Genomic DNA, 57,671 nt, shown 5'->3' with positions numbered 1-57,671 from the left:
AAAATCTTTCTCCCGGTAACCGCCATTTGTCGCACCGGGATCGCTTCCCCCATGACCAGGGTCAATCACCACTTTTGCCATGAATCTATCACCTCTGTTAATAAACTATGAAAATACGACAGCTTCGGTGATAGACCACAGTGGAAAGAACACACCCAAATGATAGAGAGACAATACCTCATCCTATAGGCAGGAATATCCGTCCCCTCTCCTTAAATGATAGAAGAGTAGAATGAATCATTTGGAGGAGACATTTATGCTGAAGTTTTCCAAACCGGATGTCGAGCATTTTTTTCGCACGATGGTTATCCAACAATTTGCCGTTAGTCCCGATGAAAAACAGCTGATCTTTAGCACCAATCTCAATGGCTCCTTTGACTTATGGGGGATGGATTTACCTCACACCTTTCCCTATCCTCTCACCTTTCATGGCCAAAGCAACCATGGCATCCACTACGACAAACAGGGACGGTTTATCGTCGCCAGCTTTGACAACGACGGGGATGAATTGACGCAATTGTATGCCCTCCCTCCGCAGGGAGGCGAGTTAAAACCGCTTCGTGTACAAGAAGGAGAACGTCATTTTTTCGCGGGCTTGTCCCAGGACGGCAAGCGACTCTACTACACCTCCACCAAGGGGAACCCTACCTATCTCAATAGCTTCTGTTACGACCTTGAAACAGCGAAAGAAACCTTACTGTTAAAAGGAAAAGAGGGTGCGACCTCCCTAATCGATGTCAGCCCTGATGAAGCGGGATTATTATTTGTGCGCCACTTCGCCAATACCTATATTCCGGGGTTTGTCCGATACAACGGGGAAATGATCTCGCTCACCCCACCGACGGAAAAACAGTTTACCGTCTCCGATGCCCTTTTCACTTCTGATACTGACATTTATCTGGTAACCGATTATAATGACGAATTTTCCTATCTGGCTCATTTTGATCTCAAAACGCGCCAATTTACAAAGCAAATCGCATTGGAGAAAGAAGGATTCACCATCCTTAAGCTGGATAAAGAGCATCATTGCCTATACTTAGTCGGATCACGCGGTGTAGAGGATCGCCTTTATCGCTACAGGATGGAAACAGGTAGAATGGAGCAAGTGGATACACCCGTCGATGTAATTGAACAGATTGTAATCGGCAAAAGCGGTACTGTTTATCTGCTCGGTCGCAGTGCCACGCTTCCCTTTAATCTGTTTAGGCTGAAGACCGATAGCCAAGAATGGACTCCCCTCACCCATTTTAAAGTGCCTAGTATTTCCCGAAGCGAGTTGGTTGAGCCAGAAGTATTTACCTATCCTTCGTATGATGGCTTGGAAATAGAAGGATTGTACTTCCGCGCCAACCCGGAAGCGGATAACGGCCATCTCATCCTCTGGCCCCATGGAGGCCCCCAAGCCGCTGAACGTAAAATGTTTCGCGCGCTATTTCAGTTTTTGCTCAATCGCGGCTACAGCATTTTGGCTCCCAACTTCCGCGGATCTTCCGGCTATGGCTTATCCTTTATGAAAATGGTAGAAGGAGATTGGGGCCACGGCCCACGTCTGGACAATGTGCAAGCGTTGGAATACGCCATTGCCCAAGGTTGGGTGGAACGGGATAAAATCTTATTGATGGGAGGCAGCTATGGCGGCTATATGGCCTTGTTGCTACATGGACGCCACGCAGATTACTTTAAAGCCGTCGTCGATATCTTTGGCGTTTCCAATCTGTTTAGCTTCATCGAGTCGGTTCCCGACCATTGGAAGCCAGCATTGAAGCAATGGGTTGGTGATCCGGAGAAAGACAGAGAAAAATTGTTGGAGGATTCTCCGATTACCCATTTGGCGGGGATGACGCGGCCGATGTTAGTGATTCAGGGAGCCAACGACCCGCGAGTGGTGAAGGCGGAGTCGGATCAAATCGTAGAAGCCCTGCGAAAACAGGGGGCCGATGTAGAATACCTCGTGCTGGAAGACGAAGGTCACGGCTTCTCCAAAAAGGCAAACGAAATGGAGGTATACCGGCAGGTATTGGACTTTTTTGACCGCCATACCGTAAAAGCTACCGTTATTGGTTAAAGTAACCGAGCGCAGGGTAATATGGTATCCCCCATATTCGCATATGCAACGGGTCCATGATGTTTATCATGGACCCGTTCCTTATACTACGGCGTTGTTTTTATCGGTTTCCAATGCTGGGCACCGGTAAAAGTATCTTTCCAGATCTGCACATTGGATCCTTCAGCTGTGCCGCCGCCAGCAACATCCAGCAACTTGCCCGATTCGACAGGTGATTCATACATAATATCGATACAATCCACTTCAGCAAAGTTGGTGTTGTGGGTATAACGGATCGTGTTATCGCCTGCATTTAAATATACTTTCGCAGTGGCGTTCGTCCAGTTGTCCCATCCCGAATAAGCGACATAAAAGTTTTGATTCGGTCCCCCGTTGACGGACATGTTTAATATGGCCCAATCCCTGTTACTTGTGCCGTTATCGGTTCTGGCAACTAGAATATAATAACCCGCCACCGGGACATTGACTGTAAACTCCAGATAATCGCCGGGATTGTCGATATAACCGACTTTGGCGCCGTTGGACGCACTGGTATGATAAATAACGCGGGCACCTCCGCCGAGGCGGGCGTGTTCGGCTTCATATCGATCACGCGGCATCTCGCCTGAAGGAATCGCAATGGGGGTGTTTGGTGCCGCTGGTGTCCCTAAATTTGGCGTATTGTCCGCATTCCAAGTAAACTTTTGGGTGCGTATGGCCCGTGTCCACCCTGCTCCGCTCCAGCGAGCCGAATGGTAGACAATCCAGTCCTCGATTCCGTCCGGCGACTTGGTAAAACTGTGATGGCCGGGGCCGTAGATGCCGTTGCCGCTCTGAAAGATCGGTGTACTTTTCTTCGTCCAGGAAGCCGGATTCAAAAGATCGCTATCTGTACTAGCGGTAATCAGTCCAAGCGCATACGTGTCCGTCCAGCTCCCGCTTCCCGAATAGACGATATTGATTTTGCCGTTGCGCACGATCACCTCCGGTCCCTCATTTACTCGCGGAGTTGTGTTCGTCTCCCAAGAATACTGCGGATAAGCAATTCTCACCCGATTGCCGCTCACTTTTGTCGGGCTGCTCATCGGTGCGATGTACAAGTTTTGATCTTGATTGGTTGCATTGGCCCATCCGGAATAGATGAGATACAGTTGTCCATTGTTTTCCAGCACCGTATGATCGATCGCCCAATAGTCATTAGCGGGATCATAAAGGCGTGTCAGTGTCCATGAGCCAGTAAACGGGTCTTTATTCGGGTTGCTTAGTACAAACATTCGTTGCGTAGTGGTCGTATTCTCCGTTCCTTTGGAAAAATAAATGTACCACACACCGTCAATATGCGCGATTTCCGGAGCCCAGACGGCACAGCAACCTTTCCATATCGAAACGCTTTCGCCCGCATCCATTCCGAGTAAGGAGCGGTGCCGCCATAATCGAACATCTCCACCGGTGGTATAAGTTGAATAATAATAACCGTCCGTATGCCTATATACCGATGGATCAGCACCATTTTGAACCAAAACGTTATAAAAATTGTTCGTCATCGCTGCATCAGCCGTCGGATATGGAAATAGTACAAGTAAAAAAGAGGCGATAAGAAGCAATGCCAACCCTTTTTTGCCCAGGCGTGTTTTCAATTTTCCGCACTCCCGCCTTTCGGTATTTACTATGTACTTTTCACAAGCAATCGTTGGTAATCGGATGATCCTGACTCGCGTGATAACGTTTACATAACTGAAAATTGACACACTTCATAGCTATTATATGAAGAATCAAAACCATATACAAGAATATTGTGATGATTGGATGATATTATCAGATTTTTTCCTCCAAGCGAATAGAAGTATCAACGCTATACATGAAAAGTGGACGTCTCTCCATCAAACAACCAACCCTGTGCCCGATGATGGGAAACAGGGTTGGTTGTACTGGTTCACTATGCCTGTTTTAAACTCGTTTATCGATTGTACAAACGGGACGGGATCGTCGATTCCTCCAATTGGAGACAACGGCGGTAAATCCATTTGTAACTTTCCAAGGTCAAGGTTCGAGGGTTACCGATGGTTTGTGGATCGTCAAAAGCTGCTTGGGCGTAACGATCAATCGCTTCAGGGTTCACTCCCTGCTGCAATAGCGTCGGAATTTCCACATCGGCCACCAGCCGTTCCACCTCGACAACCGCAGTTTGCGCCGCCTCTTCCACCGTCATCCCGGCGGTATTCACCCCCAACGCCTGAGCGATACGGGCAAATTTATCCGGGCATCCCATCCAGTTAAACTCCATCACTGCGGGCAACATCGCGGAGACGCATTGGCCGTGCATCACCGGCACCATTCCCCCCAAGGTTTGTGCCATTGCATGAGCGGCACCAGCGGAGTCACTGCCGTAGGATAAACCCGCCAACATCGCCGCCTGGGCCATACCGTAGCGGGCTTCGATGTCTTGCCCATTGGCATAAGCGCGTCGCAAATATTTCCCCACGTATTCAATTGCCAACAGTGCGACGGCATCGGTGATCGGTTGGGATTGGTGCATGGTATAACATTCGATCGCGTGAGACAAGGCGTCGACACCGGTAGCTGCTGTGATGTGTGGCGGCATAGAGAGATGGAGCTCAGGGTCGATAATGGCCAGATGAGCCGGGATCAACGGCCCGCCGGTATTAAATTTAATCTCCCGCACCGGGTCTTTGATCACCGCCCATTGCGTCACTTCACTGCCTGTACCAGCAGTGGTCGGAATGGTGGTCAAGGGCGGAATCCGTTTTTCCAGGGGTTTCCCTGTATCTGATGCTTCATATTGAAGAACGGGTTCCCCATGAACCACCTCAACCCCGATCGCTTTGGCCGTATCCATGGAGCTGCCGCCTCCGACCGCCACCAAGCCATCACAGCCCTGTTCTTGAAAAAACGCGCTTCCTTTTGCAATCAGCTCTGTGTCCGGCTCTCCTTTAATCTCATGAAAAATGGTGAGATCGATTCCCGCTTTTTTTAAGCTGTCGGCAATTGGATCAACGATCCCCGCTCGATAAATTCCTTGATCCGTCACAATCATCGCTTTGGTAACACCGAGGGCTTTTACTTCTTCACCTGCTTGAGCGGCAACTCCGATCCCGGATACCACTGTGGTGGGCATCACAAATTCTTTGCGATCGATCATCTGTTCAAAACGCATCATGATTGCATTCTCCTCCTCATCGTAAGTGGCCACTTATTCCTAAAGCGAATATGTCCGATAAATGGGAGTCCCCCTCTAAAACCAATTCATCGGATGTGGCTTTAGGTTTTGGAAGATGTGTTTCTGTTCGGTATACTCCTCCAACCCGGTTTTACCCAGTTCACGGCCGATTCCGGATTGCTTGTAGCCTCCCCATGGCGCTTGCGGAAAGTAAGGGTGGAAATCATTGATCCAAACGGTTCCCATCCGCAGCGCTTTTGCCACTCGCTGTGCTTGATTAAGATCCTGAGTCCAGACCGCACCAGCCAAACCGTAGATGGAATCATTGGCCAGACGGATCGCTTCCTCTTCTGTACGGAAGGTTTCCACCGTCAAGATAGGGCCAAAGGTTTCCTCCTGTACAATCCGCATATCGGAGCGGCAACCGTCAAAAATCGTCGGCTCCAGGAAAAATCCGCGCTGCAATTCCTCCCCTTGCGGTCGCCTACCACCGATCAGAAGCTGGGCGCCTTCCGCTTGCCCCAGTTCGATATACCGTTCCACTTTGGACCGATGCTCCTCCGAGATCAGCGGCCCCATCTGAGTCGATTCCGCCAGTCCGCTACCCAGACGAATCTTTTTCACCCGGTTGACCAATTCTTCTACAAACCGATTATGAATACTCTCTTCTACCAGCAGGCGGGCACCGGCTGAACAGACTTGCCCGGCATGAAAATACACCGCATTGAGCGCATAGTCGACGGTTGTTTCAAAATCACTGTCGGCAAAAACGATATTGGGATTCTTCCCGCCCAGTTCCAAGGCGATTTTTTTCATATTGTTGGAGGCGGCCTGCATAATCTTGCGACCGGTCTCAATGCCGCCGGTAAAGGAGATCAGATCCACTTGCTCGGATTGGGACAAGGTTGCTCCCACCGAATCTCCCGGTCCTGTCACCACGTTGACCACACCTTTGGGGAAGCCTACCTCATTCAACAGTTGAGCAATCTTTAACGTTGTCAGCGGAGTGATCTCACTCGGCTTTAAAACCATGGTACAACCGGCAGCCAAAGCGGGAGCCAATTTCCACGATGCTTGCAGCAAAGGAAAATTCCACGGCGTAATCATCCCACACACGCCTACCGGTTCACGTACAACTCGACTTACCGCACCATTCACTGGCGGATCAATCTCTTCGCCGCCGTCTTTGTCCGCCAAACCGGCATAGTATCGGAAAACATTGGCGATATCCTCCATATCCGCTCGGCTCTCTACCAGCGTTTTTCCGGTATCCAATGTCTCCAAATAAGCCAATTCTTCCTGGTCGCGATCGATCAACCGCGCCACTTCAAACAACTTCTTACCCCGCTCCGATGCCGGTCTATGGGGCCACTCCCCTTGGTCAAACGCCCGTCGAGCCGACTGAATGGCACGTTCGGCATCTTCGTGCTCCCCTTCGGGAACAACGGCGATCTCCTCTTGGTTGTACGGATTAATCACCGACCGCGTCTTACCAGAACGGGCATCCACCCACTCTCCGTCGATATACATCTTCCACGCCAATATTGCCACCTCCATTATTTATTTTGTACAGTTTTTTCTGTATAGACCGTTTCTTTTGTAAGGATAACACTCCATTTGTGGCGATGCAACAGGTTAAACTCCTCTCATCACGTCTCAGACAGGTCAAAGGCTTTTGACATCAATGACGGCTTTGGTAATATAAATGACAACCGTTCAATCAATTCCGTACAAACGAATCATATTGAACGGAAATCGGGTATACTAAGGGTTGCAGGCCAATTGTTGTAAGAGGAGTGGCTAGAATGGAATCACCAAACCAAAAAATTGATGAAGCCCGCCAGGAGTATATCGAATCCCTGGCAGAGACAATGGAAATGTATGGCCTAAGCCCTTCGATGGGACGTTTGTTTGGCATTATGTTTTTCCACGATGAACCGATGACATTGGATGAAATGCGCACCCAAACCGGGATGAGCAAAACCAGCATGAGCACCGGTGTCCGTGCGCTCTCTCGCTTAAAGCTCGTCCACAAAAAATGGCAAAAAGGCATCCGCAAAGATCTATATGAAGCAGAACACGATCAATTTCGCTCTTTTGTCGATTTTTTTGCGCAACAGTGGGAGAAAGAAATTGAAATCAATCAATCCAGTTTACGAAAAACGGAACAAAAGCTGCGCGCGCTCAGGGATGATCCCCAACTCTCCGAGGAAGATCAAGAGCAAATATTGCGAGATCTGGAAAAGCTGGAGCAAGCAAAGCAATATTACCAATGGTTACGTCATCTGGTTGACGCATTTGAGAGTGGAAACATTTTTAAACACGTCCCCATACCCGACAAATCTGATTCATTCTAGGAGTGATGTCCGAAATGTCATCCCGTTCCAACGGCAACAATCGTTTTTTTACCCCTGGTAAACTGGGGATGATCGCACTTTTATTGGTCATTGCATGCATCGCTGTCTATGCTTCTGTTACCGGGAAGGACATTCACTGGGGCGCACTTATCACCATGCTCATCTTTTATGCGTTGATGTATTATATCGGGGCTGTTACCGCAGGACGGAAGAATGACAGTTTACGCGATATGATGCTGGCCGGTAGAAAAATCCCCCTCTGGATCGCCATGTTCACCATGGCAGCCACATGGGTCGGCGGTGGCTATATCAACGGCACCGCCGAAGCCACCTACGCTTCCGGTCTCGTCTGGGCCCAGGCTCCTTGGGGATACGCCTTAAGCTTAATCATCGGCGGAATCTTCTTCGCCCGCAAAATGCGCCGATACCAGTTCACCACCATGTTGGATCCGCTGGAGGCGCGCTTTGGCCGCAAGCTGACCGGCTTGTTGTTTCTCCCCGCCCTAGCCGCTGAAATATTTTGGAGCGGTGCCATTTTAACCGCTCTGGGGACCACCTTTGGCACATTGTTGGGGTTGGATTTTACCACCTCCATCATCTTGTCCGCCACCATCGCCATCGCATATACGGTCGTTGGTGGACTATGGTCCGTCGCATACACCGATGTGTTACAATTCTGTATAATCATAATTGGTTTATATCTGGTGTTCGCTTTTACAATTCAGGATACGGGCGGAATAGGAATCACTTGGTCCCAATACACTTCCGGTATGGAAGAAATGGGTCGTAATTATGCCAATCTATTTCCGCCCTTAGATGGTTGGCGCGATCCCGATTGGGGCTGGTATTACTGGAATTGGTGGGATTATGCGCTATTGTTGATCTTCGGCGGAATTCCATGGCAAGTCTATTTCCAACGGGTTTTATCCGCCAACAGTGAACGATCGGCGATGTGGCTATCCATTCTTGCCGGTTTCTGGGCCCTGGTGGCCGCCCTTCCCGCAGTGATGATTGGAACGATCGCTTTTAATGTCGATTGGGCGGCCATTGGGGTCGGGGAACCGGAAAACCCGGCCATGATTCTACCTTATGTGATGCGCTACTTGGCTCCGGAATGGTTGGCCGTGCTGGGCCTTGGCGCCTTGGCCGCAGCCGTGATGTCATCGATCGATTCCTCGATTCTGTCCGCTTCCTCTTTAGCCTCCTGGAATGTATACCGTCCGCTCATCAATCCGCAAGCAACGAGCGAACATCTGCAAAAAATCATTAAACGTTCTATCGTTCTCGTCGGTGTAGCGGCAACCCTTATTGCCTTGAATGTACAGAGTGTCTATGAGCTATGGTTTTTATGTAGCGACTTTGTCTACTGTATCTTGTTCCCGCAACTGACGATGGCGCTCTTCTGCAAAGGAGCCAACAAATACGGTTCCGCCGCTGGCTTAATCGTCGCCTTTATTCTTCGCTTCGGCGGCGGTGAACCGGTTCTGGGTATCCCCCAACTGATCCCCTATCCCATGGTAGAAGATGGAGTCGTATTGTTTCCCTTTCGCACCTTAGCGATGGTCTCCAGTTTGATCACCATCTATCTCGTTTCCAAGCTAACGGCGAAGATCTGCCCGCCACTGCCTTTGAAAAACCTGAAGAAAATCTGATAGCCCAACGACGAAGACCCTTGTGCACGGCGAGGGTCTTCGCTCTTTTGAAAAATAGATAGCCAGCCGTTTTTTCACCGCCTCCAGGGATTGTTCCTAACCTCATCTTGACTTACCATGGTTGGTGGGCGGGTTTGACCAGCCCTCATGATTGAGACAGCATAACAGGGGGGCACAACATGAGAAAGCTGGATATCCAAGTCGATATCTCCGAAGAATATCAAATGGCGGATAAAAGCCAGTTTCACCATGAACTTCGCAGTCTGTTGGAAAAATACTTTGCACTCAATTCCATTCATATTCGCAAAGAAGTGCACACGGTTGAAGTAGCGCAAGTAAACATTTGGCAGGAAGAAACGATAAAACCAGCGGTATCGGAGCCAGCAATATCGGAGCCAACGGTATCAGAGTCAGCGATATCGGAGATTATTGAAACCATCGAAATGGAACGGGAACCGCTGGTGCAAGTTTTTGATTCCACTGAAAACGAAACCCAACTACCGAAACTGCAACCCAAAAAAACACCTGAACCGGATTATTACTGATAAAGAGCGCTCCCTGCGGGGAACGCTCTTTTATTACACTGCTTGGCTTTACAAGCGCGTCACGATATTTGCTCGGCGATCGCTGCATGGTAGACCATGTACATGCCGAGGCGTCTTGTGTTGCTAGTACGAAGGTCAAAAGGACAGCGATGGGATTCCATCGCTGTCCTTTTGCTTCCACTTTGTATGATCGCCGACGGTACTACTCCTCATGAAAAACCAAAATGATCGTTATCTTTCATTTACGATATCGAGTGGCTCATCCGCTTAACACTGCCCACAGTTGCAAACTTCGGGGAAAAATAGACCCAGCGAAGTAAGCTTTTATAGCGGGATCGAAGCTCTTCCCGATAGGTTGAAAAGGACTCTCCTTCTAGATATAGGAGACTAAAACAACTGAGTGAAAGAAAACTAACTACCTCATGAACCTGGGGATGACATTGAGCCAAATCATAATGGTGGATGCGCTCCTGTAACCATTGGGCTTCACGCCAAACAGGCAACACCGCCTCACGCGCAACCGGCTCCTTTAGACGAAGAAGCGTTTGCACCGCGTTGTCGATGCGTGGAAAAACCTCTTTTAACTTTAGGTTTCGATGGTCTTCACCCACCCTGACCATGAACCATCCCACCTGACTTTCAAAATTCGTAAAACTTCACGGAATTAAAACAGGTAAATGTTTTATCTTATCCAGAAACAATTTCGACTCTTTTTGAACGCATTTTGAATTCCTCGTCAAATTTCGCTTACTTTTACGCCTTCTACAAGAAAGACCTACAGGAGATTCGCCAAGCGCTCCATAAGAAAATCCATCATTATCATCGATTCCGTCTTAAATTTTTCTCAAAGAACTATAGGTACAATATATCATCTCTACTTCAGGCCTTCAAGAAGATTTCTGGGAAGAAAAATCTTCTTTTCCAATCCCGACAAGGAAAGATCAATCCAAGAAAAATTAAAACGCTTTTTATCCCGTTCCCATGATTTGAATCACTTTAACCCAAGTGCCGATCATACAGGTACCATATCGATCAGGGGCTTTTACCGCGTATATCGTCACACGGGCTCCATCCCGTCGCAAAGTGTGTAGCTGCTCAGGAGTACCGTCCAATTGAAACCGTTTCCCTTCTGCAGTCTCCAACACCCAGCATCCTCCTTGGATATCCAATAAACGCATCGTACCGGACAGAACAAATGGCTCCTCCCCAGTTTGGGACGCAATCACTTCCGCTAAGGTTGATGACGCAATCCAATTCCATTCCATTCCAACCAGTCCCCAGACCAGAACCGCTGCCAGCAATCCCGTAAAACCTTTCCAGAGCATCTAAACCACCTCCACATCGATATGATGTGGAGGTGAGTGGGCCGTTATACTGAATACCGTCTTTCCGCCTTCCTATCTTCCCTCCACCACTCTTCACTCGATCCTTTCTATGTGTGGCAGATGCTCATTCGGATAAAGTTGAATTAATTTGTGGGGCATTTCCCACAAATGGGCTTCGCTGAACATCACCCAATTGCGCGAAATTGATCCCCTCCTGGATACGATCCAAGTCATCGGGGTACTAAAGCGTATAACCGGAGCCGTACAGTTTCTCTGCCATTCGGATGGCGAAGGGATCAGTCATACCGGCAATATAATCGCACACAATCCGTTCTTTCTCTTGTGGCTCCTCCTCAATGCGATAGCGATCATTAAAAGGTAGCAGTTGAATCTCATCGGTGATCGCCTCAAACAGCGATCGTACAATACGCCGACCTTTAAACGACATCGCTTGTACAGAGGGGGAGCGAATCACCCGCTCATCCACCATCAGCTTTAGCCGTTGGTTTAATTGTTGCAGGCTTTCCGGCAGGCGTGCTCGGTATCGGATACGAGGGGAGAAAGCGGAATCCCCCTCCTCGCTGATAGTAAGGTGATTGACAAAACCGGAAATCAAAAAAGCAAACAACTGCTTCAGGTCGTGTTTAAAGTCCGGGTGTCGGGGATGCAATCGGTCCAACATCTTTACGGCATCATCCCACTCTTCCCACTTACCCGCTTCACCGTTTTGTCGGAGCACTTCTCGCAGTTCATCCAGATGAACCCAGCCGAGATTGATGGCATCTTCTAGATCGTGTGTGGCATAAGCCACATCATCTGCCAGCTCAATAATGGAACATTCCAGGGTGAGTCGGCGGCAACGTTCAACACCGGGATGAACGGGGTCCGGTTCCCGTTCCAAGTAAAAAGCGCGTTCTTTTACCGAAAACGGAGCTAATACCCACGTAAAGATATCACGATCGACACCAAATACACTGGCTTTCGGTGGATGCTTTCCGGAAACGGTGGGATCGACAATCGCCTCCTCCAACACCACCGGATACTTCATTACCGAAAGCAGCAATCCCCGAGTCAGATTCAGTCCCCGGCCTTGTCTTCCCTCTAACCGGGACAAAATGCGGAAGGTTTGGGCGTTCCCTTCAAATCCCCCATGGTTGTGCATACAGGCATGCAACGCCATCTCACCGTCATGGCCAAAAGGGGGATGCCCCAGATCATGAGCCAACGCTGCTGCTTCGATCAAGGAAATATCGATTCGGCAGCCGTTTTGGCGCAACGCTTCCGTCCGTTGATTGAGTGAGTGGGCCATGCCCCGGGCAATCTGCGCCGCTTCCATGGAGTGGGTAAGCCGGGTACGATGAAGATCACCTACATCCACCCCAATTACTTGCTTTTTAGACTGTAACCGGCGAAAGGACGCACTATGAATGATCCGACCGTGATCCCGTTCATAGTCATCCCGAATCTCCAGGCGCGACCGGGATACATCCGGATATCTCCGTTCCCGATCCGCCTCTCCATAAAAGCGATTGGTCTGATTCGACAGATACATGGCCCCGCCTCCTCAACAGGGATTATCCATCCCCTTTTCCTACCATCTTATCGTTTTTGCAGCCATACCTCCAACCCGATCTTATCCTGTTCAATGCGACAGGTTTGAAAACGGCTCTTTGTCACCATCTCTTCAAACTGATCCTTGGTATAAGCGCGTTTGATCAGCATTGACCGAAACGTCCATTTTGTCATCAAAGCATTGATCCCCGTCATGCCTAAGTCTTCTTCCACATGTTGATCCGTCACTTCTTTGGAAACATCACCGCGTAAATCGATGATCACCGCTTTACCACCAGCTTTAAGTACACGATTTATCTCGTCAATAGCAACAATCGGTTGGGCAAAGTTTTTAAAGGCCGCGCGACAGATAATAAAATCAAAGGTCTCATCGGTAAAAGGCATCTTAGCAGCATCGCCTAAACGAAAATCAACTTCTACCCCTTCTTCCCTCGCTTTGGCTTCGGCGATTTCCACAAACTTCTCACTGATATCTAAGCCGGTGATACGGTAGTCCCCCATTTTCGCCAACGCTATCGCTAAATATCCGGGTCCTGGGGCTAATTCAAGAATGTTTGCCCCCTCAGACACATGCTCCGTTACTTTTTTGGCATCATTTTTGTAATGTGCGATATCCTTGGCGGTGTTTTTGGCATACCAGGTAGCGATAAAGCCATTCATACCGATACCTTTATAACCTTTTTCCGTTTTTGCATCCACGATTAAGCCCTCCCATTGATTTTTTTGGACAGCCAAAAATACGGACATTCACCTTCTGGAATCATGCTCCAGATCAGACGGATCAAAATTGCGAAGCCATTCCTCACTCCAGGTGATCCGACCGGAACGGAGATCCTCGATCAATGCGCGAACCCACTTTAGCTCGGCTTCAATCGTAATCACCAGATATTCGCTCTCTAGCAAAAACAGCCTGGGAAGGAGGTCTCCATATTGTTGCAGCTCCGACTCAATCTGTTCCTTTTTGGCAATAAGAGCGGATACTCGTAACTCCAATTGTCGCTGTGCGTCCGCTGGCGTCAACAACGGCAAAAAAGAGATTGCGGCCGGGAACAATGGATACTCCTGTGCTGGTGTGGATAACATCTCCCGCAACCAATTCAAAGCGGTTTGAAGCCCGTTGTGAGTTAATCGGTAGATGGTCCGTTCCGGACGATTCTCCTCGCGCAAGGTCTCCTGCACTTCGATGAGCTCCGCCCGCTGCAATTGTTTAATCGTCTGATACAAGCTTCCGCGACGTTGTACGTTGACAACCTGATCCTTGCCACGTTCTTTAATCAGTTGCTGTATGCGATACGGATGCATCGGTTCTTCATAAAGAAGCGCCAATACGGCCAAGGACAGGGGTGAGCGTTGAAATGTGCGTGTCATAGTCATTATATTACTAGTCATTTTACAACTATGTCAAGAGCTCATAAAAAACCGCCTCCCATATGGGAAGCGGTCAGGTGTGATTTTATTGCATGACGATAAAAGTTCAATAGACCCCATTTCTCAAAAGGCGGCAACACTTCCATCGGTACGTGGCTCTGTAGCAACAGCCAATACACCCGCCTCATCACGTCGAATCAATTGGCCACGCCCAAACGGACCGGCGTTTGGTGCAATCCGAATGTCATGTCCTTTTTCCAGTAACCCCTGTACAATCCACGCCGGCACTCCCCTCTCCACTTGTACGGTTTTTCCTTCGGTCCAACACCATCGCGGCGCATCTAGGGTACTTTGTGGGTTTAAATGAAAGTCAATCATATTCATCACCACTTGCAAATGCCCTTGGGGCTGCATAAATCCTCCCATTACCCCAAACGGCCCAATCGCTTCCCCAGCCCGCGTCAAAAAGCCGGGAATAATAGTATGATAAGTTCGTTTGCCCGGGGCCAAAACATTGATATCATCCGGATCGAGGGAAAAGGTATGACCCCGGTTTTGTAGCGCAATCCCTGTATCAGGGACGACGATACCAGAGCCAAAGCCCATATAATTGCTCTGAATGAAGGAGACCATATTTCCCTCCCCATCCGCCGTGGCCAGGTAAACCGTCCCGCCGGCATCCGGCTTCACCCCATGATAGGTACGGGCTTCCTCTCCCATCCGCGTCCGCTGTTCCCGGATAAATGCATCGGATAAAAGTTTCTCCACCGACCATTTCATCTTATCTGGATCGGTAATTGTCTCCTTTCCAATGGCAAAAGCCAGCTTAATCGCCTCTATCTGCCTGTGAAAGGAATCAATCCGCTCCCGGGCCACAAACTCCCGCTCCTCTAACAAGCGTAAAGCGAGCAGTGTCACCAGTCCCTGTCCATTAGGAGGAATCTCCCACACCTCATGGCCGCGATAGGAAACCGAAATGGGATCCACCCATTCCGGTCGATAATCCGCAAGATCCTCTCCTCGTAACATGCCACCCGTTGCCCGAGCATGAGCATCGATCCGTTCTGCCAGTTCTCCCCGATAAAATGACTTTGCCCCTGTCTCCGCGATCTGCAGAAGGGTGCGGGCATGGGCGGGAGAACGCCACAGCTCTCCTTCCCGGGGAGCGCTTTCTTCCGGTGCAAACACCTGAAACCATTCCTGGTAAAGATCCTCATTCCACCGCTGTTTTGCGGTGTGGACCGCACGAGACCAATAGTTGGCCAACACCGGTGACAAGGGATATCCTTCTTCCGCATAACGAATCGCCGGTTCCATCACCTGCTTCAGCGTCAACTTTCCCCAGCGCTCCACCAATGCCGCCCAAGCAGCAGGGGCTCCCGGCACCGTTACCGGCAGCCAACCGTATGTCGGCATCGACTCCAATCCTTTTCCTTTTACCACTTCCGGCGTCAACAACTGGGGGGCAGGCCCACTGGCGTTAAGTCCATGCAGGCGTCCACCGGTCCAAACCAAGGCAAACGCATCTCCACCGATGCCGTTGGAAGTGGGTTCTACCACCGTCAGTACTGCCGCCGTCGCCACCGCCGCATCGATAGCATTCCCCCCTTTGCGCAAGATTTCCAACCCCGCCGCAGCCGCCAGGGGTTGGGATGTGGCCACGGCACCGTTTTTGGCGTAAACCGTCATTCGTTGTGAGGGATAGGGATAATGGGTAGGAGTCCAGTCCATATGATCATCCTTTCATGATTTGTTTTCATCGTATTGCAAAATTGCAGAAAAAGAAAGCGAACCCATACGTGGCCGAGAAGCATAACTTTCAAAACCGTTGTGGAAACTAGGCTATATATTGCGAGATCAAAATGAAAAGGAGAACAGCAAATATGAAATCGATCTTTGGCAAAATTGCAGTTGTAATTGTAACCCTTTGCCTTCTCTCCGCTTGTGGCGGGCTACAAAAAAGTCAAAATAAAACTCCCCCTCAGCCAACAAGGCAACTGACTGACCGCAATGCACAACCAACCCAACCTTATCCCATCAGAAATGTTCCCGATACCGACCAAATATTTACCAAAACGGAGTTTATCCTGCCGATTAAAGAAACTTGGTACGTATTTTGGGGTGGTACAAACAAACGGGATAATTACCACTACGCGTATGAGAGTCAACGGTATGCAATCGATTTGGTGATTCGAAAAAACGGCAAATCTTATCGTGGTGACAAAAAACAGAATCAAAGTTACTATGCCTTCGGTAAAGAAGTGATTGCCCCGGCAAAAGGAACCGTAATCCAAGTTGAAAACGATGTTTCGGACAATAAGCCCGTTGGCAAAATGAACCCCGACAAGCCCTTCGGCAACTATGTAATGATTGATCATGGAAATGATGAATACAGTGTGATCGGCCATCTAAAAAAAGGCTCCCCTGTAGTCAACGTGGGGGATACGGTTGAACAAGGAGACCTTATCGGCCTTTGTGGCAACTCCGGTAATTCCAGTGAGCCCCACATTCATTTTCAAGTATCCAACTCATCGATGCTAAACCAAGGCCAATCCATCCGAATTCGTCTTCGAGACAATGTTAACCCGACACGGGGGCAATATGTACAACCAGCCACCGGTATTTAAAAAAAGGAGCGGTTCGTCCGCTCCATCTGCCTTATTTTCATGATGATCCTTCACTTTTATGAAGAGCAAAAACTTCCGCATAAGCTTTGCGCAGCTCAGTCGAGTTGTGCGGCCATTGCACCGCTTTGTCGTCCAGCACCATGTGCAGAGCGGTTAAGCAGCGATGCCAACCAGCTGCGGTAGGAGCCGCCATAGATCGATTATCAAAGATATGGGTGAAAAGCAGTAAACACCCCGTGCCGACAGGCTGTAATTCAAAGTGGATCCGATCATCGATCTCCGTGAAGGAGAAGAATCGCGGTGGATCCAGCTGGGTAATCACTCCTTCGTATATCGCTCCTTCATTATCATCAAAGCCAATCTTGCCGCCAACTATAAGCTCCATCTCACCAGTTGCAAAGGGATACCACTGACGAAATTGGTAGGGTTCCGTTATTCCATGCCATACTTTCTCCGGCGGGTAAGGGAAAAAACGCTCAAACCGCAAGGCGCAACGACCGTCGATTTCGTGTAAAGTCCCATCCAGTTTATGAGCGAGACGTTTTTCATACTCGCCTTCGATCCGAGTATGCACCGCCCAAAAGGAACGCGGCTCCCGTCCAGACAGACGATCCTCGAGGATCGTAAGGTGAGTGTGCCAACCGCTGGCGACACTTCTCATATCCCGCTCGACGAGGCGGCGGTGTGTCAGTACGAGGATCACATCCTCATCGCGGGGAATCAGTTCAAAGGTAACCTCTGACTCATCTTCTGCCCCCCCACCCCAGGTATAGCTCAACAGACGGGGTGGCTCACAGCGTGTAACTTTGCCGTAATTGGTATGCCCTCCCTCATATTGTTTATACCGGGCCGGTGTCGGCTCTACTTGCGAAGATAAGTCGGCATGACGGAAATTTAACTCCACCCGCCCACCTACATACAGTTCCATCTCCCCAGCGGCAAGCCACTTCCCTCGTTTCTCCGATTCCGTCAGAAACGACCAGACATGTTCAATCGGACCGGGCAACACGCGTGTAAAACGAATGGTGCCAGCCTCTGTGATTACACCGTATTTATTCATCACTTTTCCTCCTCACCTATCTGTCCATTGCAGACTTGTACAACTCATGTACCGGGACATCGTCCGTCAATCTACAGTGAAAGAGTTCACTTTTGGGAAGGTTCAATTGTCATCTGATTGATGAAATATCGAAGGTGGATTTATTACTCACTTGTCCCCCCCAGTCCTGTCCGTTTCCGACTTTCTCAGCTCATGCTCCAGAGCATCGAGCCGCTCACTCCAAAATCGCTCATAAAAACGGAGCCATTCATGGGCATCGGCTAATGATTTGGGGTTAAGACGACAAAAATGGGTGCGGCCATGAACCCTTCGTTGGAGCAATCCCGCCCGCTCCAATGATTTGATGTGTTTTGAGGCAGCCGCCAACGACATTTGAAACGGTGCCGCCAATTCGGTTACGGTGCATTCCCGGTCTGCGAGTAAACGAACCATCTCTCGTCGGGTTGGATCAGCCAAAGCGCGAAATACGTTATCTAGATGTTCAGATCTTTGTTCAACCATGTGGTTAAGTATAATTCAATACAAGGAAACAGTCAACCAAAGGGTTAAATAAATGCACCGTAAAGGAATGTCAGCAAACCCTATCATAAGAACAGACGAATAACGCTCCAGATACGTAATCAGCAGTTCCAATCCAATTTTTCCAAAATAAACTTTTTCTACTATTGAGGCAAAAGAATGCTAATGATATTATTTTGTTAATTCATGAAGAAGGTGGGTTCCTATGTCGGAACATCGACGACAAATTTTTAAATCAGAGTTACAAAAACTTAAATACCATCAGTATCTATCGGAAAAAAGCTATAACCACCTATTATCGCTATATGATCGCTTTTATGCACAAAATGAGCAGGCTGTCACCCAACAACATCAACCGGCACCATCGGTACCACCTTCATCCCAGCACAAGAAGCAATCGGCACCTCTTAAGCCTTCACAGCAATCCGTTAAGAAAACAGAAAAAGTGAAACCGCAACGCAGCCCCCAGGAAATTCGAGATCGCAATATTTCGATCACCTTGATTTTAGGCGTGATGCTGTTATTAACAAGCGGACTGATCGTCGGTACAAGTACTTGGGACGTGCTGACAGCACCGATGAAAGTATTGTCCATCGCCCTGGTTAGTGTTTTGTTTTACAGCATCAGCTACTTATCCGGAACATGGTTAAAGATCCGCAAAACATCCTTTGCTTTTTTGACGATGGCCCATTTGTTTATCCCGATCATCCTGATCTCGGCGGGTTTTTTCCAACTGTTTGGCACCTGGTTATCCTTGACTGGGGAAGGAAAGTATCTATTGGGAGCGTTGATCAGCCTTTTATGTTTACCGATCTATGCTTGGACTGCTGTTAAGTTCCAATCCAGACTCTTTATCTGGCTCTCATTTATCACCTCAACCGTTTTTGTCGGCAGCCTTCTATCTCCAGCCTATTTTACGCGCGATCTATTTTTCTGCGGCTTAATCGTTTATAATGCAGCGTTGTTGGGACTCTACCACAAGAATAAAAATAGAGCGAAGTACCGTCTCTTCTTGAAAGAATTGCCTCTATACTCCCAAACCAACCTCATCCTCAGTTCGCTACTGATGTTATTCATTTATGATCAAGCCATTTTTCACAGTTTTAATCTGTTTATCACGGCCGGTTTATATCTAGCGATGATGTTTGTCTATCGTACAAAAGAATACCAGTTTGTATTTAGTGCGTTACTCGCTTATGGTTTTTATCAATTGGTGGAAAATACATTTCTACAAACGATCGATGTCATTTTAATCGCCGCTTTTGGGTCCGTATTTCTCGGTTTGCAGAGTACCTTCAACGATGATCCCTATTTACATAAAATGTTTCAATACACTGCTGCATGGATGTCCGCAGCCGGCTTTTTGTTTACTGGTTATCACTCTCTCGCTTCCTTTACAGAGGGATCCTGGCTCATCCTGATCGCCTATGCAATCCTCGCCCTGCACTATACGTATCTGGCTCACTTGACAAAAAAGCTGATGATCGCTTACTTAGGTTCTGTCTTTATCGTAGTGACAGGCTTTGAAAGTTGGCGGCTACTTCCCTTTTTATCGGACTTTGGAGAAATCTATATGTTTACAATCGCCACCCTCCTTTTTTTCAGCTTTTACTATAAAACGTTCCATCCGTATTTAAGAGCGATAAAAAACAGCAGTTTAGTCAATGCCGGTCTCGTCATGATGATCACCATCATCACGGCGCTTATCCAACTTAAATGGCTAACCACTTCCTTTTTGCTAGCGATATTTGGCTTGTCGGCATTTCTCCTGTACCGCAGGCAGCGCAATCAAGCAATTCGCAGCGGTTTGGAGTTTGTGATCCCGCTGTCCTGGATTTTGAGTATCAGCTTTCTCTACCAACCGTTACACGACTGGAATATGGTTTATGGTAGCCGCTTCGGCGTTCCCTTTCACCTCTGTTTATCGACACTTATCCTAGTCGCGATAAGTCGTACGGGGTTGATCATCCGCCACAAAGGATTGGAAGCGAACTTCTTTTGGATCTCGCAACTAACCTATTCCTTGGGCTTACTACTCATTTTTACACCTTTGCCCATCGATGCCACAGTTGTAGTGCCGTTCTTGTTTGCCATCGGTATTGCGATGTATACCTGGTTGACGGTAAAAAGCAAATGGAAGCCTACGTGGGTGCTGGTCGGCTTAACATCCCTCGTCTTCTATCTCTCGTTGATCCACACCTTTAAGCTGGATACGTCTGCACAGAGCTTAACCATTTATCTGTTTACCGTCTTCCTCTTGTTACAATCAACCCCACACTTATTAGGCAAATGGGGGAGGGGGAGCAAACCGTATTTTGCCGGAATCGCCCATGGTTACTTAGGATTGGTGCAGGGGATCGGTTTGGTTTTGTTTTTGTTTAGCGATATCCATCCACTCACTTTTGTTATGCCGCTAGGATTTTATGTATACCATACGCTTCGGGCCGATCGCGAGTGGGTAAAAATGAGTTTCCTAACCCTTTCGTTAACCTACATCCCCATGCTGATTATGTTATTGCTCTCCTATTATGAGCCGATCTGGGGCCGTTATGTGTATGTGCCACTGTTAAGCAATCTCGTATTCGCCTTAGTATGGCTATTAGGTAAAGGATACCGCAAGCGTATTCTTCAGTATGTACGGCCGTTTTCTTTACTAGGATTGTTTAGTCTGCCCTTCTATTTACCTAGTGACCAGATGGTGTTCGATATGGGCCTGGGACTCTTGTACGTATTGACGATGCTCGCTTTTTTGTATCAACAGCAACTCCATCTGTTTAACTTTTTGCCCTTGTCCATGTTGATGCTATTTCTCGTTCAATGGCATTATTATTTCGGGATCGATACCACAACTTTTGTATTTGTATACTTGTGTTGCTTTGCTATACTAACGGGAACCGGAAGATGGTTGTACACCCGTTTTTGGGAAAATACCTCTACCCTTCTCAAAATAGAAGTGGACTGGTATTCGATTTTTGCGCTATATGCCCTTCTAACGACGTATCATTATCTCAATCTCGATTCGCCGCTCTGGTTACAAGTATTGCCTGGATTGTTGCTCTCGCTCTTTTTGTACTTGCAATTACACCGAACACCTTTTGATATTAAAGTAGTAAAAACGATGCTCTGGCTGAGCTTTCTCATCCCCTACTACACCGTTGTGATCAATCTAGATATCGATGATTTCCTGATCAATGAAGTGTATCTATTGCCCGCGATTCTCTGGACGATTTTCTTAAGCAAATATACATGGAAAGAGTACGAAAAAACGATGCACCGCCTCCAGTGGGGTGTGCTCGTTATTGTCACGATTATACTCGTCACCAATGCGATTCACAGCCACACTGTAGCTGATGCGTTAAAAATCGGTGTGCTCGCCCTACTCTCCGTACTCGGCGGACTGCATTACCGTATTAAATCATATTTTTCAGTTGGCGTAACGGTAATCTTGCTCAATCTGTTTGTACAGTCTCTACCGTTGTGGGGATTGATTCCATGGTGGGTCTACCTATTGTTGTCCGGTACGCTGCTCATCGCGGTTGCCAGTGTATATGAATGGCAAAAGCAGATGAAAGAGAGAAAAGTGACTCCCATCTGGCAGGTAAAGTGGCAACAGTTTCGACAGAAGTTTGCTCAATGGAAATAAGGCATTCATTAAAAGAAAAACGACGCCTTTTCAGTTAAGGTCGTCGTCAAACTTCTGACAAATCCCGACACTCCCATCGCCGTTGGAGTTCGGGATTATTTTTTCTACCACTGCATACGAAGATCGGTATCACAACTTTCCGCTATGGGTCCATACCACTCCATCGTCATCAGCCAAGGAGCCGGAACTTACTCCAACATTTACGATCCAGATGAAGTATTTAAACTGTTCCATCTATTTCCTCGTCTAACAAGACGCCACTAGTCCCCATCAGCAAAAGTTGTTCTTGCTATCATTTGCAGAGAACGGGATTCGATTTCCATCTTCGTTCCATGCACTCACCAGCATAAGCTCCCTTGGTCGCTTCGCTCCCAGGTCTTGTTATACGTAACCAAAATCGCACAGTAGGAAACCCATCCCTCCCTAAGCACGATCAAGATACCGGGACAATCTCTTTTTCTCACACCTCTAACGCCACTCCATCTCCGCCACCTGTCCTGCTTCCACTCGTATGGTCTGCTGGGCAGGATTGGCATTTGTGGCGGTAAGCAATCGTACCTTCCACATACCCGCTTTTAAATCCGTTTTACCAAAAAAACCGTTACCATCTGTCTGCAGTTGAATCCATTGATTCCCCTGCTTAAGCTCTACAACCGCTCCATCTAGAGGCTCACCGGCGGGATTGTGGATGGTTCCCATCAGATGGCCCCGCTGTGATGATGATTTCCACGGCATGGACGGCACAGTGGCGGGTTCTGCAAATACCGCCGATTGGTTATCTGTTCCGGCGGTCAACGCTTGCAAAAAAGCTTCCCGCGGTTGATTGTCCATATCGGTGACGGCATAGCTGTATAAACTGACTCCCGCCAAATGATTTCCAGAGGCAGAAGGAGCTTGAGCCCGTGCAATCTGGGCCAAACTGCCGTCAATGGTGTTAAGATAGATTCCGGGTCCGGCGGCGATATGACGATCATAGGGACGATCTTTTTGCCAGGTGATCCATTGATCGTACCACTGGCGTTGATCAGGAACATGTTCTCGATCATAGTTCATCGGCATCGCCAGATCGATAATCCCTTCCTCCAACCAACCGTCCCAGTCCTGCATCACCTCCTGCATCGGGGCAGAGCGGCGGTATTCCTCATCAGTAGCGGGGCCGGCTCCCCAGGCGATCACCGCCGCCGACACTTTTACCTCTGGCCGAACTGCGATAGAACGCAGATAAACCTGGCGCATCAGATGATCTACTTGTTGACGCCGCCACTCCTTCCACTCCTCATCTTGGGGATCTGGGCGGTCGGCTCTGCCGGTTTGGTTTTGAAATCGTTGCAAACTGGTGGGGTTATAACCCCAATCCGGCCCCATATAGCGAACCAAATCCAAGTGAATCCCATCCACCGCATACTGGCGCACCACGTTCACATATTGATCAACGGTATAATCCACCGCATCCGGATGACCGGGGTCCAATACATAATCAGCGCCGCTACGATTGACACCATCTACTCGTTCCATCAGCCAGTAATCTCGCCCCTGTGCACCGACACCATGACGATTAAACACATGCTCTGGAGATTGAGGCGGTGTCGCTGAATTCCAAATCGGCAGGGTGGCCAACCAAGCATGCACCTCGATACGAGGTTCCGATGCATGAGCTTTATCGATTAGATCCTGCAAAGCGTCAAAGCCCGGAGTTAACGCAGGATCTTCCGTACGCGGTTCCAACGCGCGGTTAAAGTAAGCATCTCCACGGCGGCGCACCTGTACAACGACTGTATTTGCATTGGCGCGACGCACATCCTCCAATAGCCGGTCCACCTGTTGCGGTGTCTTGAAGCCGTCATGGAAGGCATCCACCCAAAACGCCCGCCACTCTTCCCTCTGATTGCTACCGACGGCTTCCAACGGCAGAAGCATGACCATCACCGCCACCAGGATAAAGGCAATCCCCTTTTTCACTGCTCATCCCCTCCCCATTGACGTTGAAATCCCGCCATCTCCGCTCCGATCCGATTTTGCAACGCCTGTTCCGACTCCGGGGTGTAACCATTCATCATGATGGCATACGCCAATCGTTCTCCATCCTCTGTGGTCACATAACCGGCCAAAGTGCTGACATGGGTGAGAGAGCCCGTTTTTCCGCGCAAATTCCCTTCCGCTGGTGTTCCACGCATACGAGTGCGCAAGGTGCCGTCTACCCCTGCCAGCGGCAACGATTGCTCAAAAGCGGCAAAATGCTCCTCTTGTGTCTGCGCCGCCAGCAAGGTGACTAACTGCTCCGGAGAAATCAGGTTGTAGCGGGTTAAGCCCGATCCATCCCATAAGCGAAAAGGTGTATCGATCCCCCATGCCTGGATCCATTTTTCTACCTCTTTTTCTCCTGCTCGCGCCGATCCGTCACCGCCGCTTTCCCGGCCCAAGGTTTGCAGAATCATCTCCGCGTAAACGTTATCGCTCACCTTGTTTAAGTAGGAAACGACTTCCGGCAAGGTTGGTGAAAAATAGGTGAAGTCCGCATCACCCGTCGGTGCTTTGCCTTTTTTCACACGGGTCTGCGGGTGAAAGTGGACACCTTCCTCTTCCAACATCTCTTTTAAAACCGTACCGGTGTAGCGGGCAGGCTCTTCCACCGGCACCCGCGTATAATCCCCGGTAAAATCCGCTGGCAAGTGGCCGCTTAAGCGAATACGATTGGTTCCTCTTTCTCGCTCGATTTTTAATGTATTGGCGGAACCTGCTTCACCGGTCACCACATCCACCTCTACATCCACATAATCCGTCTCTGGTGTCATCTCTAATTGGATGGGATCGCCCGCCTTCTCCCCCGGCAGATAATCAAAGCGCACAGTGCCCCGATTAATAGAAAGGGCGGAAATCTGGGATTGATAGTAGGCGTCCTCGTTGTCCCACGCCCAACCCTTGCCGTATTCCGGCCCGGTAAAAAAGGTATCGTCCACCCGAATATCGCCGTTTACCCGCCGAATCCCCGACTGCTTCAACTCCTCCACCATCGCATCCAGGGTAGGACCATCCTGCACCTGCAGATTTCCTTTTGTCGCCAAGCTGGGGTCTCCACCGCCCCGCAGCACAAGATCCCCTGTTAATACACCGTCACTTATCTTTCCATCGAGATAGAGATCGGTCTGAAAACGATAATCCTCACCAAGCGCAGCCAAAGCAGCAGCAGATGTAAACAGCTTCGTATTGGAGGCGGGAGTGAGCAATGATTGTGAATGACGATCATACATCACCTCGTCTCGATCCAGCGATTTCACCATCACACCATGAAGGATGCCGTCGTATTCGTCCTGGTCCAACAACGGATCCAGCACTTCCGCCATCGGATAAGCTTGGCTTTTCGCTTTATCATCAACTGTCGCAGGCAGCTCAGGATAGGAAGCGAGCGCCACCCCGAAAGCATCTTCCATCTCCTCAACCGCCTGGCGCTCTAAACCGGCATTCACCATCAGCGAAAATGCAAGACGCTCCCCGGACTGGGATTCCACCACCCCGGTCAATCCACCGATCTCATCTTCATCGACGGGATAGGCCCGTACCTTCCCTTCCGCCGCCGTACCGTTCATGCGATCTTGTAGCAATCCATCCTCTCCCGCTACCGGCAAACGAGCAAAAAAATCTTCTCTTAGCGGATGTTGATCCATCGCCTGTAGCAGAGCGGTCATCTGTTGTGATGACATTACTCCCATACGAGAATTGCCCGATCCGTCGCGCGGTTGCCAATTTTCATTCACTTTTGCTTGCTCTCGGGCAAAGGCACGCACCACCTCCAACCCTCTGGCCGCACTCCCTGTTCCCGTTTGCTCTGCCCCCAATTGCTTCAATGTCATCTCCGTCACCCAAGGAGAACGCTCCTGCAACAAAGTATCCACCCACTCTTTTACCGGCGGTGAGGGATGGCGCATCACTTCACGGGCACTTTCCGTTTTTGCCCCCTCCTGCACCTTTGTACGACGATCGAGACGAATTCCCTCCCGCGTCAGCGCTTCTATCAACACCGCTCCACTATAACCTGCCGGATTACCGACAGCCCGTTTCTCATTTAGCGCTGGGTGATTAACACCAATCGTTCCCGATACGACAAAGGTGTCAGAAGCTCGTTTTCGCTCCACCTGGATATTCGCATTATCTCCTGGTACCACCTTGGCCTGGTTGATCACTTCAAAAGCGGAGGATGCCGGTGTAACGGTAACCTGAGGCGTTTTTCCAATCCGTCCTTTTCCCTCCACCGTCACCTGTACCGTATTGGCGTTAACCGATAAAGCACCGATCGGGGCGTGAGAAGGTTCTGCTTCCCGGTCCCACATCCAACTGGTACCAAGGGTACGGTTATCAAAACGGCTTCCATCCACTACAATGTCCCCGTTGATATGGCGCACCCCTGCTTGTTTTAAAGCGCGGGCAAATGCATGAAAATCCTCCGTTTCCAGGAAGGGATCACCGCCTCCTTCCAAAATCACATCTCCTTGCAATTTTCCGCCATCAATATTCCCATCAAAATAGACGCGGGTCGTAAACGTTTTATCCAGAGACCATGCATCCAAGGCCGCAGCCGCCGTCCACAACTGCATCGCACCATGGGGCAGCAATGTCACCGCCTCCCGCATACCAGCCAGCTGTCGGCCATCATCGAGGGAGATTACGTGGTATCCAACGACAGTCCCTGCAGCATCCGACTCAGCCAACAGCTTGTCCACTGTCGCATCCAAGTGTTGTTGCAATCGTTGATCCTGATCGGTTTCCGCAGTAACGGATGTAGGTATGGTGAGGGACAAGACAATTAACAAAAACAGACAGAACCAAGCAACTCGGCGAAGGTTTATCGGTTTCATCAAATGCCCCCTTTCTCTAGTATTCTATCAATCTCCACTTGCAAATTATAGCGAAATCCGTCATACATAACGAAATATTTAAACATTAACCACACCCTCAGAATCCGGCATGCATACCATCGGCCAAATCATCCCGCGCCCCCTTTATCATGATGAAAACGACAGATTTAATCCCTAATCATCCCGATTTGATTGACTCCGCTATCACGGTCAACTACACTAATTTCAACGCATGCATCGGGAGTGGACTTTTATGGTTTATTTTTGGATTGGGGTAGGAGGAATCGCAGGCGCTCTACTGCGATATGGTTTATATCTTCTCATGTATCAATGGACAGGCCCTCTTTTCCCCTGGGGAACATTAGCAGAGAATTGGATTGGATGCTTCGTTTTAGGCTGGTTTAATGTATGGGCTCACGAACGACTGTCGTTATCCCCGCAATTGCGGACATCATTGGGTACCGGACTCATCGGTTCATTTACCACATTTTCCACCTTTAACGTCGATACATGGGAGCTTGTCATGTACGGAGACAAATGGTTAGGGTTGTTTTATGTGCTGGCCAGCTTCTGGGGGGGAATTCTGCTCGCTTGGGTGGGTTGGCGCTTAGGACTCTATCTGCAACGGGAGAGGCTTGACCTTCCACAGAAGGGAGAAAGCCCATAATGACAACATGGGGATTGGTAGCGGCGGGGGGCTTTTTTGGCGCAATCGCCCGCTTTGCCATCAGTCGCTGGCTCAATTTCCGAGCCGGCTCACCCTGGCCGTGGGGAACATGGTTGGTCAACAGTAGCGGATCGTTTCTACTGGGTTGGCTGGTGGGTGCCGAGGTAAATCCAAATATCCTAATGTTTGCAGGTGTCGGTTTCCTCGGCTCCTATACCACTTTCTCCACCCTGCATTGGGAAGCGCAACAATTTGCGGTGAAAAAAGAATGGTCAACCATGGTTCTGTACTTAGGCGTTACTTACATCACCGGGTTCTTGGCCGCTTTTGTGGGATTATGGATGGGAAGCCACTAACAGAGCTATACGATTAGCCCCTTTTCGGCAAACGATTTTTGATCCTTTTCCATATATTTTTAGAGATATTTACACATACTTTCGTTATCCCCCACCTTGGATTCCCGTTGGGGGACGTCTCTGGTATGTCATGATACGCAAAAATCATAACCATGATCAAACCCGCTTGAGACAGCTTAACGAGGGAGTTTAAAGAAATGAACCATAATCACATCATCGGCTATGCCACTATGGCTTTAAAAAATTTAGGCTATCCAAAAGATGAAATATGGAAAGTGGTCCATGAGATGCACGCGTTGTTTGATTTTCAGTCGCAGGAAGAAGTCGTCGAGCAAGCGGATGCTTTTCTACAGACGCCCGATTGAACAAAGCCCAAAGGAGAGACTGGTGTACTCCCTTTGGGCTTTGCGGTTTCAACCTTTGATCGACTCCAGCCATTCCGCATAACAATCTTTACACAGCATTTCATTTCGTTCTTCCTCAGCCTCATAAAACGTGACGGGGTGAACCTTTTCCACTTGATGTTCACAGTGATAACAGGTGTATCCTTCACAGAAAGCCCTCCTGCCTGTCGGTTGGATTCCCTGTTATCTTCTCCGCTTTCACATGAACTACTCGCCATAGAAATCGAAGCTTAGGCGTAGCAGCAGCCAACGAGGGACACCCCGTTGGCTACAGCTACGTTGTTATCCGTCCCCGCTCCATGCGTATCAGTGACAAGCCAGCTTCTACAAGTTGTATCTTTCTATGCAGACAGATCGAGCTTAAAATGGTGGTAGATGTTTCAGTTGAATCAAATTATTATTTTAAGATAGTAGGGGGTGTAGCCGTTGTCAGACATCGAGATAAGAAGGCCCGATCATGGTGATCTCGAAGCACTGATGCAGTTTTTTAGAATCGTTGTTACCGATACGTTCGCCAAAGAAGGCTTGGCTCATTTGCAGGATGACATCGAGCAGGAGATTGAGTCGAAAATCCAATACCTTAACCAAGACCTAGAAACGAGCGGAGAACAGAGATACTTTTTGATTGCCCTCATCGCCGGCAATGTGGTGGGTACGATTGAATATGGTCCTCTCAATCCTTTAATCTTGCAAACCGCTGGAGAGGGTATAAAGGAAGTCATGGAGATCGGTACCGTATTTGTTCATCCCGACTATCAAGGTCGAGGGATCGGAAGCTTGCTTCTAAACGTGATCTGGCTATCGCTGCTCAGCAGGGGATACCGGGAATTTTGCTTGGACAGCGGTTATACCATTGCCCAGAAGATTTGGAAGAAGAAATTCGGAGAACCTGATCATCTCCTCCAGAATTACTGGGGCGAGGAAGTTCATCACATGATATGGAGAAGGTCGATTGATGACATTTCCGTTGTATTTAGAAACATTGGGGGGTGATTTTTACAGAGAGTTTAAATACGGCTTAAGCCGTGGGATTCTTGGCAGTTCACGTCTTCCATTCATTTCTATATCGGACAACTCCCACCCTAATAGAAGAGCAGCGATTCCGATCCGGAATGGACATCATCAAAAAAGCAAAAAAGCCGATTTATCTATACGAATAAAATCAGCTTGATTGCGGCAGGGAATCTAGATAAACCAAAAGCAAAAAGTTCTGGTCTCACCTGCCATTATTCCTGAACATCAAATTCAAAACCAAGGATCCGAACACACCTACCCTCTAGGGGTACAGATGGCGGTATGTGGACTGTATCCCCATCCTATTCTCCTTTTTCTCTCAATGAGAAAAGTCCGCTCACTCTTCCTGCTTCCCATGTTTTTTATACCACTCTTCCAGCGAGAGGCGGGGCATAGAAAATGTCTCTCCCATTTTGCCATAGGACGTTCCCGCCAGTCGACCCACCGGATCCAACTTGGCGGTATCGATCCTGCCTTCGTGATAAAGATCATCCCGAATGTGAAACCAGACTACTTCGCCGATAATGACATCGGCATTGGGCTGGTCTTTGCTCCCTCCCATGGGGCGAATCTCATGAAGGCGGCACTCCAGATGTAACTTGCACTGGGCGATGCGGGGCGGTTTGACGCGTACGCTGGCGACCACCTCAAACCCTACTGCCTCCGCTTCCCCGACCTCTGGTGGAAAATTAGTAGCGGTCTGATTGATGCGTGCTATATTTTCTCCATCTACCACCTGAACAACAAATTCCCCTGTTTCTGCGATATTGCGGGCGGTATCTTTTTGTACCCCGCCCGGTTTGCGGCTACAGGTAATGCTCACCATCGGCGGATCGGTGCTGACCACGGTATAAAAGCTAAAGGGTGCGGCGTTAACTGCTCCTCCCGGTCCTAACGAAGTGACAAAAGCGATGGGACGCGGCAAAACACTTCCGATTAACAACTTGTAGTTGGCTTGGGTACTCTGTTTGGTCGGATCGATCTGCATGGGATTCTCCTCATTTTTTGAACTCAGTTATAACCGAATATTACCCCAACCTTTTCACCATTACACTCAGAAGAGAAACAAGAAAAAAGAACGGGTATACGATCGCAATCTACGATCTTCCCGCTCTCTTTGTTAATGATGACTGATCCCCCCTAGTCCGACGCTCACTTTTATCTACCCATTAAAATGGGAGGATTCCCGCTCACATTTCCTAAATCACTTTTTTTCGCTCTAACTGCTTAATCTCTTCCGAGGACAAACCGAGCATCGTGCTCAAAATTTCCCGATTGTGTTCCCCGAGATCAGGGGCTGCGTTGCGGATATTGCCTGGAGTTTTATCGAACTTCGGCACAATGCCCGGCATTTTGACCTTTCCCAATCGGGGATGCTCCACTTCGATAATGTTTTCCCTCGCTTGAAATTGAGGGTGTTCAAAAATATCTTGGATACTTAAGATGGGGCTAACGGGCACACCATAGCCGTCCAACCAATCCAGGAGTTCCTCCCTGGGTAATGATTGAATCCAATCTGCAACGATCCGATTCATCTCCTCATTGTTGGCTAATCGTGCTTCATTGGTGTAAAACTTGTCGTCTTTTAATAAATCCTCGCGCTCCATCGCTTTCGCTAGCCTGTTGAAGGTGGAATCCGTACTGGTCACCAAGACGACCCAATACCCGTCCTTCGTGATAAACGTACCCGCCGGGCTGGAATGGCCGCTTAATCCAGGAGAGCGCTCGCGAACTTTTCCCATCTGATCATATTCCGCCACAAGGAACTCCAGCATACGGAATACCGATTCATATAGACCGATGTCTACCATCTGCCCAGATCCTTCCGCATCCGTTTCCCGATGGTAGAGAGAAGTTACCGCCGCAAAAGCGACGTAAATTCCGGTGATATAATCAGTCAAAGAAAACGACGGACTAACGGGATGACGATCGGGAAATCCCTGGATATAGGTAAAGCCGCTAAAAGCAGTGGCAGGGGTGCCAAACCCCGCTTTGGAGCGATAGGGCCCAGTCTGTCCGTAACCGGAGACCCGGATCATAATTAGATCCGGGTTGATTTCTTTTAGGACCTGATAACCAATTCCCCACTTCTCCAGAGTTCCGGGACGGAAATTTTCAATCAGAATATCCACTTTCTCCGCCAGCCGTTTAAAAAGATCCACCCCTTCCGGCTTATGCAGATCCAGTGTCAGCGACTTTTTGTTACGGGAAAGCCCTGACCAGCGCAAGGGTTCATTTTGATGAAACGGCCCCACATGACGGAGTGTATCCCCCTTCCCCGGCATCTCTACTTTAATCACTTCCGCTCCAAAATCCCCCAAAAGAACCGCCCCAAAGGGAGCTGCAATCATAGTGGAGGCATCCAACACTTTCACTCCTTGCAATGGTGGTTTGCTCAACTTTTCTCCCTCCCTTTTAGGCAACGTTGAAAAAATAAGGGGGACCCTCTTCAACTTTAATTTTTTGGCAAAGAACCTTGCGGGGTGTATGCCCAGAGCAGCCATAACGGCTCTGTTCCTGTGTTGACATGCTGATGATAAACCCCTTCTGGGATAAACATATAATCGTTCTGTTTAAAGGCTCGCTTTTCATCTCCTGAAATCACTTCTCCCGAACCGCGAATCACAATGTTTAATTCCTCCGATTCCGGATGGTTGTGAACGGAACTGGCTTCTCCCGGCTCAAAAATCGTAAGCCCTGCCATCAGATGTTTGGAACCCACCGTCTCCGGGGTCACCATTTGAAAAACCTTTCGTACCATCCCAGGGTTATCCAATCCCAACCACAATGTTTTCCCGTCTTTAAAAGGATCAAGCACTTTGATTTCCATTGTTTTTCCTCCTCATCATTTATGAATCTTGGGATTCTTCCGCCTATACCTGCTGTTTCACTTTGGAAGTATAGATGTCATTGATGTTCCAATGGCCGTCTGTCGGGACCGGTTCATTCAGCATCGCTACATCGATCACAAAAGGTTTCTCCGCAGCAATGGCCCGTTGCAAAGCCGGCTTCAATTGGTCGGCGGCTTCAATCTTGATGCCGTCGATTCCGTAACCCTTGGCGATGGTGACATAATCGGTAGAATAGGAGACGCCTTCTTTCAGGAAGACGGTTCCATATGTTGTGCCATAATGACTCTCCTGCAAACCGGCAATCGTTCCAAATGCGTTATTATTCATAATCAACCAGATCACGGAAATGTTTTCTTCATAGGCGGTCGCCAAGACAGAGGGATTTTGACCAAATCCACCATCACCGATCAGAGAGACCACTACTTTGTCCGGTTGGGCCAATTTCGCTCCCAATGCTCCTCCCGATCCAAAACCCATTGTGGCAAAACCGCCAGGGGTCAAGATGGTACCTGCTTCATAGATCGGAAACTGTTGTCCCACGCCGTTTTTGTTCCAGCCGACATCGGTCGTCATGATGGCATCCTGAGGCAACACTTCCCTGACGTCTGCTAGAATGCGTTCGGGACGAAGCGGATAGGAATCACTCTGGGCGTGTTTTTGCACTTGTGCCCAAAAGCTCTCCTTATAACGACGGATCTTCTCCGCCATGGCTTCATTTTGGCGCGGTTGGGGAAAACGCGTTTTCGCTACCCGATTGAGAACGTGTAAAGCATTTTTTAAGTCGGCCACCACTCCTATTTCTACCGGGAAGTTCCTCCCGATCTCCTTGGGGTCGATATCGATGTGAATCAGACGGGTCGGTGGAATGTGAAAGGTGTATTTCGGCTCCCAGGAACTGCAATCCGCTTCGGAAAAGCGGGTGCCCACAGCCAGGATGAGATCGGCGTTACGACAGCTGTCATTGATAAAGGTTGTCCCCCAGAATCCGGTCATGCCCAAGGTTAGGGGATGATCGTCGGAAACGGCACCCTTGCCCATCAAGGTGTAAGCAACTGGAATTCCCATATGATCGACAAACGCTCGCAACTCCGCGGCGGCATCCGCCAGCATCACCCCTCCACCGACATAGAGCAGCGGACGTTCAGCCGCAGCAAGGGAGTCAATGATTTCATGAGCGGTTTGATCGTCAATGGACGGTCGCTTCAGTTTGTTGGCGTGTGGTTGCAAACGCTCAAACAGAGAAACGTCAACCTCTTTGGAGAAGATATCCATCGGAACCGACACCAGCACCGGACCGGGCCTTCCGCTTTCCGCCAATGAGAAGGCTTTGGCGATAATCTCAGGAAAAAGATCCGGTCGCTCCACTCGCCATGCCCGCTTCACAAACGGACGATAAATTTCATACTGGGACGCATCGGCGTGAAGATTGATTTCTTGGTGAGGATGTTTTCCATAGTAGTGACTAGGCACATCTCCGGCGATAACTACCATCGGAATGGAGTCTAATGCAGCGTTGGCCACTCCTGTGGCGGCATTGGTTAAACCGGGACCCAGATGACTTAAAACGACTGCCGTCTCTTTTTTGGCCCGGGCATAACCATCCGCCGCATGGGAAGCGATCTGTTCATGGCGAACATTGATAAATTTAATGCGGCTGTTTTCCAGGGCGGCCAATACGGCGATATTGGTGTGGCCACACAGGCCAAAAATATGTTCCACCCCTCGGTTTTCTAAGTATTTCACCAACTGATGGGAAATTAAATCCTGCATGCTACCTCTCTCCCTTCAGACTTAACACAATTTTGCCGTAATCACCGCTCAATGCATCCCGAAACGCTGCCTGATACTCGTGAAAGCGATAGATTTTTGAAATAATCGGTGCCACCTGCAATCGTTCATCGGCCAAATAAATCATCGCCTGCTCAAAATCCTGAGGTGTATCGTAAATGATGGAACCGAAAATGCTAATCTCGTTTCGAACCACTTGTAAAGCGGGAAAACGTACCTCTTCTTGGGTAATCCCCAGCAATACGAGAGAACCACCCGGTTTCACCAGGGAAAACGCCAGCTCCATCCCCGCTGGAGTACCGGCACATTCAATCACAACATCGTAACAGTCATGGGCGATTTCAGCGGCCAGAGCAGTGGTGACCTGACCCAACTGCTGTGCGATCTCCAGTTTTTTCGGATTTTTATCGATGCAAGTGACACTCGCCCCTTTGTAGCGCGCAAGAGCTGTTGCCAGCAATCCCTCTGTACCGCAACCGACCACCGCCACTGCTGTGGAATGGTTCACTTCCACCTTTGCCAATGCATGTACAACGACGGCCAACGGCTCAATCAATACCGACTGTGGATCCGGCACCCCATCCCTGATCGGGTAAACATAATCGGCATGAATGACCGCCGTGGTGGAAAAACCTCCATCCACATTGATCCCAAGGGAGCGCTTATGGCTGCAGATGTTTTTCCTCCCATTGAGGCAGAATGGACAACGGCCGCAGTGTTGGTTCGGTTGGACGACAACCCTTTCCCCTGGGGCAAGGGAGATGTCGCTTCCGCTTTGCAGCACCCTGCCGACCAATTCATGCCCGACGCGGACGGGATAAACGACATGTCCCAGCTCCCCTTTATACGCTTTCAGATCAGAACCGCATATCCCTCCGTATTCCATTTGGATCAGTACCTCGCCCTTCCCCACATCGCCCTTGTCGACAAGCTCTCTAAACTCCAACTGAAACGGTTCCTTTAAGTACAGACCGGTCATGTTTGACCCCCTCCCGCCCACTGTTGGATCGATTGCATCACCTCTCGTAATTCCTCGATCGGAATTTGACCGGGTGCGGAACCCTGCTTGCCGATGGCAAAGGTGACATCGCTGCCAAACATCCAACCCGCTAGCCGGGTAAGGGTACCCAATCCACCCATTGACATGGTGATCAGCGGAATCCTCAATTGTTGGGAAGCAGTCAGGGTCGCCTGCAACAGGGTGAGCAGATCTTGTGAGGAGTGAGGCATCACCGCCACCTTGGCGATATCCGCCCCCCGAGATTCCGCCTCCAACAGCTTACCCAGGATGTCCGAAGACACAGGCGTTGATTCGAAATTATGGTAAGACAGGATCAGACGTACCCCCGCCTCTTCAGCTACACGGGAGAGATGGTGGATGTTTTCCTTTTCGTTGACCAGTTCATAATCGATCAGGTCGATCCCACCACTCCCACAAACTTTTTCAAACAACATCAATTTATCGCTTTCGCTTAGCGCGATTGGTTCTCCCCCTTCTCGCTGGGAACGGACGGTGAAAAGCAAAGGGGTTTGCGCGATGGTTTCCTGAATGCCAGCTAAAGTATCCAGTACAGCGTCTGTATTAGGAAGATGGGAGAAAAAATCCGCTCGCCACTCGATCAAATCTGGTGCTTTCGGCAGAGTGTTTTGTAACTCAGACAAAATCTGATCCTGATCCATTCCGATCAACGGGGTACAGATGAGGGGAATGCCTCCACCGATGATTGTTCCTTTTACGGTTATCGAGCGCTTAGACACATTCATGAAAATTTTCCCCGCCCTTCTGGCACTCGCATCACAACCATTTTGGTTTCCGTCATCTCGCGAATCGCGTATCGCGGCCCTTCCCGTCCAATCCCGCTGTTCTTTACCCCGCCATAAGGCCAGTGATCCAAACGAAAATTGGATGTTCCATTGATGACGATTCCACCGGTTTCCAACTGCTGTGCAACCTGGTAAGCAAGATCCATCCGGTTGGTGAACAAACCGGCTTGCAACCCAAAGTCGGAGCGATTCGCTTCAGCAATCGCCTCCTCAATCGTGGCATAGGGAAGGATGGAGACAACGGGGCCAAACACTTCTTCACATACCACTTTGGCCTCTCGTGGCGGATTCAGTAGGATCGTAGGCTCTACCGTTGCCCCAGTTCGTGTCCCCCCTCGGATTAGTTCCGCTCCCTGTGCCCTCGCTTCTTCAATCCACCATACAACCAATATCGGATTCCAGGGAACAAGGATCACCAACCTGTAAACGAGAGACCGCTTGCTTCAGGTGATCAACAAATGCGTGTATCACAGCGTGATGCACATACATGCGCTGAACCGAGATACAACTTTGGCCGGAATTACTATAACCGCTCTTAGCGCACTCCGCAGCGGCATACTGGATATCTGCATCTTCATGAACGATGGTTGGTGCATTTCCACCCAGTTCCAGCAGCACTTTTTTCATCCCGGCGGTTTCACAGATGTTTCTACCAGCCGTCACCCCGCCGGTAAAAGAAACGACGTTGACACGGGCGTCTTTCACCATCTGTCGTCCTACCGCTGCTCCTCCCAACAACAGATTGATGCTTTTTGGATGGAAGCCCGATTCCAGCAAGAGTTCAAGCAAGCGAGTTGCAATTAACGGCGTTTGTGGAGCTGGTTTCAAAATAACGCTATTACCGGCGGCATAGGCGGGACCGATTTTATGACAAATCAAATTTAAGGGTGCATTAAAAGGTGTAATTGCAGCAACAACCCCAACCGGTACCCGGAAAGTGGCCGCAATAGCTCCCATTCCTCGCGGCGAAGCCTCTCCGTAACTGGTCTCCCCCGTTAACCGCTTCGCCTCTTCCGCGGACAGTTCCAAGGTTTCAATCGAACGGGAGACTTCATCCAAGGTATTTTTTAAAGGCTTTCCCAACTCTGCTGTAATCAACTTGGCAAAAGGCTCTTTCTCCGCCTCTAAATTGCGAGCAACCGCTTTCAACACTTGTGCCCGTTTATAAGCTGGGATCGCTTTGATGATATTTTTTGCTTCAAAAGCGGATTGCAACGCTCTTTCTACATCAGTTGGGGTAGCCAATACTTGCTCTCCGATCACCTCTTGTGAATAGGGGTTGATCAGTGGAGAGATTTCCCGCCCGGTGCGAATCCACTCACCATCGATATAAAGACGTGCATACGCTTTCATCATTCTCCACCCCGTTTTTCCATTCGGCGATGTGACGGTCCTCGGTATTGCACCAGGTCTTCTCTGGCAGGGCAAGGTCCTTTAATCCGCACCCCGTTCATGTACTCTTCAAAAGCGTGAGCGACAATTCCCATCCCCCTAGAAAGAGAAAAGATCCCTTTTGCCGCTTCCGCCGGAATACTGAGCTCACACTGGATAGCGGCAGCTACTCCGTCGATGTTCATCGTAATCGCTCTGTTTTTTTGTGATTCAATCAACTTTCTGAACTCTTCTGCTATAGTCAGATAGATCCCGGAGATCTCCCCTTCTATCGCCAATTCTGTAGCCAATTCGTATAAGCGATGGACGCGTGGATCACGATCGTGGAGTTGATGACCAAATCCGGGCACTTTTTCTCCTTTGTGGACAAGGAGAGAATAGTGATGCTCGACTGCCGCATGGGTCGTCGTTTTTCGCTCATCCCGCCACTTTTTGCAACGGTAAAATAGCTGCATGGCATTCTCCGCCGCTCCCCCATGAATATCTCCCAACATATTGATGCCGGTAGCGACGCTAGAGTTAAAAGAGATTCCGCAAGTAGCCGCCATTCGCGCGGCAGCAATAGAAGGCGCACGGGGACCATGATCGGCTCCCGCCACCAAAACACTTTCCAGCAGACGAGCTTTTGGTGGGCTGAGCAGTTCCCCGCACAATAACAGATACAACATCTGACTGTAGGAGAGATGACCGATCAAATCTTCGATGGGATATCCGCGGATATCGATCTGGTTTTTGTCGATATGGCTAATCGACGTCGTCCACCAAGCTTCACCGTCACCATAGGCATCCAAGGCACTTCTGCCTCTCATGGGATATCCCTCGTTTCCACAAAACCGAGTTGTTTTGAGATCGTCATCGCTTCATCCCGAACCTGGACATGTAACTGCTCGATAAACTCCGGGGTAAAACGGTTTGTAGGACCTGAAACAGACAGACAAGCTTTCACATCCCCGTTAATGTCAAAAATCGGTGCAGCCACAGCCGCAGACCCCACTTCCCGTTCATCGAGGCTGGAGGCGCTCCCGCGAGACCGAATGTTTGGGAGTTCTTTCTGCAAAGCATTCACCTGTGCTGCGGAAGGGACTTGGGTAAAAATTCTCCTTTGCAATTCCGTCGATTGATACGCAAGGATGACTTTTCCACCAGCCCCAGCCCATAACGGTAAACGTTCACCGATTTTCACCAGATGCCGAACCGACTGCAACCCTTCACTCTGTTCGATACAGCTGCGTCGATCTTGATCAAGAAGGTATAAATTGACGGTTTCGTTCGTGTTGTCCCGCAAGCGCTCCATGATCGGTTTTGCGATCTCCCGAATTTGAATCGATCTGCCCGCAATGTGACCCAGATAGTACATCCCATGGCCCAACCGGTACTTTAACGTGGCTGGATCTTTTTGAATAAGATCGTTTTGCTCCAGCGTAGCCAGTAGCCGTGTTGTCGTCGATTTGGCCAATTGAATATGATTGGCAATTTCCGTCAGAGAAAGCTCCTGTACTTCATGGGTAAAACAGTACAAAATATCGATGGCCCGCTGTACGGTCCGCAGACCGGCTTCCCCCTTTTGCGATTTTGTCTCTGTTGTCATTTCTCTCACATCCTGGTCAGTAGTTCCGTTCAAAGGAATCAAGTTACGTATACCGGAATTCGATTCCATTCTATACGGTTGCGATTTTCTTGACAAGAGGGAAAAATGATTTTTTATAATTTTTCATTTTATATAGACAGGTTGATTTGCTCTCTGCTATAATTCACTGCAAAGTTCCAATATGCGTAATCACGTTACACCAAACGGAATGGTAAGCGCTTTCAATTGAGATGATCACATTTCTAACAAAGGAGGTTTCCGGCAATGAAATTCAGACCGACAGTAATCTATTTGTCACTGATATCAGTCCTGCTCTTTCTGACCGCTTGCAACTCGCTCGTGTTCCTACCCAGTGGTTCCCATGAAAAAAACCCCTATCCCTCTACTTCCATCACAGGTGTCATTCCATGGGGAGCGGGTGGAAGCACCGATAGCCTCGCTCGGGCCATCACTCCCTTGGTGGAAGAAGAATTGGGCCAGTCCATCGTTCTTACCAACAAACCGGGTGGTTCCAGTGCAATCGGTACTCATTATGTCCATAAACAAGGAGCAGACGGTTATCATCTGCTGTTTTCAGCTGAAAACCCGGCTCTGTATGGAGTGCTCGACATATCCGATTTGGGGTTTGAAGACTTTGACCCCATCAGTATCTATGCACGGGGTATCGCTACCGTGGTGGTACCAGCTGATTCACCCTACCAAACATTGGATGATCTCCTGCGCGATGCCAAAGCAAGGCCCGGTAAAGTAAAAATGGGCTCAACCGGCCCAGGCGGTTTGCCCTTCGTCGTTGGAACGATGATCAACAGTGCAGCAGATACCGAGTTTAACATGATTCCCTTCGATGGAGATGGCCCTGCTCTTACTGCGTTGCTAGGCGGGCATCTCGATGCTTCAGTCACTGTCTTAAGTGCCGCCATCAACAATGCGGAAGCCGGTAAAGTAAGAATACTAACCGTTGTCAACGACAAACCGGTGGAGGAGCTACCAAATGTCCCTCCCATTACGCAATCCTTACCCGAGTTGGAAAAACACCTTCCCTGGGGGCCGTTTTTTGGTGTCTGGGTTAAAAAAGACACTCCAGAACCCGTAAAGGAAAAGTTAATCGATGCCTTTTCTAAAGCGGAACAAGATCAAACGTTTCAATCTTATCTGGATAATATGAAAGCGGTTCCAATGAATCTGCACGGAGAGGAAGCAGTAGCGTATTGGCGTGAGTGGCAGTCGACCACCGCTTGGCTGATCCATGACGATGGGGCGGCCAAAATAGATCCGGTTAAGTTAAATATCCCCAGAAAACAGATGGAATCTGAAAGTAGGTGACATTTGATGACCACCTCCAAAATCATCGCTCCTCTCCTGTTAATCGCTATCAGTCTAATAGTCTTGGGACTTTCGCTTAACATAAAGGACAACAGCGTGTTGGACCCTACATCAGCATCCTTTTTCCCAGCGGTCGTCTCTCTTATTTTAATGGCAAGCTCCATCGCTATCTGGAAACGAGGTGCGTTCTCCCCTTCTCCAAATGAGGAAGAGTCGGTTCATCATCCAGATCGTTCGGTTAATGCTACGGATCCAATTGCAAACCCTACCACAAAGAATTTCCAAATAAAACAGCTGATCCTCTTCCTTATCGGCGTAGTTTCATTCGCTTATTTAATGAATTTCATCCATTTCCTACTGTTATCTACTGTTTACTTGTTTCTGGCGATGACCTTCCTCAACCGATCCAAATGGCGCTCCAACCTACTCATATCCATCCTAACTTCCAGTCTGATTTATTTCATGTTTGTCTCTCTGTTTGAGATCGTTTTCCCATCGTAACATGAAAGGAAGTGAAGTAATGAGCTGGTTGGAATATCTAAAGATTCCTTTTACCAACCCCGAATTGATACTGATCGCAGCGGTCGGCACCTTTGCCGGTTTTCTGATTGGATCGATGCCGGGGCTATCGGTTACCATGGCGGTAACGTTACTCGTTTCCCTCTCTTACACTTGGGATACCATTCCCGCAATCGTATTAATTATCGGTGTATTTTTTGGTGGTGTATACGGCGGTTCTCGCTCTGCAATCTTACTGAACATTCCAGGAACTCCTTCTTCCCTGGCTACCACTTTTGACGGCTATCCCCTCACCCAACGAGGAGAGAGCGGACTGGCGATCGGATACGCCACCCTTTATTCTGTCTTTGGCGGCTTGTTAGGGATATTAGTGCTGGCTACCGCATCACCACTAATCTCCTCCATTGCTTTAAGTTTTGCTCCAAGGGATTACTTTCTCATCATGCTGCTTGGTATCCTGCTGGTCGGTAGCTTAGGTTCCACCGACTATAAACCCAAGTCCATCTTTGCCGCCGGATTGGGAATTATCGTCGGCTTGATCGGCATGGATGCGTTGACAGCAACCGATCGTTTTACCCTAGGTACGGTAGAGCTGAAGGGCGGGATCAGCTTTATCGCCTGTTTGTTGGGACTGTTCGGCCTGGCAGAGGTGTTGCATCAATTGCATTCAACAAACAACCATCAATCCACATCCATTTCCGGCAAACTGTTACCCTCGATGCGCCAATTTGTGCAGTTTCTTCCGCTCTCCCTCCGCACTTCTACGATTGGCGTCATGATCGGCTCCCTGCCGGGGGCGGGAGGAGAAATCGCCAGCATCATGGCATATGACCACGCCAAACGCACCGTTAAAAAGCCCTCTCGTCCTTTTGGAAAAGGGGCTTATGAAGGCGTTCTCGCTCCCGATACTGCCAATATGGCGGCCATCGGTGGCGCGCTCATCCCGATGCTAACCCTTGGTATTCCCGGAGATGCGGTAACTGCGGTTATCATTGGAGGGTTAATGATTCACGGATTAACACCAGGACCCATGCTGATGACTTCCTCCCCGGATCTGTTTTGGGTGATTGTCGGTGCTGGCATTCTCTCCGCTATTTTTATCTTTATATGGGGAATGCTAGGCTTATCGCTGTTCGCCCGTGTCGTCCTCATCCCCAAACATGTGCTGCTTCCGATTATCGCCTTTTTAACAGTCGTCGGCGCTTACGCTATTCGCAACAGCATCACGGACGTCTACTGGATGATCGCTTTTGGAATTGTCGGTTTCTTCATGAAGAAATACCGCTTCCCAACCGGTCCAATGGTGTTGGGGATTATTCTAGGACCGATGATGGATGGTAATTTTCGTCGCGCTGTCATGATGGAAGAGAACATTCTTGGATTTCTTATCAGTCTATTCTCCCATCCGATCAGTCTGATGTTAACCCTAATCATTCTCTTTACTCTCTTTTCCCAGACCTCCTGGTTTCAATGGCTCAAGGGAAAATGGTTACGACAGCCATTGAGTGGATGAGTAATAGACAAACTCAACCATCATTCCATTCGCATTTGATACCCTGGCTATCGTAAGAAAAAATTAGACCTGCACAAACGACAGGTCTAATTTTTATCTATCAATTCTGTTTTGCGCCGATTCCTAAACCCTGTTATGATAATGGCAATCGATTTTGAAGCGTATCGTAAAGGAGTGCACCATCATACAATCGCAGGAAGTTCCCATTCGTGAAAAAAATATCGTACTTATCGGTTTTATGGGAGTCGGCAAAACCACAATCGGTCAACTAGTCGCCAAAAAATTGTATCGGGATTTTATCGATATTGACGAAGAAATCAACCAATCTTTTGACCTACCTACGACTGAAATATTCCGTTTACACGGAGAGGCTGAGTTCCGGCGGGTTGAACGGGAGACGATTGTCCACCATTGTGCCCATTCACGTTTAAAGGTAATTGCATTGGGCGGTGGCGCCTATATGCAAGAGGAGGTTCGTCGGGTCTGTCTCGATCATTGCATCGTTTTTTTGATTGATCTGTCTTGGGACTCCTGGAAGGATCGGCTACCGCTCATCCTCGATAGCCGTCCCGTTTTACAAAACAAAACACTGGAAGAAATCGAGGAATTATTCCTCACAAGAAAAGCCGCCTACTCTCTTCATAATTCTCGCGTTGACGCTGATCAACTCGAACCAGAGAAAACGGCAGAGGAAATTGTTCAATCGATTAAAACCGTGTGGGATATCTATCAACCCCATCATGGGTGAGGGAATCTGGCGCCAAGGAACAATGCCAAACTTAGTTGAAAGAAATCGGCATACATATTTATTTAGAATTCGGATGAAATGAGCATTGAATTGTAAGAGATCCGAAAAATGAACAAATCTCTCACCAAAAAAAGGACTTCTTTGCGGAAGCCCTTTTTTATCTTTACCCTCACAACCTTCTCCGGCTACCCTATTCACAACAAAAATCGACTGTTCTTCCCTACCCTCTCGCTGGGCCACGTTTATTCATAACAGTATCGCTTACTACCACCTAAGCTCTTAGCTTTTGCCTACTTTGCTTCCCTTTCTCTTGCAGCATTTAATTTTAACCCGTATTTCGCCGCGATGCGCTGAAGTTGTTCTCCAAACTGCTCACCCAAATCAGGTCGAACCATCCGTACATAGCTGACATAGCCCTGAATATATTCCCAAAAATGAGGGCGATTCTCCCGGTTCTCCGCTTCCAGACCGTTTTTTTCTACATTGTGTAACAGCGCACGAAAGGTTCGTAGTTCTTGTCGGGGAAGGCTAGGTTTATCGTTAACAACGATTCCGGTCACCCGCTGCCGCCGTGAAGCGCGAAGGACCCGCGTTTTTTTCTCATTTACTTGTAATCCTTCAAAGCGGACAATATCCCGCACTCCCCGTAACAGGACTCCCAACTGCTCCAATCCGTCCTGATCACAGGAAAAGGTGAGGTCGTCGGCATAACGTGTATATGTAAAGCCCATTTTTTCCGCCAACTCCGTCAAGCGGGCATCCAACCGTCGACAAATCAAGTTGGTGATACCGGGACTGGTGCATGCTCCCTGAGGCAATTGCCTCTTTCCGACGGCTACATAATAAAATTTCCCGTCAAAAGAGACCTTCTCCCGCGGTGGCTCCGTTGTCAACAATGCCAATAATGTGCTAACCGCCTCACTGTAGCCAAAGGATTGAAACAACCCCTTTACCCGCTGGAAGGTGATGGAGGGAAAGAAATCCTTTAGATCCATTTTAATCACGGCAGCTCGCTGCAAGTGATGCTGGGCGTTATCCACAGTACTCCGTTTGGGAATAAAGCCATAAGCGGCTTCATGTACAGGAACACGATCAACGATGTAAGTCTTAACCCACTCCTGTGCATGGCGCAATTCCGGTTTGGGAGCGGAAATGATTCGTCTGCCTCCGCTTTTTTTGGGAATGGTAAAGCGGTGATAGTGACTAAGTGCTGCTGTATCCCGGTGATAAGTTAACCATTTGAGGCGGGAGAGTTCGATCCCCATCTCCGCCGCCATAATCGCCGGACTTGTTAAAATGGGTAAGCCTAGTTGTTCCAACTGATACCCATTCATCGTATGGTTTTGCAATCCCGCGGAAACTCCGATCCCGGCATGAACTACATGGTTGGCCTGATATTCTTCCCACCGCTTTTTTGCTTCTGCTAGCCGCTGCTCCCGTTCCGCCTTCCGTTCCGCCCGTTTACGCTTACTCTCTTCAATCCGCTTCTTACGCGCCTCCCGGATCAGCGTATCGGTGTCTTCCAGCTTTTCACTTTCTTGCTGGAGTGCTTGCAACTCCTTTTGCAACCGGGCAAACTCTCTATCTTCTTGTTCCTGCTGTTCTTTCTCCTCTGGTGGAAGCGGCTCTTCGCTCCAAAAACCCAGTCGGATCATTTCCTTTTTAATCACTTCACCCTTGGTTTCTTCGCGAATTCGCTGAATCCATTCTTCCCGTGTCAACTGTTGTGTCTCTTGGCTTTGTTCCTCTGACATGCTCCCCCTCCTCTGTCATTTTTATCTATTAATTCCGACTGCGATGATCCAACAACAACGCCATGATATGCTCACAAGGTCCTTGCATTAAGCGGTTTTGCTTATAAAACCAGCAGGAGCATCGTGCTCGTACCATACGCCCATCCCGATCCAAAGACAGCGAGGGCTGAAACGTGCGACTTCTTCCCTCTACCTTTCCTTCCAGATCCACTCCACCATCGCTCAATGTCAACCGGGAATCGAGGGAGACTCGCCCCTCCTGTAACAGACGATTCGCTTTTTCCTCACGAGGATTGGCGTACTGGAGCTGCTCCAACGGCAGAGGCTCCCGCGTTAACTCCCGCAAGCGATATTTTCCCGTCTCCAGATCAAACATCACCCGGCCGGCACTGCATAACTGACGCAATGCGGCTACAGCCACATCCGTCTCCATCCCCGCCCCATTGGCCAACTGGTCTACTGTGCCCAGCTGTTTTGCCTTTAGGTGGGCGTGAACACGTGCGCTTTCCCGCGGGTTGGCTTTGGCACCTCCCAGTAAAAGGTCAAAGTTACCTGCACCTGCCCAATCATTGCGCGTCCAGCCAGAGAGTCCCAAGGTAAAGCTAAGCGGACCCAAATCTGCCACATAGAAGCTGGGCAAGCCCGTTCCCAACAGATGAATTGTAATTCGACGCGACAAGGGTAATAAGCGTTCCAACAGGAACAGACGGCGGCGCCCCCAAGTGCGAATTTCCTTGCTCTCATTACCTTCATAGATGGAACCGCTAAAGGTTAACTCCTCATTCCATGGCTCAATCACCAACTGTACCGGCTCACCAGGACGAAGAATAAAACGCAGAGAGCGAGGACTTTTTCGTTCGCGATTTTTACGCAAAAAGTTTAAGATATTGTAGAGATCAATCGGTTCCACATCAAAGGATGTTACCGGCATGCTCATCGCCGATTGCACTTGTAAAAACCCTCGAATCCAGCTGGCGGGCACATCGATCTTTTGCTCTTTATATACATCTCGACCTTCCGTCTCTACGGTAAAGCCGCTAGGATCAATCTGAAAATCCGTAGGCCGGTAGGTACGCATCCGCTGCAACTCATCATAGAGGCTATCGGAAAAGTCGATATTGGTGGTTCCATACTGGTACTCCCGTACATCGGTAAAGGCATGCTCCTGCACCGCCAACCGGCCGTAGGAGGATTCGTCCAGGGAAAAGGCTTCAAAAAAGACCTGATCCGGTGCTACTGTAATAACCGGGTCAAGCACCCACCACGCGGTTTTATCGTGTTTATAGAGATAGTCAAAATAACGTTGCTGCGCTTTATAAAAATCGCCCATCCGTTGATCCCGCCGCCGTTCCAACACTTGTAGTTGCGATTGAATCTCCTTCATCTGTGTGCCGATACTGGACTTTTTGGCAACCACATCGGCGATATCGATCAGGTACTGCTGCTGTACCCAGGCTTGATACACACTGTGATCCTTTGGCTTGTAGTTGAGATCGGAAACGACCACATCACGCAGCGCACACATCGCATCACGGTATAAAAGCGGATCCGCCATTTTTCCTTGAAAAAACGTCGGCTCCCTCCCTAGATCCGGGGCAAAGCGGACTACCGTCTTTCCGCCGGTGTTGCTGACGGCACTCGGTCGAGCATAGGTTTGTTGAAATTGCATCGATTCCATCCTCCTACTCGTAAAGTCCTCCGTTAGCAGCCTCTTCGGTTTCAATACGGAGTGGCGAACCCACCTCAGGATAACGGGAACGGATCTGTGTCAGTATCACCATCACTCGCGAAAAATCTCCCTTACCCCCGTTGCGGGCATAATCCCCCAAGATCGGCACCACTTCCGTCGCCATCTCTCGATTTTGTTGACCAAGTCGCTGCAACAACTGAAGGGTGCGATCTTTTAAAGGACGACCTTTTTGCACTCGAAACAACACCGTCCGGAAAAAGCGTTCCATACGCCGTAGCCGGTCCGGATTCCAAACAATTTTCTCCCCGATCTCCAGGGCAAACAATTGCACAGACATATATGGGCTTTCACCAGCGCGCAAGAGCAACTCCACCTCGTCCAGATGTTTCCGATATTCTCGTACCAATCGCATCGCCAACTGCTGGATATCTTCCCGGGCACTATCCAACAAACCATAGATCAACTCCGACGTCACTTGCCCTTGCGGGAGTGCTTCAATCCGCGCTACCGCCCATTGACGGGTATCATCCCAATCTGTCTCCGCTAGGTTAAACAACAGATCCGGTATCTGTTTCTCTCGTACCTCCTCCAACATCCCCCAGGTTTGTCGTCGTACAGCCGCTACCGGACTGTGAGCCAGTGCAAGCATTTGCCCCTCACTCAACTCTTGGGGATGAGGTGGATTTATCTCCAGCAGACGCCCTCCAAAACTTTGCAGCCCCACATCATCACTGTCAAAGAGGCGTAAGACTTTTTCCAGTGGAGCGGTAGCTACCTCCTCTAAATACACACTCCCCAGCAGATCATCGCGCAAAAATTCCCGTGTCTCCTCCGGCACATCCGGTGATTTCATCCGCCGCCACAGCGTCTGCAGAAACTCCGGCAACACCGGGACCATATGAAAACGCATATCGCTCAATAGCTGCACCACATAATAACGATGTTCTTCCCCAGGAAGGGAGGCCCATTGAACCAAGAAGTCGGCATCTACCTGCAGCTGACCGAATCGTTCCCGCAGAATGCGCTGGACTTCGTCTCGCACTTCTTTTTTTATGCTGATAAAGAAGGGAAGCAGGTCAGCGGCGGTAAAAGGAGTCCCGCTTTCTTCAGCTCGTCGGATCAGGTCGGGGACTTGTTCCAGGAAAAATTCCTCTATCATAACCACATGAAACCGTTGCGCCAATTGGATTGTCACTTGATCTCGTTGTTTAATCTGTTCTAAGATTGGCCGAAGAAAAGCCACCCAATCCCGACCAGCATTCGTCAGGTAAAGGATTTTTCCAGTTTCATGGGAGGCGTTGTGCTTTTCCTTCATTTCCTTATCCAACCATCCCACTACCCCAGCCATTGCATCGTGACAGCATTCCACTTTCCAACGAGAGGCGCCTTTTTCGCTATACTCGATCACCTTGGCCCTGATTTCGGAGTGTTCGCTGTCTAGCATGGCTAACAGATCGTCAACAGTAGGATTTTTCGCATCTTGTCGTGCCAATATCTCCGCTGCTGCAAAGGCGCGGCGATCCGAATGGTCAGATTCCAACAGCTGCTGAAATGTCTCTATCGGCAACTCACGTAAGTATTTTTGGTGAAAATGACGTAGTGCCTGGGCGGCAAACTGAATCACATCGGCATATTGGCTATCCAGTAACCCAAACAGCAGCTCAGCGGAAGGGTTGTCAGCATCTTGTCGTGCTCTTATTTCTTCCACTGCAAAGGCACGTCGGTCCGGGTGGTCGGAATGAAGGAGCTGTAAAAATGTTTCCAACGGCAATTCTCGTAGATATTGTTGATGGGATTGACGTAACGTTTTGGCGGCAAAAGAAATGATGTAACTTTCCTTTGCTCGATCCTGGGATTCCAGCAACAGTCGCATCAGCGGTTCTGGTGCATGATCCCATAACTCCGGAAACGCTTCTTCCCGCTCGTTTACGGTAGCAGGTTTATGACCCGTGGGCTCCCAGCGCACTTTGGACGGCGTGTATCGAGCCTTAGGATAACCCCACCGTTTAATCTTTGTGTTTGTCATCCGTTTGCTGTGTCGATGCAAGATATGGTTAAACAACCAGAGATCATAAACGGACTTTTCCCAATAATTATCCCGTATATCCCGATATTGCAACAGCGCTTCTGTCGCCATGGGAACATAATCCGAATCTCCGGCTTTACCCAATTCCCGCAGAAAGCGCCAGGTACGGCGACGCATATAGTAGTGGGTATTTTCTTTATATGTAGAATCCGTTCTAAACTCCCAATCGTAATTGTCAGCTTCTGCCTCATTCTCTTTCCAAACCGGAACTTCTCGCGTTCCTCTATTTGGCTGGCCCGTATCAAAACGCCACGCTATGATTCCCCAAACTTCCGCATCCCGGCGATTTTCCGCCAGTTTATAGATCGCTTTGATGTAACGGGTATATCCATATTGAAAAGGTACAATCCAAAGGGTTTTTGTATAGGAATAATAGCGAAGCTTTCGAGTTAAGTTGTATTTTTCCTTTAACGCTCGCTTCAGCGCTTCTCTAGCCAACGGTCGACCATCCAGATACAATGTCCACAGCCAAGTACCGTCTTCTGCCTTTTTCTGCGCTTCCAAAAACCGCTCTACAAATGACTCATCTGCTTCGTCTAACAACTGTTGCAATTGTGGCGACAGTGATCTTTCCGGCTTTTCTTCCTTCCACCAAGCCACATGTTTCGGTTGTTCCTCAACAGATGAAGCAGCCGCTTCTTTTGTGGAAGTTTCTGATGTATCTGTTGATTGTGGACGATCTTTCATCTTTCCGTCCGCTGACCCAGTTGACACGATCTTGTTTTCTTCAAATGAAGGCCGTTCTCTGTTATCTGCGGCATTTTTTGCCTCGTTTGATGGAAATGGCTTTTGTTTATCCATGGCTTTCCTCCTCCTCTGTTTTCAAAAATGACAGAGAAATAAAACCCTAAAAATACTTCCATTCATGATCACAGGCAACAGAAAGTTTGTTCGCCTTCATTTTATCGAATGATGTCGTTTATCGTCAACATTTTTGTCTGTCAACTTGGAATTAATTTCTCAGGCACAATAAAAAAACTCCCCGACCGAAATTGGTCAGGGAGTTTGATACGGTGTTCACTAAACCCTATCGAGTTGGCTTTGCCACTGAACACACCTGCCCTCTAGGGGTCCCGGTGACAGTCTGTAGCTACGCTTACTCAGGCAGACGTCACCGGGACCCCTAGAGGGCAGGTGTGCCAAAGTAGAGCGAAGCCGGGTGAAGGATGTCAAACGTACTTGCACATACGGCGTATCGCCGCACAACCATGCTAAACACCGTTCATTGATGATTTCCTTCTCCATATTAATTGAAGGTGTCGAATATTGTCAAGACTAGTAACGAAAATTTATGGAGCAATTTTAAATCTTGACTAAACTAACGGAATACTACTGTGCGATGTTTACTAAACCCTCCAGAGCTAACTTTACCACTGAACAGACAGGGCCTACTAGGTGGCATAAAAGCGATACTGGGGCCACGTCTATTCAGGCAGTATCGCTTACTGCCACCTAAAAGCCCTGTCTGCCGAAGTAGAGTGAAGTTGGGTGAAGGATGCCAAACGTTCTTGCACATACGGCGTATCGCCGTACATGAATGCTAAACATCGCTTTATGATGATTTTAGTTATATTGATCTATCATCATTATTTAGTTAAAGTACATCAACTACTTCTATCAATCAACTGACTCTAGATTAACATAGGAACACCCGTTTGTAAACCCTTTTTTTTAATAAAAGGAATCATTTTTCGACTATTTTTATCTTATAGGAACGTGGCGTTATTCTATAGACTCCCAATCGGGATTCCAAACGACTTCCCACAAATGACCATCCGGATCTTGGAAATGGCCTGAGTATCCACCCCAAAAGGTTTCGTGAGCAGGATCGGTAATGATTGCTCCTGCTTGTTTGGCTTGTTCCATCACTTCATCCACTTCTTCTTTGCTAGGAACATTATGGCCGATTGTAAATTCGGTCGGGCTCGATGCAGTCAACGGGACTTTAGCCTCATGGGCCAGATCTTTACGATTCCAAATCGCCAATTTTAAGCCAGCTTGTAAGTCAAAAAAGGCAACCGCTCCATGCTCGAATTCTTTCCCTATGATCCCTTGTGTTGGAAATCCCAGTCCATCTCGATAAAATTGCAACGCCCGCTCCAAATCGTCTACGCCCAACGTAATGACCGTAATTCGTGGTTTCATATCACACCTCCAACTAAAAAGTATTGCCAAGAGTCTAATCATAGATAAGTCTAAAAATAATGGGCCCACCATAGATTAATGCAAAAAAAGCGAAACCGAAAAGGCCATTGATGATCGTTCCCGCCCATGACAGGATGTTTTTTCGGTTACAGAGGACACCTACAAGGGAAGAGGTGACTCCAACGGTCAAAATAAGCGGCAGGAAAATAGTCACGATGAAAAAATGGGGTTGCCCTTGCCCACTATCGTACAAAAATATCGAAGCCACCATCAATAAAATTAATATTGCCGCCAATATGCCGAAGATACCCAAAATGACAGCTGTGATTCGAAATCCCTTTTTTGCTCTTTGTGATTTAACCATTTGATCGAGCATTCCGTTCCCCCCTTCAATAATTAAATTTTACACACTATTCCTACCAAGCTCAACTATTCCATTATTTGCACACCGCTTCTGTAATCATCTCCACCACACTCTCCACATCGTCCCAATGTAGGCACCGCCCCCATTGACACCACTGCTGTGGATCAGAGGAGACGAGGGCGATAATATGGGGGAGGTTTAACAACTCCCGATCCTCCTCCTGATGGACCATCACCAGTTTATGATGGTGTGCCCGTTTAAAGCCCTCCACCAACACCAGATCCGCTCCCTGATAAAAAGGGAGCAAATCCTCAGGACTGGCGGAATAGGGCCACTCGATCACTGTTCGATCTCGTGACACGATGGCTACCGGTCCAGTACTAACTTGACGGTGTTTCCAAGTATCTTTTCCGGGTTGATCCCACTCCCACTCTTTGGGATGATGTTTCACAGTACCCACTTTCCAGCCCCGCTTTGTCAACAACCTCGCAACTCCAGTCAGCAACGTGGTCTTTCCGGACCCTGAATACCCCACTATCTGAATGACGAAAGGAGTAGCCGGTTTACTCATGAAGAAACATCCTTTCCCTCACGACTGATGATTCCATCTTATCATGCTGATCATTCTTTGCTGCACCATAATGCCCACACGATATAAACCGGTTGAAACAATAACCGAATCCAAGGGTAATAAGGGATATTGTTTAATCCACCCGGAATTTCATTTCCATAGATGGCGTTATTGATATTAGCCGGAAATACCAGTACAAAAAAGACAGCCAACAGCCATCCGCTTACTTTCCGGGTTCGCTTAAACAACAGTCCCAACCCTAGCAACAATTCAACCACTCCGGCCCCCATATTAATCCAAAACGGGTATGGAAGCCATACAGGAATCATCTCGACAAATGGTTCAACCATGACAAAATGACTGACACCGGTAAAAAACAACATCGCACACATGGCGTAACAACCTCTTATTTTAGCGGTGGAAAAATAGCGGCCAGCGCTAACTTTAGCAATCACCGTCAATAGCAGATAAACGCTGAGTAAGATCAATAGAACTAACATCGGCATTCTCCTTCTAGATTTCTTATCATTTTGCCAAAGAAACAAATTGGATTAACATCCTACCTCTAACTTAAAAACCGACCGTCGGTTTGTCAACGATTTCTGTAAAAGAAAAGTAAAAAAAGCGCCAGCAGGCGCGAAAACGGAAATCGGGACTCAGGCCCACTTGGTCACCAATCTGAACGCCAAGACAGGTCTCCTGGTTAAAACCAAGCATTTAACCCGCCTGTGAAAGTCCTTGATTTTGCACCTGATTCAGCAAGAGCATCGTCATAGCCACACCCCAGGCCAAGGGAGTATTACCGTTGGGACAATCCGTCCCTCCGATATACAACTCCGGCAAGCAGCCGTCCGCTGGTAAGATAGAACAGGTTTTATCCATATATTTCTGCGCTTGTCTATGATCGCCCAGCCAACACCAGCACAAACCCAACCAGGGAAAGCCAAAACACCACTCCGCTTCTGCACCAGCATAATAGTATTGGTCATTTTTGTAACGAATTACGCCCCGCTTCCGCTCCAATCCCTCGGCTACGCGTTCTAAAATGGTGTGGGCCATCTGCCGATCCACCACCTGATGGGGATAGATCAGTGAGAGAAGCGCTAAATCCACCTCTTTGGTATCGCTTTCAAAAGGAAGCAAGCGTTGCAGTGTCTGCTTTCCCCGCTCAATCCACTCAAGTGGGACATCCGCCAAAAGCCGCACCGCTTGCAACCCCGAGACACATGCCCCCACACTAGAGGCATGCACTTCCATATTTTCCTCCCACATTCCGTTATCCGCATGCTGCCAATACTCCACACAGCCGAGGTAACGGACCAATTTCTCGACGATCACCTGATCGTTTTGATCCCGCAACACCGGTTTGCCATGGCGTACTCCCTGAGCTACTCCCCATAAAAACAAACCGATCGCGTCATTTTGGGCGTGTCCCCACGGCTGGTCAATCTCGACTAAATTTTTATCATAGCGAGCATGGATATATTCATAAAGATGTTGCGGTTTTTTTGTTGTATGAATATCGATCTTCCACTCATAGCGGCGAAACAGATCAAACAGTGCATGATACGCTCGTTCATAGCGATCACACGGCTGAGTTAGATAAGGTAGAACCGTATAGCACACATCCCGAATCCACACATAAGAATAATCCCGGGATGGGCTAGCTACATAAGCGCCGTTGGGCAGACGCATGGTGTCCAAGATTTGATGTAAGGATTTCATCTTTTTCCCTCCTCTCCCCTCCAGCTTGGACATCGGTGAGGGAATCTAACCCTGTACTTTTTGTATACGTTTCTTCCCCCCGACCTGACACAGCCGAAACGCCTAGATCCCGTCCAAAAGGCGCAACGGAAAAAATGCGCATGAATCTCACCCGCACTACACGAGAATATCCTTATCACTAGACTTCACATTATGATTTTCCCAACAAGAGAAACTCCACGTGAAAATGTATCTTAAAAGGACACCTAACCGAAGCTGTAGAACTTCCGCTCACAATCTTCAGCCCTTAAACGATGCGCACATAAACTCCCGCTTTCATTCGCTCTATTGCCTCCTGCGTCTGGTTGCGAATTTTGGTGGAAAGTTGGGATGCACGCACAATATCTCCGTTCTTACTGATTACCAGCGGGTCAACCCATCGGACCTTTTGCTTAAAATGAATATCCCAGTTGTCGTCGGGGTGGCTGATCTGCAGGCGAATACCTGGGCGGATCTCTGACAAGTCGCGAAGGAGGGCTTCACCGCCGCGATCTTTCACTTGCTGCAACAACTTCTGATCGGTTTTCATCCAGTCATCCTCTGTGATCACCCCTTCCACCATCGCTTGCCGCAATACGGTGGAGAGGCGGTCATTAGCGTAGACATTCTTTGGATCGAGAAAAAAATGAACCACTTCCCGATAGTAAGCATCCACAAACCATTCCGCCCATGCCAGCGACCGTACTGCGATCCGTCCCTGCACCAGTGTCAGCATCTCGAGGAAAGCATGGATCTCATGCAACGATAACCCACCGTAATGATATTGATCCCGCAACGTATAATCAATCCGGTCGGCACATAGGTCGGGAGCTGGCTGTTCCAGTATGGACCACCGCTCCAGGGGCAATAGATCCTCCACCTTCCAGCCCATCGGAGCGATCGCTTCTTCGATTGCGGGATGTTTAATCACTCGCTCCAATTGCTTCTCGTGATAATCCTCATCGGGATGATCCAGCACTTGATCAACCAAATGGGAAAAAGCCGTATGGGAGACATCATGCAACAATGCTGCCGCTTGCTCCGGTAAACTTCCCCCCAACCGCCGGATCAACAACATCACCCCGATGGAGTGCTCCAACCGGGTAACATTCCACTTCGGCTGAAGTAAGGCCGCTGCTCCCGCTTGATGAACCCTTTCCAAGCGTTGTAGAGGAGGGGTATGGAGCAACGCCGCCATTACCGGTTCCACCTCAACTGTTCCATATAACGGATCTTGCAAACGCACGTTCCTCACCCCCACTATTTTTTCGACAAAAGAAACCGCCGTCCTGCCGCCGGCGGTAATGTTACAGTATCTAATTTCTTCCTAACAAAAATGATTGTTTCTATCATAGGAGTATGATTGGGTCTCGCTTTGCACTAAAGCACAAGTCTCGCCTCGATCGCTTTGCTTCGGGTCTCGCTTTGCACTAAAGCACAAGTCTTGCCTCGATCGCTTCGCTCCGGGTCTCGCTTTGCACGAAAATCTTTTCTTTTGTTTCTATCTAACCCTCTCGATATTGTAAAATCTTCTTTTTATGACCATCCAAAAGGCGCTCCACATCGGCGGATGTCTCGCCCTGAGCCACTACTTCCACCCGTGCCTGCTCGCGATCAGGGCGGATCAACACCCAATCCTCTCCCTCCCAAATTTTGATCCCGTCCAGCAGTTCCAAATTGTGATCCTTCCATTCTTCCATTAAGCAGCGCATCACCTGTCCCTTTGCCTCTGCGGGACAAAAGATCGACTCCGATTTCATATAAACCGGTGGCAAACTTTGGACGAGCTTTTCCAAAGTGAATCCCCTTTGGGACAAATGCTCTAACAACACTGCGGTTGCGGCACAACCATCCCCATATAGTTGCCATGAACGGCGGTGTTGGGGTTCTAAGCGCGCCCGTGTCGATGCTGGGACGGGTATTACATCCATCCCCGCGCTATTCGCGATTTCCGTTGCTTCCACAGGAGCTGTCACTGCGATGGGAACGATTTTTTCCCGTTTAATCGCCAACAATGTTTCTACCAACGTCTGCTCTTCTGCTGTCAACGCCTGCCCTGTTTCAGTATACCAGCGGACGGTCTGTCCGTTGGACCCGATATAAACACCAAGATCGGCTTCATGATCCACGATAAATCGTTCCAGAGAAGCGTTGGTACCCAGCACTGTCACCACTCGGCAGCCCAATCCTTCCAACAGCGATTGTATAAGCGGATACAGCTGCCAATCACCGGCATACAACACTACCGTAAAAGCATGAGAACGGATTTGTTTGCCGTCTACTTCTTCTAGTAGCGCGTTGCGATATCGTTTCTGTACATTCTCCGCCTGCTCCAGTGTGCCAAAAGCGGTGGCAGGGCGAGAGAACTCCTCTTGATGTAAGGTTTGCTCCACCTTTCGTTCCATTCCAGGGCTTAGGGGTAATCCGTGTTGATCAAAAAATTGTAGTACCGTTCGTTCTCCTTTTTCATCCAGCCGTCGAATGTACACTCCACCCTTTGCTTGGTGTAAATGACAAGCATATCGAATAACCGGTGCTGGTGTCACTCCCGTATCCATCACCCGAACTCCCGCCGCGAGCATACTGGCTGTAACCGATAATTGCAGGATATCCGCAAACGCGTCTCCATCCCGACCGACCACTACGGTTGACCCTTCCCCTAACATACTGGCAAAGGCTGCGGCCATCCGTCCTGCCCGTTCCGGTGTCAGCTCCCGATTGGTAATCCCGCTGACGCCATCATGGCCAAACCAGCCGTGAACTCCATGAGACTCCCACACCAAGGATTCAGTAACAATCGCACCGGGGCTGACTATCTTTTCCGGCCATACTTTTACACCAGATAAAAGAAGTGCCCGTTCACCAATCCTCGTCTTCTCTCCCACCACAGTCCGTTCCTCGACACACGCCCCCTCACTGACGATCACTTCATTGGTTAGGGTGCTTCCCGCCAGCCGAGCGGCGACGGCGATATCATTTCGATTCCATAACACCGTCTGCTCCAGATTGGCAGCGGTTGCCACCCGATTGTAGCGACCCAGGATGGCATGTGGTCCTACTTGTGCCCCTGCTTCTATCTGGGTTCCAGCTCCTACAAACGCCGGTGCAGACAAAGTTGAAGGCTCCTTCACTCGGGCACCGGGCATCACCCGAATGCCGGGAGACCACTCCTCCCCTTTTACATCAGCGACCACCCGCCCCTCCAACAGATCCCACTGGGCCTGCCGATATTGTTCCAAGTTGCCGATATCCGACCAATATCCCGCAGCTACCATTCCAAACAGCGGCAACTCGTTTGCCAGTAACAACGGAAATAGATCCTTGCTAAAATCAAACACCTGACCCGGATTGAATAGGGAGAGTACCTCCGGCTCCAGTACATAGATACCGGTATTCACCGTATCGCTAAAAACCTCACTCCAACTGGGCTTCTCCAAAAAGCGAACGACCCGGCCGTCTTCCTGTGTCATCACAACGCCGTATTCCAACGGCACCTCCACTTTGGTCAATACCAAGGTGCCGATCGCCATCCGCTCACGGTGAAAACGAATCGCTTGTTCCAGATCAAAATCGGTCAATGCATCGCCGCTGATCACCAGAAACGTATCATCTAAAAACTCTTCCGCATTTTTAACGCTTCCCGCAGTGCCCAGGGGTTGCGTCTCCTCAAAATAATGAAGCTTTACCCCCCACTCACTGCCGTCCCCAAAATAATCGCGGATAAGATGGGGGAGATACTGAACCGTGACTGCAATTTCGGTGATCCCGTATTTTTTCAGCAACTCAATGCTATATTCCATGCACGGCTTATCGACGAGGGGAACCATCGGCTTGGGCAAACGATTGGTCAGGGGTCGTAAACGCGTTCCTTTACCGCCTGCCATAATCACTGCTTTCATTCCATCGACTCCTCTCTTTTTTAAACCCTTAACAATTCCCCTTCAACGGGATTCATGGTGTGCAGCCACTTCTTCCCGAACATCGATCGCCTCGGGGGCGATCATCTCTTGATAGACGGCGGTGGTCTGGTCGGCGATTCGCTTCCAGTCAAAACGGTAAATGTGTTCCCGGGCCGCTTCCGCCAGTCGGCGGGATTTCCCTCCATCTTCCAACAACGTGCGAATCTGTCGAAGCAGAGAGGTGGCATCGCCGGGGTACGCCTTTAGCCCATTTTTGTCATGGTCTACCACATCCGCCAAACCGCCTGTATCCGAGACGACCACAGACGTTCCGGCAGCCATCGCTTCCAAAGCCACAATGCCAAAGGGTTCATACCAACTGGGAAACACTGCGATCTCCGCCAGTTGTAACAAGCGATTGCGGTCAGCGTCGCTGATAAATCCGGTGAATAGTATTTTTTCCGCCAATCCCAGCCGCTGCGCTTCTGCTTCCCACACCTCCTTCATCGGACCTTTGCCCACGATGATCCATTTGGTGTCGGGATGAACCTTCACAACTTCTACTGCCGCCTCCAATAATGTGCTCACCCCTTTTTCCCGTACCAGTCGGCCGACGAACAAAATGATGCGCTCACCGCTACGGGCAAAAGGTTCAGGCCCTCCCTCGTTTAGCGATGGCGGTTGGAGCAGA

At 49.1% G+C, this 57,671-nt stretch carries 47 protein-coding genes and 1 pseudogene (2 of these 48 cut by a window edge); 14 read left to right on the top strand and 34 right to left on the bottom strand.

What is annotated here, in order from left to right; all coding sequences use genetic code 11:
- Positions 1-81, bottom strand: partial view of an N-acetylmuramoyl-L-alanine amidase gene (locus C8J48_RS05095; protein ID WP_107725262.1) — the beginning only. The gene continues 708 nt to the left of window position 1, outside the view; the window shows 81 of its 789 coding nt (coding positions 1-81); the start codon lies at positions 79-81; the stop codon falls past the left edge of the window.
- Between the two features lie 175 nt (positions 82-256).
- Between C8J48_RS05095 and C8J48_RS05090 the strand changes: the two genes are divergently transcribed.
- Positions 257-2,065, top strand: a complete 1,809-nt coding sequence (locus C8J48_RS05090) for a S9 family peptidase (RefSeq protein WP_107725261.1) — start codon at positions 257-259, stop codon at positions 2,063-2,065.
- 86 nt (positions 2,066-2,151) lie between these two features.
- Here the strand turns inward: C8J48_RS05090 and C8J48_RS05085 are convergent, their stop codons facing one another.
- The 3 genes from C8J48_RS05085 to betB form a co-directional block, all read right to left on the bottom strand.
- Complete coding sequence (locus C8J48_RS05085; RefSeq protein WP_245891068.1) at positions 2,152-3,681, bottom strand: family 43 glycosylhydrolase; 1,530 nt, start codon at positions 3,679-3,681, stop codon at positions 2,152-2,154.
- A gap of 320 nt (positions 3,682-4,001) precedes the next feature.
- Entirely contained in the window at positions 4,002-5,222 is a 1,221-nt protein-coding gene (gene gbsB, locus C8J48_RS05080; protein ID WP_425430445.1) for a choline dehydrogenase, read from the bottom strand.
- A 75-nt stretch (positions 5,223-5,297) separates the two neighbouring features.
- Positions 5,298-6,764, bottom strand: a complete 1,467-nt coding sequence (gene betB, locus C8J48_RS05075) for a betaine-aldehyde dehydrogenase (RefSeq protein WP_107725260.1) — start codon at positions 6,762-6,764, stop codon at positions 5,298-5,300.
- Positions 6,765-7,027: 263 nt separating this feature from the next.
- Here betB and cudC point away from each other — a divergent pair, with 263 nt between their 5' ends.
- From cudC to C8J48_RS05060, 3 genes are all read left to right on the top strand, one after another.
- On the top strand, positions 7,028-7,579 hold the full coding sequence (gene cudC / locus C8J48_RS05070) for a choline uptake/conversion transcriptional regulator CudC (RefSeq protein WP_107725259.1): 552 nt from the start codon (positions 7,028-7,030) through the stop codon (positions 7,577-7,579).
- A 14-nt stretch (positions 7,580-7,593) separates the two neighbouring features.
- Positions 7,594-9,231 carry a high affinity choline transporter 1 gene (locus C8J48_RS05065; RefSeq protein WP_245891067.1) on the top strand — a complete coding sequence of 546 codons (1,638 nt, stop codon included), beginning with the start codon at positions 7,594-7,596 and terminating at the stop codon, positions 9,229-9,231.
- Positions 9,232-9,410: 179 nt separating this feature from the next.
- A complete protein-coding gene (locus C8J48_RS05060) occupies positions 9,411-9,776 on the top strand; it encodes a hypothetical protein (protein ID WP_107725258.1) in 366 nt (121 codons plus the stop codon).
- A gap of 242 nt (positions 9,777-10,018) precedes the next feature.
- On the opposite strand, the gene C8J48_RS05055 is transcribed toward C8J48_RS05060, so the two are convergent.
- From C8J48_RS05055 to C8J48_RS05030, 6 genes are all read right to left on the bottom strand, one after another.
- Positions 10,019-10,396: a hypothetical protein gene (locus tag C8J48_RS05055; protein WP_107725257.1), complete on the bottom strand. Its 378-nt coding sequence runs from the start codon at positions 10,394-10,396 to the stop codon at positions 10,019-10,021.
- Between the two features lie 348 nt (positions 10,397-10,744).
- Positions 10,745-11,101, bottom strand: a complete 357-nt coding sequence (locus tag C8J48_RS05050; RefSeq protein WP_107725256.1) for a hypothetical protein — start codon at positions 11,099-11,101, stop codon at positions 10,745-10,747.
- Between the two features lie 241 nt (positions 11,102-11,342).
- On the bottom strand, positions 11,343-12,653 hold the full coding sequence (locus C8J48_RS05045; RefSeq protein WP_107725255.1) for an anti-phage deoxyguanosine triphosphatase: 1,311 nt from the start codon (positions 12,651-12,653) through the stop codon (positions 11,343-11,345).
- Between the two features lie 47 nt (positions 12,654-12,700).
- Positions 12,701-13,372, bottom strand: coding sequence for a class I SAM-dependent methyltransferase (locus C8J48_RS05040; RefSeq protein WP_245891066.1), 672 nt, complete (start codon positions 13,370-13,372; stop codon positions 12,701-12,703).
- A 48-nt stretch (positions 13,373-13,420) separates the two neighbouring features.
- On the bottom strand, positions 13,421-14,047 hold the full coding sequence (locus C8J48_RS05035) for a PadR family transcriptional regulator (protein ID WP_211316586.1): 627 nt from the start codon (positions 14,045-14,047) through the stop codon (positions 13,421-13,423).
- Positions 14,048-14,164: 117 nt separating this feature from the next.
- Entirely contained in the window at positions 14,165-15,772 is a 1,608-nt protein-coding gene (locus C8J48_RS05030) for a gamma-glutamyltransferase family protein (RefSeq protein ID WP_107725253.1), read from the bottom strand.
- A gap of 152 nt (positions 15,773-15,924) precedes the next feature.
- Here C8J48_RS05030 and C8J48_RS05025 point away from each other — a divergent pair, with 152 nt between their 5' ends.
- Positions 15,925-16,668 (top strand): M23 family metallopeptidase, encoded by a 744-nt coding sequence (locus C8J48_RS05025; protein ID WP_245891065.1) that lies wholly within the window; start codon positions 15,925-15,927, stop codon positions 16,666-16,668.
- Between the two features lie 37 nt (positions 16,669-16,705).
- Here the strand turns inward: C8J48_RS05025 and C8J48_RS19050 are convergent, their stop codons facing one another.
- Both C8J48_RS19050 and C8J48_RS05015 read right to left on the bottom strand, forming a co-directional pair.
- The gene (locus C8J48_RS19050; protein WP_107725251.1) at positions 16,706-17,728 is read right to left on the bottom strand and encodes an SRPBCC family protein; all 1,023 of its coding nucleotides are present in this window, start codon (positions 17,726-17,728) and stop codon (positions 16,706-16,708) included.
- A gap of 147 nt (positions 17,729-17,875) precedes the next feature.
- Positions 17,876-18,229 carry an ArsR/SmtB family transcription factor gene (locus C8J48_RS05015; protein ID WP_107725250.1) on the bottom strand — a complete coding sequence of 118 codons (354 nt, stop codon included), beginning with the start codon at positions 18,227-18,229 and terminating at the stop codon, positions 17,876-17,878.
- Between the two features lie 223 nt (positions 18,230-18,452).
- On the opposite strand from C8J48_RS05015, the gene C8J48_RS05010 reads away from it, so the two are divergent.
- Complete coding sequence (locus C8J48_RS05010) at positions 18,453-21,890, top strand: hypothetical protein (protein ID WP_107725249.1); 3,438 nt, start codon at positions 18,453-18,455, stop codon at positions 21,888-21,890.
- 468 nt (positions 21,891-22,358) lie between these two features.
- On the opposite strand, the gene C8J48_RS05005 is transcribed toward C8J48_RS05010, so the two are convergent.
- Together C8J48_RS05005 and dacB are read right to left on the bottom strand one after the other, a co-directional pair.
- Complete coding sequence (locus C8J48_RS05005; RefSeq protein ID WP_107725248.1) at positions 22,359-23,849, bottom strand: family 10 glycosylhydrolase; 1,491 nt, start codon at positions 23,847-23,849, stop codon at positions 22,359-22,361.
- The gene (gene dacB, locus C8J48_RS05000) at positions 23,846-26,740 is read right to left on the bottom strand and encodes a D-alanyl-D-alanine carboxypeptidase/D-alanyl-D-alanine endopeptidase (RefSeq protein ID WP_107725247.1); all 2,895 of its coding nucleotides are present in this window, start codon (positions 26,738-26,740) and stop codon (positions 23,846-23,848) included. Before dacB ends, C8J48_RS05005 begins: the two co-directional genes overlap by 4 nt.
- A gap of 253 nt (positions 26,741-26,993) precedes the next feature.
- Here dacB and crcB point away from each other — a divergent pair, with 253 nt between their 5' ends.
- The 4 genes from crcB (at position 26,994) to C8J48_RS04980 (ending at position 29,160) form a co-directional block, all read left to right on the top strand.
- Entirely contained in the window at positions 26,994-27,407 is a 414-nt protein-coding gene (crcB, locus tag C8J48_RS04995) for a fluoride efflux transporter CrcB (RefSeq protein ID WP_107725246.1), read from the top strand.
- Positions 27,407-27,763, top strand: a complete 357-nt coding sequence (locus C8J48_RS04990; protein ID WP_107725245.1) for a fluoride efflux transporter FluC — start codon at positions 27,407-27,409, stop codon at positions 27,761-27,763. Before crcB ends, C8J48_RS04990 begins: the two co-directional genes overlap by 1 nt.
- Before the next feature lie 197 nt (positions 27,764-27,960).
- A complete protein-coding gene (locus C8J48_RS04985) occupies positions 27,961-28,128 on the top strand; it encodes a RuvA C-terminal domain-containing protein (RefSeq protein WP_107725244.1) in 168 nt (55 codons plus the stop codon).
- A gap of 465 nt (positions 28,129-28,593) precedes the next feature.
- Positions 28,594-29,160, top strand: a complete 567-nt coding sequence (locus C8J48_RS04980; protein WP_107725243.1) for a GNAT family N-acetyltransferase — start codon at positions 28,594-28,596, stop codon at positions 29,158-29,160.
- A 358-nt stretch (positions 29,161-29,518) separates the two neighbouring features.
- On the opposite strand, the gene C8J48_RS04975 is transcribed toward C8J48_RS04980, so the two are convergent.
- From C8J48_RS04975 to C8J48_RS04935, 9 genes and pseudogenes are all read right to left on the bottom strand, one after another.
- Complete coding sequence (locus C8J48_RS04975; RefSeq protein WP_107725242.1) at positions 29,519-30,169, bottom strand: flavin reductase family protein; 651 nt, start codon at positions 30,167-30,169, stop codon at positions 29,519-29,521.
- 211 nt (positions 30,170-30,380) lie between these two features.
- The gene (locus C8J48_RS04970; protein ID WP_107725241.1) at positions 30,381-31,580 is read right to left on the bottom strand and encodes a CaiB/BaiF CoA transferase family protein; all 1,200 of its coding nucleotides are present in this window, start codon (positions 31,578-31,580) and stop codon (positions 30,381-30,383) included.
- Positions 31,581-31,636: 56 nt separating this feature from the next.
- Complete coding sequence (locus tag C8J48_RS04965; protein WP_107725240.1) at positions 31,637-32,011, bottom strand: cupin domain-containing protein; 375 nt, start codon at positions 32,009-32,011, stop codon at positions 31,637-31,639.
- Between the two features lie 43 nt (positions 32,012-32,054).
- Positions 32,055-33,803, bottom strand: coding sequence for a thiamine pyrophosphate-binding protein (locus C8J48_RS04960; protein WP_107725239.1), 1,749 nt, complete (start codon positions 33,801-33,803; stop codon positions 32,055-32,057).
- 1 nt (position 33,804) lies between these two features.
- The gene (locus C8J48_RS04955) at positions 33,805-34,800 is read right to left on the bottom strand and encodes a zinc-dependent alcohol dehydrogenase (RefSeq protein ID WP_107725238.1); all 996 of its coding nucleotides are present in this window, start codon (positions 34,798-34,800) and stop codon (positions 33,805-33,807) included.
- On the bottom strand, positions 34,797-35,585 hold the full coding sequence (gene aroD, locus C8J48_RS04950) for a type I 3-dehydroquinate dehydratase (RefSeq protein ID WP_107725237.1): 789 nt from the start codon (positions 35,583-35,585) through the stop codon (positions 34,797-34,799). The genes C8J48_RS04955 and aroD overlap by 4 nt, the downstream gene beginning before the upstream one ends.
- Positions 35,582-37,001: pseudogene (locus C8J48_RS04945) on the bottom strand (aldehyde dehydrogenase family protein). The gene aroD and the pseudogene C8J48_RS04945 overlap by 4 nt, the downstream one beginning before the upstream one ends.
- Positions 36,998-37,846 carry a citryl-CoA lyase gene (locus C8J48_RS04940; protein ID WP_107725236.1) on the bottom strand — a complete coding sequence of 283 codons (849 nt, stop codon included), beginning with the start codon at positions 37,844-37,846 and terminating at the stop codon, positions 36,998-37,000. The pseudogene C8J48_RS04945 and the gene C8J48_RS04940 overlap by 4 nt, the downstream one beginning before the upstream one ends.
- The gene (locus C8J48_RS04935) at positions 37,843-38,625 is read right to left on the bottom strand and encodes an IclR family transcriptional regulator (protein WP_107725235.1); all 783 of its coding nucleotides are present in this window, start codon (positions 38,623-38,625) and stop codon (positions 37,843-37,845) included. The genes C8J48_RS04940 and C8J48_RS04935 overlap by 4 nt, the downstream gene beginning before the upstream one ends.
- A gap of 264 nt (positions 38,626-38,889) precedes the next feature.
- Here C8J48_RS04935 and C8J48_RS04930 point away from each other — a divergent pair, with 264 nt between their 5' ends.
- The 4 genes from C8J48_RS04930 to C8J48_RS04915 all read left to right on the top strand — a co-directional run bounded on the left by C8J48_RS04930 (position 38,890) and on the right by C8J48_RS04915 (position 42,728).
- Positions 38,890-39,948, top strand: a complete 1,059-nt coding sequence (locus C8J48_RS04930) for a Bug family tripartite tricarboxylate transporter substrate binding protein (RefSeq protein WP_107725234.1) — start codon at positions 38,890-38,892, stop codon at positions 39,946-39,948.
- Positions 39,949-39,954: 6 nt separating this feature from the next.
- The gene (locus C8J48_RS04925) at positions 39,955-40,449 is read left to right on the top strand and encodes a tripartite tricarboxylate transporter TctB family protein (protein ID WP_107725233.1); all 495 of its coding nucleotides are present in this window, start codon (positions 39,955-39,957) and stop codon (positions 40,447-40,449) included.
- Positions 40,450-40,468: 19 nt separating this feature from the next.
- Complete coding sequence (locus C8J48_RS04920; protein WP_107725232.1) at positions 40,469-41,980, top strand: tripartite tricarboxylate transporter permease; 1,512 nt, start codon at positions 40,469-40,471, stop codon at positions 41,978-41,980.
- Between the two features lie 181 nt (positions 41,981-42,161).
- Positions 42,162-42,728, top strand: a complete 567-nt coding sequence (locus C8J48_RS04915) for a shikimate kinase (RefSeq protein ID WP_425430473.1) — start codon at positions 42,162-42,164, stop codon at positions 42,726-42,728.
- 290 nt (positions 42,729-43,018) lie between these two features.
- Here the strand turns inward: C8J48_RS04915 and C8J48_RS04910 are convergent, their stop codons facing one another.
- The 11 genes from C8J48_RS04910 to C8J48_RS04860 form a co-directional block, all read right to left on the bottom strand.
- Positions 43,019-44,482 carry a reverse transcriptase family protein gene (locus tag C8J48_RS04910; protein WP_107725231.1) on the bottom strand — a complete coding sequence of 488 codons (1,464 nt, stop codon included), beginning with the start codon at positions 44,480-44,482 and terminating at the stop codon, positions 43,019-43,021.
- A gap of 28 nt (positions 44,483-44,510) precedes the next feature.
- On the bottom strand, positions 44,511-46,151 hold the full coding sequence (locus C8J48_RS04905; protein ID WP_107725230.1) for a hypothetical protein: 1,641 nt from the start codon (positions 46,149-46,151) through the stop codon (positions 44,511-44,513).
- Between the two features lie 13 nt (positions 46,152-46,164).
- On the bottom strand, positions 46,165-49,059 hold the full coding sequence (locus C8J48_RS04900; protein ID WP_107725229.1) for a HEAT repeat domain-containing protein: 2,895 nt from the start codon (positions 49,057-49,059) through the stop codon (positions 46,165-46,167).
- Positions 49,060-49,980: 921 nt separating this feature from the next.
- Positions 49,981-50,403 carry a VOC family protein gene (locus tag C8J48_RS04895; protein WP_107725228.1) on the bottom strand — a complete coding sequence of 141 codons (423 nt, stop codon included), beginning with the start codon at positions 50,401-50,403 and terminating at the stop codon, positions 49,981-49,983.
- Between the two features lie 34 nt (positions 50,404-50,437).
- Positions 50,438-50,779: a hypothetical protein gene (locus C8J48_RS04890; RefSeq protein WP_107725227.1), complete on the bottom strand. Its 342-nt coding sequence runs from the start codon at positions 50,777-50,779 to the stop codon at positions 50,438-50,440.
- 61 nt (positions 50,780-50,840) lie between these two features.
- Positions 50,841-51,338 carry a molybdopterin-guanine dinucleotide biosynthesis protein B gene (gene mobB / locus C8J48_RS04885; RefSeq protein WP_107725226.1) on the bottom strand — a complete coding sequence of 166 codons (498 nt, stop codon included), beginning with the start codon at positions 51,336-51,338 and terminating at the stop codon, positions 50,841-50,843.
- Positions 51,339-51,388: 50 nt separating this feature from the next.
- Positions 51,389-51,838, bottom strand: a complete 450-nt coding sequence (locus C8J48_RS04880; protein WP_107725225.1) for a DoxX family protein — start codon at positions 51,836-51,838, stop codon at positions 51,389-51,391.
- A gap of 217 nt (positions 51,839-52,055) precedes the next feature.
- Entirely contained in the window at positions 52,056-53,063 is a 1,008-nt protein-coding gene (locus tag C8J48_RS04875) for a glycoside hydrolase family 15 protein (RefSeq protein WP_107725224.1), read from the bottom strand.
- A 286-nt stretch (positions 53,064-53,349) separates the two neighbouring features.
- Positions 53,350-54,327, bottom strand: a complete 978-nt coding sequence (locus C8J48_RS04870) for an HD domain-containing protein (protein WP_107725223.1) — start codon at positions 54,325-54,327, stop codon at positions 53,350-53,352.
- A gap of 259 nt (positions 54,328-54,586) precedes the next feature.
- Positions 54,587-56,980 (bottom strand): sugar phosphate nucleotidyltransferase, encoded by a 2,394-nt coding sequence (locus C8J48_RS04865; RefSeq protein WP_107725222.1) that lies wholly within the window; start codon positions 56,978-56,980, stop codon positions 54,587-54,589.
- A gap of 42 nt (positions 56,981-57,022) precedes the next feature.
- Positions 57,023-57,671 carry the 3' end of a 1,4-alpha-glucan branching protein domain-containing protein gene (locus tag C8J48_RS04860; protein ID WP_107725221.1) on the bottom strand. 2,177 nt of this gene lie beyond the right edge of the window, so 649 of the gene's 2,826 nt are visible here — the last part of the coding sequence; its start codon lies off the right edge, out of view; it ends in the stop codon at positions 57,023-57,025.

Origin of the sequence: Desmospora activa DSM 45169 (assembly GCF_003046315.1) — a bacterium.
In the GTDB taxonomy this organism is placed as follows: Bacteria; Bacillota; Bacilli; order Thermoactinomycetales; family DSM-45169; genus Desmospora; species Desmospora activa.
Note: the sequence above shows the minus strand (reverse complement) of the source record. Positions and strands in the feature narration are given on the sequence as shown.

Bases quoted from the DNA above. Each gene is read 5' to 3' on its own strand.
- cudC (WP_107725259.1), top strand. From the start codon at position 7,028: ATGGAATCACCAAACCAAAAAATTGATGAAGCCCGCCAGGAGTATATC.
- C8J48_RS04880 (WP_107725225.1), bottom strand. From the start codon at position 51,838: ATGTTAGTTCTATTGATCTTACTCAGCGTTTATCTGCTATTGACGGTG.
- aroD (WP_107725237.1), bottom strand. From the start codon at position 35,585: ATGAATGTGTCTAAGCGCTCGATAACCGTAAAAGGAACAATCATCGGT.
- C8J48_RS04940 (WP_107725236.1), bottom strand. From the start codon at position 37,846: ATGAGAGGCAGAAGTGCCTTGGATGCCTATGGTGACGGTGAAGCTTGG.
- C8J48_RS05050 (WP_107725256.1), bottom strand. From the start codon at position 11,101: ATGCTCTGGAAAGGTTTTACGGGATTGCTGGCAGCGGTTCTGGTCTGG.
- C8J48_RS04985 (WP_107725244.1), top strand. From the start codon at position 27,961: ATGAACCATAATCACATCATCGGCTATGCCACTATGGCTTTAAAAAAT.
- C8J48_RS05030 (WP_107725253.1), bottom strand. From the start codon at position 15,772: ATGGACTGGACTCCTACCCATTATCCCTATCCCTCACAACGAATGACG.
- C8J48_RS04925 (WP_107725233.1), top strand. From the start codon at position 39,955: ATGACCACCTCCAAAATCATCGCTCCTCTCCTGTTAATCGCTATCAGT.
- C8J48_RS04955 (WP_107725238.1), bottom strand. From the start codon at position 34,800: ATGACCGGTCTGTACTTAAAGGAACCGTTTCAGTTGGAGTTTAGAGAG.
- crcB (WP_107725246.1), top strand. From the start codon at position 26,994: ATGGTTTATTTTTGGATTGGGGTAGGAGGAATCGCAGGCGCTCTACTG.
- C8J48_RS04960 (WP_107725239.1), bottom strand. From the start codon at position 33,803: ATGCAGGATTTAATTTCCCATCAGTTGGTGAAATACTTAGAAAACCGA.
- gbsB (WP_425430445.1), bottom strand. From the start codon at position 5,222: ATGATGCGTTTTGAACAGATGATCGATCGCAAAGAATTTGTGATGCCC.
- C8J48_RS04890 (WP_107725227.1), bottom strand. From the start codon at position 50,779: ATGCTCGATCAAATGGTTAAATCACAAAGAGCAAAAAAGGGATTTCGA.
- C8J48_RS05060 (WP_107725258.1), top strand. From the start codon at position 9,411: ATGAGAAAGCTGGATATCCAAGTCGATATCTCCGAAGAATATCAAATG.
- C8J48_RS04935 (WP_107725235.1), bottom strand. From the start codon at position 38,625: ATGACAACAGAGACAAAATCGCAAAAGGGGGAAGCCGGTCTGCGGACC.
- C8J48_RS04965 (WP_107725240.1), bottom strand. From the start codon at position 32,011: ATGGAAATCAAAGTGCTTGATCCTTTTAAAGACGGGAAAACATTGTGG.
- C8J48_RS05065 (WP_245891067.1), top strand. From the start codon at position 7,594: ATGTCATCCCGTTCCAACGGCAACAATCGTTTTTTTACCCCTGGTAAA.
- dacB (WP_107725247.1), bottom strand. From the start codon at position 26,740: ATGAAACCGATAAACCTTCGCCGAGTTGCTTGGTTCTGTCTGTTTTTG.
- C8J48_RS04865 (WP_107725222.1), bottom strand. From the start codon at position 56,980: ATGAAAGCAGTGATTATGGCAGGCGGTAAAGGAACGCGTTTACGACCC.
- C8J48_RS05090 (WP_107725261.1), top strand. From the start codon at position 257: ATGCTGAAGTTTTCCAAACCGGATGTCGAGCATTTTTTTCGCACGATG.
- C8J48_RS04990 (WP_107725245.1), top strand. From the start codon at position 27,407: ATGACAACATGGGGATTGGTAGCGGCGGGGGGCTTTTTTGGCGCAATC.
- C8J48_RS05025 (WP_245891065.1), top strand. From the start codon at position 15,925: ATGAAATCGATCTTTGGCAAAATTGCAGTTGTAATTGTAACCCTTTGC.
- mobB (WP_107725226.1), bottom strand. From the start codon at position 51,338: ATGAGTAAACCGGCTACTCCTTTCGTCATTCAGATAGTGGGGTATTCA.
- C8J48_RS04905 (WP_107725230.1), bottom strand. From the start codon at position 46,151: ATGCAATTTCAACAAACCTATGCTCGACCGAGTGCCGTCAGCAACACC.
- C8J48_RS05035 (WP_211316586.1), bottom strand. From the start codon at position 14,047: ATGACTATGACACGCACATTTCAACGCTCACCCCTGTCCTTGGCCGTA.
- C8J48_RS04910 (WP_107725231.1), bottom strand. From the start codon at position 44,482: ATGTCAGAGGAACAAAGCCAAGAGACACAACAGTTGACACGGGAAGAA.
- C8J48_RS04930 (WP_107725234.1), top strand. From the start codon at position 38,890: ATGAAATTCAGACCGACAGTAATCTATTTGTCACTGATATCAGTCCTG.
- C8J48_RS04895 (WP_107725228.1), bottom strand. From the start codon at position 50,403: ATGAAACCACGAATTACGGTCATTACGTTGGGCGTAGACGATTTGGAG.
- C8J48_RS05055 (WP_107725257.1), bottom strand. From the start codon at position 10,396: ATGGTCAGGGTGGGTGAAGACCATCGAAACCTAAAGTTAAAAGAGGTT.
- C8J48_RS05015 (WP_107725250.1), bottom strand. From the start codon at position 18,229: ATGGTTGAACAAAGATCTGAACATCTAGATAACGTATTTCGCGCTTTG.
- C8J48_RS04920 (WP_107725232.1), top strand. From the start codon at position 40,469: ATGAGCTGGTTGGAATATCTAAAGATTCCTTTTACCAACCCCGAATTG.
- C8J48_RS04875 (WP_107725224.1), bottom strand. From the start codon at position 53,063: ATGAAATCCTTACATCAAATCTTGGACACCATGCGTCTGCCCAACGGC.
- C8J48_RS04900 (WP_107725229.1), bottom strand. From the start codon at position 49,059: ATGGATAAACAAAAGCCATTTCCATCAAACGAGGCAAAAAATGCCGCA.
- C8J48_RS04975 (WP_107725242.1), bottom strand. From the start codon at position 30,169: ATGCAGATCGATCCGACCAAACAGAGTACCCAAGCCAACTACAAGTTG.
- C8J48_RS05045 (WP_107725255.1), bottom strand. From the start codon at position 12,653: ATGTATCTGTCGAATCAGACCAATCGCTTTTATGGAGAGGCGGATCGG.
- C8J48_RS05010 (WP_107725249.1), top strand. From the start codon at position 18,453: ATGTCGGAACATCGACGACAAATTTTTAAATCAGAGTTACAAAAACTT.
- C8J48_RS19050 (WP_107725251.1), bottom strand. From the start codon at position 17,728: ATGAATAAATACGGTGTAATCACAGAGGCTGGCACCATTCGTTTTACA.